The 56929-nt window shown below is 58.5% G+C and carries 54 protein-coding genes and 1 pseudogene (1 of these 55 cut by a window edge); 10 read left to right on the forward strand and 45 right to left on the reverse strand.

The window, feature by feature from the left end:
- The 3 genes from ACXADQ_RS01330 to ACXADQ_RS01340 form a co-directional block, all read right to left on the reverse strand.
- Positions 1-426 (reverse strand): TniQ family protein (locus ACXADQ_RS01330; RefSeq protein WP_475314273.1); only part of this gene is annotated, 426 nt, incomplete at its 3' end.
- A complete protein-coding gene (locus tag ACXADQ_RS01335) occupies positions 423-1304 on the reverse strand; it encodes a TniB family NTP-binding protein (protein ID WP_475314275.1) in 882 nt (293 codons plus the stop codon). The genes ACXADQ_RS01330 and ACXADQ_RS01335, both read right to left, overlap by 4 nt.
- Before the next feature lies 1 nt (position 1305).
- On the reverse strand, positions 1306-2940 hold the full coding sequence (locus ACXADQ_RS01340) for a transposase (RefSeq protein ID WP_475314278.1): 1635 nt from the start codon (positions 2938-2940) through the stop codon (positions 1306-1308).
- A gap of 212 nt (positions 2941-3152) precedes the next feature.
- Here ACXADQ_RS01340 and ACXADQ_RS01345 point away from each other — a divergent pair, with 212 nt between their 5' ends.
- Together ACXADQ_RS01345 and ACXADQ_RS01350 are read left to right on the forward strand one after the other, a co-directional pair.
- A complete protein-coding gene (locus ACXADQ_RS01345; RefSeq protein ID WP_293706863.1) occupies positions 3153-4175 on the forward strand; it encodes a HesA/MoeB/ThiF family protein in 1023 nt (340 codons plus the stop codon).
- A 4-nt stretch (positions 4176-4179) separates the two neighbouring features.
- A complete protein-coding gene (locus ACXADQ_RS01350) occupies positions 4180-4587 on the forward strand; it encodes a ubiquitination-like system serine protease family protein (RefSeq protein WP_219929054.1) in 408 nt (135 codons plus the stop codon).
- A 60-nt stretch (positions 4588-4647) separates the two neighbouring features.
- On the opposite strand, the gene scpB is transcribed toward ACXADQ_RS01350, so the two are convergent.
- A complete protein-coding gene (scpB, locus tag ACXADQ_RS01355) occupies positions 4648-5271 on the reverse strand; it encodes an SMC-Scp complex subunit ScpB (RefSeq protein ID WP_009574263.1) in 624 nt (207 codons plus the stop codon).
- 2 nt (positions 5272-5273) lie between these two features.
- Positions 5274-6158 carry a DUF1403 family protein gene (locus tag ACXADQ_RS01360; protein ID WP_009574264.1) on the reverse strand — a complete coding sequence of 295 codons (885 nt, stop codon included), beginning with the start codon at positions 6156-6158 and terminating at the stop codon, positions 5274-5276.
- Between the two features lie 125 nt (positions 6159-6283).
- Between ACXADQ_RS01360 and ACXADQ_RS01365 the strand changes: the two genes are divergently transcribed.
- Positions 6284-7381: a tyrosine-type recombinase/integrase gene (locus ACXADQ_RS01365; RefSeq protein ID WP_475314286.1), complete on the forward strand. Its 1098-nt coding sequence runs from the start codon at positions 6284-6286 to the stop codon at positions 7379-7381.
- 12 nt (positions 7382-7393) lie between these two features.
- Here the strand turns inward: ACXADQ_RS01365 and repC are convergent, their stop codons facing one another.
- The 4 genes from repC to ACXADQ_RS01385 all read right to left on the reverse strand — a co-directional run bounded on the left by repC (position 7394) and on the right by ACXADQ_RS01385 (position 11976).
- Entirely contained in the window at positions 7394-8674 is a 1281-nt protein-coding gene (gene repC / locus ACXADQ_RS01370; protein WP_009574266.1) for a plasmid replication protein RepC, read from the reverse strand.
- Positions 8675-8834: 160 nt separating this feature from the next.
- Positions 8835-9830, reverse strand: a complete 996-nt coding sequence (gene repB / locus ACXADQ_RS01375; RefSeq protein WP_475314291.1) for a plasmid partitioning protein RepB — start codon at positions 9828-9830, stop codon at positions 8835-8837.
- A 103-nt stretch (positions 9831-9933) separates the two neighbouring features.
- The gene (gene repA, locus ACXADQ_RS01380; protein ID WP_009574268.1) at positions 9934-11145 is read right to left on the reverse strand and encodes a plasmid partitioning protein RepA; all 1212 of its coding nucleotides are present in this window, start codon (positions 11143-11145) and stop codon (positions 9934-9936) included.
- Between the two features lie 492 nt (positions 11146-11637).
- Complete coding sequence (locus ACXADQ_RS01385) at positions 11638-11976, reverse strand: DUF736 domain-containing protein (RefSeq protein WP_475314296.1); 339 nt, start codon at positions 11974-11976, stop codon at positions 11638-11640.
- Positions 11977-12617: 641 nt separating this feature from the next.
- Between ACXADQ_RS01385 and ACXADQ_RS01390 the strand changes: the two genes are divergently transcribed.
- The 3 genes from ACXADQ_RS01390 to ACXADQ_RS01400 are packed head-to-tail and all read left to right on the forward strand — an operon-like array spanning position 12618 to position 13262.
- The gene (locus ACXADQ_RS01390) at positions 12618-12875 is read left to right on the forward strand and encodes a hypothetical protein (RefSeq protein WP_475314468.1); all 258 of its coding nucleotides are present in this window, start codon (positions 12618-12620) and stop codon (positions 12873-12875) included.
- A complete protein-coding gene (locus tag ACXADQ_RS01395; protein ID WP_232616949.1) occupies positions 12838-12960 on the forward strand; it encodes a type II toxin-antitoxin system RelE/ParE family toxin in 123 nt (40 codons plus the stop codon). Before ACXADQ_RS01390 ends, ACXADQ_RS01395 begins: the two co-directional genes overlap by 38 nt.
- Positions 12957-13262 carry a helix-turn-helix domain-containing protein gene (locus tag ACXADQ_RS01400; RefSeq protein ID WP_009574139.1) on the forward strand — a complete coding sequence of 102 codons (306 nt, stop codon included), beginning with the start codon at positions 12957-12959 and terminating at the stop codon, positions 13260-13262. Before ACXADQ_RS01395 ends, ACXADQ_RS01400 begins: the two co-directional genes overlap by 4 nt.
- Here the strand turns inward: ACXADQ_RS01400 and ACXADQ_RS01405 are convergent.
- The 14 genes from ACXADQ_RS01405 to ACXADQ_RS01470 all read right to left on the reverse strand — a co-directional run bounded on the left by ACXADQ_RS01405 (position 13259) and on the right by ACXADQ_RS01470 (position 31581).
- On the reverse strand, positions 13259-14170 hold the full coding sequence (locus ACXADQ_RS01405) for a DUF2493 domain-containing protein (protein WP_009574138.1): 912 nt from the start codon (positions 14168-14170) through the stop codon (positions 13259-13261). The two genes, ACXADQ_RS01400 and ACXADQ_RS01405, sit on opposite strands and share 4 nt — an antisense overlap.
- Positions 14171-14467: 297 nt before the next feature.
- The gene (locus ACXADQ_RS01410) at positions 14468-15514 is read right to left on the reverse strand and encodes a DUF7146 domain-containing protein (protein WP_009574137.1); all 1047 of its coding nucleotides are present in this window, start codon (positions 15512-15514) and stop codon (positions 14468-14470) included.
- A complete protein-coding gene (locus tag ACXADQ_RS01415) occupies positions 15511-19908 on the reverse strand; it encodes a strawberry notch-like NTP hydrolase domain-containing protein (RefSeq protein ID WP_475314312.1) in 4398 nt (1465 codons plus the stop codon). The genes ACXADQ_RS01410 and ACXADQ_RS01415 overlap by 4 nt, the downstream gene beginning before the upstream one ends.
- A gap of 513 nt (positions 19909-20421) precedes the next feature.
- Positions 20422-21057: a hypothetical protein gene (locus ACXADQ_RS01420; RefSeq protein ID WP_009574135.1), complete on the reverse strand. Its 636-nt coding sequence runs from the start codon at positions 21055-21057 to the stop codon at positions 20422-20424.
- A 105-nt stretch (positions 21058-21162) separates the two neighbouring features.
- Positions 21163-21639, reverse strand: a complete 477-nt coding sequence (locus tag ACXADQ_RS01425) for a DUF6915 family protein (RefSeq protein ID WP_009574134.1) — start codon at positions 21637-21639, stop codon at positions 21163-21165.
- Positions 21640-21642: 3 nt separating this feature from the next.
- Complete coding sequence (locus ACXADQ_RS01430; RefSeq protein ID WP_475314315.1) at positions 21643-22026, reverse strand: DUF6878 family protein; 384 nt, start codon at positions 22024-22026, stop codon at positions 21643-21645.
- Between the two features lie 78 nt (positions 22027-22104).
- A complete protein-coding gene (locus tag ACXADQ_RS01435) occupies positions 22105-22401 on the reverse strand; it encodes a hypothetical protein (RefSeq protein WP_009574130.1) in 297 nt (98 codons plus the stop codon).
- A 118-nt stretch (positions 22402-22519) separates the two neighbouring features.
- On the reverse strand, positions 22520-22900 hold the full coding sequence (locus tag ACXADQ_RS01440; RefSeq protein ID WP_009574129.1) for a DUF3768 domain-containing protein: 381 nt from the start codon (positions 22898-22900) through the stop codon (positions 22520-22522).
- Between the two features lie 127 nt (positions 22901-23027).
- Positions 23028-25199 (reverse strand): ParB/RepB/Spo0J family partition protein, encoded by a 2172-nt coding sequence (locus ACXADQ_RS01445; protein ID WP_009574128.1) that lies wholly within the window; start codon positions 25197-25199, stop codon positions 23028-23030.
- Between the two features lie 652 nt (positions 25200-25851).
- The gene (locus ACXADQ_RS01450; RefSeq protein WP_040403090.1) at positions 25852-27243 is read right to left on the reverse strand and encodes a hypothetical protein; all 1392 of its coding nucleotides are present in this window, start codon (positions 27241-27243) and stop codon (positions 25852-25854) included.
- Between the two features lie 280 nt (positions 27244-27523).
- Positions 27524-28228 carry an alpha/beta hydrolase gene (locus tag ACXADQ_RS01455; protein WP_009574125.1) on the reverse strand — a complete coding sequence of 235 codons (705 nt, stop codon included), beginning with the start codon at positions 28226-28228 and terminating at the stop codon, positions 27524-27526.
- Between the two features lie 330 nt (positions 28229-28558).
- Positions 28559-29881: a TRAP transporter large permease gene (locus ACXADQ_RS01460; RefSeq protein ID WP_009574124.1), complete on the reverse strand. Its 1323-nt coding sequence runs from the start codon at positions 29879-29881 to the stop codon at positions 28559-28561.
- A complete protein-coding gene (locus tag ACXADQ_RS01465; RefSeq protein WP_009574123.1) occupies positions 29878-30468 on the reverse strand; it encodes a TRAP transporter small permease in 591 nt (196 codons plus the stop codon). Before ACXADQ_RS01465 ends, ACXADQ_RS01460 begins: the two co-directional genes overlap by 4 nt.
- A gap of 60 nt (positions 30469-30528) precedes the next feature.
- Entirely contained in the window at positions 30529-31581 is a 1053-nt protein-coding gene (locus ACXADQ_RS01470; protein ID WP_009574122.1) for a TRAP transporter substrate-binding protein, read from the reverse strand.
- A gap of 349 nt (positions 31582-31930) precedes the next feature.
- On the opposite strand from ACXADQ_RS01470, the pseudogene ACXADQ_RS01475 reads away from it, so the two are divergent.
- Positions 31931-33018: pseudogene (locus ACXADQ_RS01475) on the forward strand (IS3 family transposase).
- Positions 33019-33495: 477 nt separating this feature from the next.
- Positions 33496-34290, forward strand: coding sequence for an IclR family transcriptional regulator domain-containing protein (locus tag ACXADQ_RS01480; RefSeq protein WP_009574118.1), 795 nt, complete (start codon positions 33496-33498; stop codon positions 34288-34290).
- A gap of 840 nt (positions 34291-35130) precedes the next feature.
- Here ACXADQ_RS01480 and virB11 read toward each other — a convergent pair.
- The 14 genes from virB11 to ACXADQ_RS01550 all read right to left on the reverse strand — a co-directional run bounded on the left by virB11 (position 35131) and on the right by ACXADQ_RS01550 (position 46558).
- Positions 35131-36135 (reverse strand): P-type DNA transfer ATPase VirB11, encoded by a 1005-nt coding sequence (gene virB11, locus ACXADQ_RS01485; RefSeq protein WP_009574117.1) that lies wholly within the window; start codon positions 36133-36135, stop codon positions 35131-35133.
- Positions 36135-37559: a TrbI/VirB10 family protein gene (locus ACXADQ_RS01490; protein WP_475314334.1), complete on the reverse strand. Its 1425-nt coding sequence runs from the start codon at positions 37557-37559 to the stop codon at positions 36135-36137. Before ACXADQ_RS01490 ends, virB11 begins: the two co-directional genes overlap by 1 nt.
- Positions 37560-37561: 2 nt before the next feature.
- The gene (locus ACXADQ_RS01495; protein ID WP_475314338.1) at positions 37562-38308 is read right to left on the reverse strand and encodes a TrbG/VirB9 family P-type conjugative transfer protein; all 747 of its coding nucleotides are present in this window, start codon (positions 38306-38308) and stop codon (positions 37562-37564) included.
- Positions 38309-38313: 5 nt separating this feature from the next.
- On the reverse strand, positions 38314-38994 hold the full coding sequence (locus tag ACXADQ_RS01500; protein WP_037210179.1) for a VirB8 family type IV secretion system protein: 681 nt from the start codon (positions 38992-38994) through the stop codon (positions 38314-38316).
- Between the two features lie 17 nt (positions 38995-39011).
- Positions 39012-40025 (reverse strand): TrbL/VirB6 family protein, encoded by a 1014-nt coding sequence (locus tag ACXADQ_RS01505; RefSeq protein ID WP_009574113.1) that lies wholly within the window; start codon positions 40023-40025, stop codon positions 39012-39014.
- Positions 40026-40451, reverse strand: a complete 426-nt coding sequence (locus ACXADQ_RS01510) for a hypothetical protein (RefSeq protein ID WP_009574112.1) — start codon at positions 40449-40451, stop codon at positions 40026-40028.
- Between the two features lie 8 nt (positions 40452-40459).
- Positions 40460-41227 carry a type IV secretion system protein gene (locus ACXADQ_RS01515; protein WP_238368163.1) on the reverse strand — a complete coding sequence of 256 codons (768 nt, stop codon included), beginning with the start codon at positions 41225-41227 and terminating at the stop codon, positions 40460-40462.
- Positions 41224-42336 (reverse strand): lytic transglycosylase domain-containing protein, encoded by a 1113-nt coding sequence (locus ACXADQ_RS01520; RefSeq protein WP_009574110.1) that lies wholly within the window; start codon positions 42334-42336, stop codon positions 41224-41226. The genes ACXADQ_RS01515 and ACXADQ_RS01520 overlap by 4 nt, the downstream gene beginning before the upstream one ends.
- Entirely contained in the window at positions 42333-42542 is a 210-nt protein-coding gene (locus ACXADQ_RS01525; RefSeq protein ID WP_009574109.1) for a hypothetical protein, read from the reverse strand. The genes ACXADQ_RS01520 and ACXADQ_RS01525 overlap by 4 nt, the downstream gene beginning before the upstream one ends.
- Positions 42539-44917, reverse strand: a complete 2379-nt coding sequence (locus ACXADQ_RS01530; protein WP_238368162.1) for a VirB4 family type IV secretion/conjugal transfer ATPase — start codon at positions 44915-44917, stop codon at positions 42539-42541. The genes ACXADQ_RS01525 and ACXADQ_RS01530 overlap by 4 nt, the downstream gene beginning before the upstream one ends.
- A complete protein-coding gene (locus ACXADQ_RS01535; protein ID WP_009574107.1) occupies positions 44907-45185 on the reverse strand; it encodes a VirB3 family type IV secretion system protein in 279 nt (92 codons plus the stop codon). Before ACXADQ_RS01535 ends, ACXADQ_RS01530 begins: the two co-directional genes overlap by 11 nt.
- A gap of 123 nt (positions 45186-45308) precedes the next feature.
- Positions 45309-45590 carry a TrbC/VirB2 family protein gene (locus ACXADQ_RS01540; RefSeq protein WP_009574106.1) on the reverse strand — a complete coding sequence of 94 codons (282 nt, stop codon included), beginning with the start codon at positions 45588-45590 and terminating at the stop codon, positions 45309-45311.
- Positions 45591-45606: 16 nt separating this feature from the next.
- Entirely contained in the window at positions 45607-46164 is a 558-nt protein-coding gene (locus ACXADQ_RS01545; protein WP_475314369.1) for a lytic transglycosylase domain-containing protein, read from the reverse strand.
- 79 nt (positions 46165-46243) lie between these two features.
- Positions 46244-46558 (reverse strand): hypothetical protein, encoded by a 315-nt coding sequence (locus ACXADQ_RS01550; protein WP_009574104.1) that lies wholly within the window; start codon positions 46556-46558, stop codon positions 46244-46246.
- A gap of 132 nt (positions 46559-46690) precedes the next feature.
- Here ACXADQ_RS01550 and ACXADQ_RS01555 point away from each other — a divergent pair, with 132 nt between their 5' ends.
- Positions 46691-47269 carry a hypothetical protein gene (locus tag ACXADQ_RS01555; RefSeq protein ID WP_009574103.1) on the forward strand — a complete coding sequence of 193 codons (579 nt, stop codon included), beginning with the start codon at positions 46691-46693 and terminating at the stop codon, positions 47267-47269.
- Here ACXADQ_RS01555 and ACXADQ_RS01560 read toward each other — a convergent pair.
- The 7 genes from ACXADQ_RS01560 to ACXADQ_RS01590 all read right to left on the reverse strand — a co-directional run bounded on the left by ACXADQ_RS01560 (position 47263) and on the right by ACXADQ_RS01590 (position 53612).
- Positions 47263-47463 carry a hypothetical protein gene (locus ACXADQ_RS01560; protein WP_009574102.1) on the reverse strand — a complete coding sequence of 67 codons (201 nt, stop codon included), beginning with the start codon at positions 47461-47463 and terminating at the stop codon, positions 47263-47265. The genes ACXADQ_RS01555 and ACXADQ_RS01560 overlap by 7 nt on opposite strands.
- 77 nt (positions 47464-47540) lie before the next feature.
- Positions 47541-47774 carry a helix-turn-helix domain-containing protein gene (locus tag ACXADQ_RS01565; RefSeq protein WP_245897989.1) on the reverse strand — a complete coding sequence of 78 codons (234 nt, stop codon included), beginning with the start codon at positions 47772-47774 and terminating at the stop codon, positions 47541-47543.
- Positions 47775-48298: 524 nt separating this feature from the next.
- Positions 48299-49650 (reverse strand): IS3 family transposase gene (locus tag ACXADQ_RS01570; protein WP_475314385.1). Its coding sequence is split into 2 segments (ribosomal slippage): positions 48299-49314 and positions 49314-49650, totalling 1353 coding nucleotides; the frame shifts between segments, so codons are not numbered across the junction.
- Between the two features lie 227 nt (positions 49651-49877).
- Positions 49878-50894 carry a 2Fe-2S iron-sulfur cluster-binding protein gene (locus ACXADQ_RS01575; protein ID WP_272490862.1) on the reverse strand — a complete coding sequence of 339 codons (1017 nt, stop codon included), beginning with the start codon at positions 50892-50894 and terminating at the stop codon, positions 49878-49880.
- Entirely contained in the window at positions 50891-51844 is a 954-nt protein-coding gene (locus tag ACXADQ_RS01580; protein ID WP_475314393.1) for a PdxA family dehydrogenase, read from the reverse strand. The genes ACXADQ_RS01575 and ACXADQ_RS01580 overlap by 4 nt, the downstream gene beginning before the upstream one ends.
- A gap of 20 nt (positions 51845-51864) precedes the next feature.
- A complete protein-coding gene (locus ACXADQ_RS01585) occupies positions 51865-52350 on the reverse strand; it encodes an aromatic-ring-hydroxylating dioxygenase subunit beta (RefSeq protein WP_108887770.1) in 486 nt (161 codons plus the stop codon).
- Complete coding sequence (locus ACXADQ_RS01590; RefSeq protein WP_009574087.1) at positions 52347-53612, reverse strand: aromatic ring-hydroxylating oxygenase subunit alpha; 1266 nt, start codon at positions 53610-53612, stop codon at positions 52347-52349. Before ACXADQ_RS01590 ends, ACXADQ_RS01585 begins: the two co-directional genes overlap by 4 nt.
- A gap of 253 nt (positions 53613-53865) precedes the next feature.
- Between ACXADQ_RS01590 and ACXADQ_RS01595 the strand changes: the two genes are divergently transcribed.
- Positions 53866-54429 (forward strand): NADPH-dependent FMN reductase, encoded by a 564-nt coding sequence (locus ACXADQ_RS01595; RefSeq protein ID WP_009574086.1) that lies wholly within the window; start codon positions 53866-53868, stop codon positions 54427-54429.
- Between the two features lie 809 nt (positions 54430-55238).
- Here ACXADQ_RS01595 and ACXADQ_RS01600 read toward each other — a convergent pair.
- Positions 55239-56929, reverse strand: the 3' portion of a protein-coding gene (locus ACXADQ_RS01600; protein WP_009574084.1) for a type IV secretory system conjugative DNA transfer family protein. Its footprint extends 223 nt past the window's final position; the window shows 1691 of its 1914 coding nt (coding positions 224-1914); its start codon lies off the right edge, out of view; the stop codon is at positions 55239-55241.

The following is a 56929-nucleotide window of genomic DNA, read 5'->3' on the forward strand; positions in this document are numbered from 1 at the left end:
TATCAGTTTTTCAGGCAACTTTTCGTCACCGGGCTTTGCGAGGCTCCGAACAAGTAGGGTCCCGCAAAATTGGCAATCAAATGCCCAGGATCGCCGCCAATGCCTGAGCGAGAGGCCGCGTCGGGAACACTCGGGGCAAGACTGGAAAGGAACTTGCGCTGTGAGCATCATCTCCATTTTCGTCATTGCCCTAAAAGTCATTGACTGCACGGTGTCGGGATCGACACGCGCAGCGATAGATATCTTTTCCGCATCGGCCGCCTCAACGTCGAAGTCCAGGGCGGCGCCATGTCGTGTATCGATCTCGATATGGGCCAGCAGTTCCGCGTCATTACAGTAGTTGGCCGCAGCCAGCCGAGACAACCAACCTGACAACAACTCGTCTGGCAGCGGCGCGACAGTCTTTGGCAGCGGGCGCGGCTTCACACCCGGGACTTCTCGAGCCGCCGCCCAGCGGACGCGTGACGCGACCAAACCGGCGTCCATTTTGCGATTGCGTCATCGGTGATGCATTCATCACCAGTGACAATGGCGTCGATGGAAAGATCCTTGATCAGGGCGAAGATGCGCGAGGTCACCCCACCGGTCAGTGCAAGCATCTGCTTGAGCGACTTGACCTTCAGATTGGATTTCTTCTCGAGGGGCATTGCCGCGATGAGTGTTTGAATCATGTCCGAGAACTCGGCATCGTCGCGCCAGTTTGGCAGGTGATGTTCGTCCAGCCGCCTGGCAAGCTGGAGATCACCACGGATGGCATCGACGGCCTCGCTGACCCCGAGGCATACCAGCGACACTTCGAGTTCATTGCTGAGATACCGCAGAACATTGAGAAAGCGGCGCTGTTCGCGGTGGGTCCCGGCCAAAAGATTGTGGACCTCGTCGATCATGATCATCCGCAGGCCAAGGTCGCGCAAGAGCGCGACGACACGGACTTCGAGGGAGGCCACATTTTGAGCGCGCGCGCTCAGTGCCGTGGCCGGTGCCCCGACGGTCGCCAGGATGTGCAGATAGAACCGTCGTTCGTCGGGAGCTGGTGGTGCTTGTAACAGTAACAGCGGCGTTCGCGTAATTCCCGATGCTGGGTCATATTCCGGTGCATATCTGCGCGAAAGATTGCGGGCGATCATCGTCTTTCCGATCCCGGACGCGCCATGCACAAGAAGGCCAGGCATACGGGTTTGCCTTGGCGCTTCGATCATACACTGCAAACGGTCCAGAACTTGTTCGGCCCGCGGAAAGCCAATCCAGATATCCGATTGAATGAGGGTGATCCGACCGTCTTCCTCTGTTTTTCCTGCCCTCAATTCACCATCTCTCCACCTTGAACAATGGGCGCGATGTATCACCCGTATCGATCGCGCGCAGCCCTTCGGTTGTTGAGACGGCCGAGTTGGCGCCCTCCAATGTCCCTTTTCTTTCACGGGATCGGCGTTCGGCCTTCGTGAGGCCCCGGCTTTCAGCTTCGATCTGGCGTTGCTGTCGGATCAGCTCAGCCAGGACCAGCTCATTGGACCCGGACTTGCCAAGTGCACGGGCCTTCCTCATGGCTTCGCGATATTCCCAGAGCGGCACGGGCGGAATTTCCAGGTTTCTGTAACGCGCCTCAACATATCGGCCATCGTCCAATTCGACCCAGATCATTGAGATATCGCGAGGGTCGTAGCGAACGACCACCTTCCCATCGCTGCGCCCGATGTGGCCTGCAAGCGCATCGGACCAGTACCGTATCTGGAACAGATGGATGCCGTCACGCCTGACCTTGCGCAGTTCACTTGGCAGAAAGCTCACCCGAAAGGCTTCAATCTCGAAGGGGATATCGCCCATCATTTGCTCTGAGAGCGCCTCCCATTTGGCAACGGGCGTGCAGCCAAGACTTGAATGAATGCTGTTGTTGTAGCGGCAGATTTCCAGAGCAAACCAGCGATCGAAGTCGCTTAAGGTCATCGTGGCCATGCCCTCGGCGTCATAGTCGCCCTTGGCCACGACCGAGGATTGCGTTGTTCCAGGCAACAGGTGCACGGCCCCCATCATCGTGCCGATCAATCGTTCGATGTGCCCTCCGAAATGAGGACTGCCTGGCGGCCGATAGACCAGATCGATCCCCCATTCTGCACATGCCGACCGAAAGGCATGCGACCGGAAATCGCGCCCGTTATCGACGTGGATGCTATGCGGTTTACCCTGCGCGGGCCAAGGAACATTGCACACCAATTCCGCCAGAAGTTCCGCCTTGGGGGCCACAGCCTGTGTCAGGCAAAGCGCCACTGACAGACGCGAAGGGGCCTCCAGAGAGGTGTAGTATCCAGTTACCATCCGCGTTGCGATGTCGATCGCCAGCGTGACCCAAGGCCGCCCAATTGGTTGGCGTTCAAAGCTGTCGACAAGAATGATGTCCGCCGGCGTATGATCAATTTGGACGATCTCCAGTGGCACACTGGCCTTGACCTCACCTGTGACCGGCGCAAATTTCTGGCGGGCCACCTTTGCGCCCTCTCGTGCTTTCGCAACTTCGCGGGCATCCATCGCATCCAGACGACGCTGAACCGTCCGCCGTGTCGGCGGCTGCAAGCCTTGTTGCCAGCACGCGCTGCGGATTTCTGTCACGACGCGCGACAGGCTCGAACGCTCCCGGCGCAAGAAATAACGGCGAAGATGTTCTTCGATCACCGCTTCAACTTTGCCGGATATCAAAGTTGTTCCAGTCGGGCGGCCCCGTTTCCGCGGCACCAGAGCGCTCGTGCGCCCACCCTCTTCGGCCAGCCGCTTTAACCAACGCCATACCGTAGCCCTGCTGACACCGAGTTCCCAAACGGCATCATTGATGCCACTTTCCAGACCGCCAGTACCTTTCAGATATGCCTGAACAAGCGGACGCAGCACTGCAGCCCTGCGCGCCTCTTCTGCACCAACGGCAACTAAGTCTTCGCCATCATTTTCCATCGATATCTGCCGCACAAGCCTGTGAACCCTGTCTCAGGTTTAAGGGCAAAAATATCGGAATTAAAGGCAAAATCTCATATTTAAGGGCAAAACACAGTCGTTGAATTCATTGAATTTCTCATCTCACAATTAAGGGCTACGCGACAACACAGGACGAAAAAAACGAACGGGAACTGTATCGACTGGCGCGGAACCGGAATGGTGCCGGCGTCATGTTAGCAAGCCTGCTGCTGATTGATGGTGATATCTGTGATTACGCAGCACGTCTGTGGATCGACGACACCCAGCCGATCGACAGCGATGCTGTCATAGCCGTTGGTGCACGGCTTCGTGTTCTGAATGGGCTGAGCGGGTTTTCCGGAGAAGCCTTCGAGCGGCAAGCGCTTGCCTTCGGACCTTCACTGAATCTTCTGCTGGCCCGGCTGAAAATCGGTGTCGTGGGCTGTGGCGGCACGGGTAGTGCGGTTGCGATGCTGTTGGCCCGGCTCGGCGTCGGCCAGATTGCCCTTTTCGACGAAGACATTGTTGAAGTGAGCAATCTGAACCGCTTGCATGGAGCTCGACGGGACGATGCCGATGGCATGCGGCTTAAGGTCGAAGTCGTCGCGCGAGAACTGGCGGGTCTTGGTCTTGGTGTCCGCCCGGTTGTGATCCCGCACTGGGCGGATGCAGATGAGGCACGCGATGCCTTGCTCTCCTGCGACATCATCTTTGGGTGCACTGATGATCACGCAGGCCGACTGTTTCTAAGTAGGTTCGCATATTTTTACCTGCGCCCGGTCATTGATCTGGGACTCGCACTCACACCGCGTGGTGAAGACGGTCAAGTTGGGAACATGATTGGCCGGGCGACGGTCTTGCGCCCTGGCACACCTTGCCTGCTGTGCCGCGGTATCGCACACCCACATCGGGCGGCGGCGGAAGAACTGCGTCGTGCCGCGCCGGCGGAGTATGAGCGTCAGAAACGTGAAGCTTATGTGCGCGGCGGCGGCAATCCAGCACCAGCGGTCGTCACGTTCACGACGGAAACAGCGACTATGGCCGTCAACGAGCTGCTGCAGGGTTTGACCGGTTATCGAGGCGATGGCGGCTGGGCGGCGCAGCGCATTCGGCGTTTTGATCTCGGGATTGATCGATTGCAGGGGGCAAAGCAAAATCCCGGGTGCATCCTGTGTGTCGATCAGGGTTACTGGGGCCGGGGTGATGTCGACCCTTTCATGGATAGGGTGGGTTGAGAAGATGTTTGGTAACATTGCACGACGCTTTCTGACCTGGTGCCGGTTTATCCCCCGCGTCGACCTAGTCGGCCGGGTGCAGGCCACGCATCCCGAGACCACTGCCCTAACGGCAGATGCATTGGTTGTCGTCCGAGACGGCAGCATCGAAAAATGGGCTTGCTTCCAGTGCCCGGGCGGCTGCGGCCAGAAGATCCAGCTGTCGCTGAGTAGAAGTCGGCGCCCGCGTTGGTCGGTGCGGCTTGACTGGCTCGGTCGGCCGACTGTGGAGCCATCGATCCGGCAAACTAACCAGTGCCATTGCCACTTTTGGGTTCGTCAAGGGCAGGTACAATGGTGCGCGGACAGTCCGAAAATTAAGTCGCACCCAAATCGAAGCCGAGAGATGGAAGCGGCCATAAAAGCAAGATAGAATTGCTGGTGGTCAGAGCAAAAGCCGCTGGATGGCTCATCTCGCACACGTTGTTCAACTTTAGGCTTGCTGGGAACACACTACCTGATCTGGAACACCCATTACACCGGCATCCACCAGCTGCTCCCGATCGGGAAGATCGCGCAGGCTCTCCAACCCGAACGCGACAAGGAACTGCTCGGTCGTCACAAATGTATAAGGCGCCCCACGCCGAGGCGACCTTGGCCCGGTCCCGATCAGGCCACGGGCATGCAGCCGCCCGATCAGGTCGCGGCTGATCTCCTTGCCGAAGATGTCTTTGAGCCCGTCGCGCGTAATCGGCTGATGGTAGGCGATGGCCGCCAGCACCGCGACGTCGAATTCACTCAAGTCCAGCAGTTGGTCGCCGACATCTGCCGCCGCGCGGATCGCGGGGGCGTAGGTGGCGCGCGTGCGGAACATCCAGCCGCCAGCGACCTGGGCGATCTCGAAGGCCCGCCCCTCCAGATCGGCGGCGAGGTCCTCAACCAGCAGGTCGACCGACGCCCCCTGCCCCACCACGCGCGCCAGATCGTCGCGCGGTACCGGCGAAGCTGAGGCAAAGAGCACCGCCTCGATCCGGCGCATCCATTCCCGCCAGCGCAGCTCAGGCGGCAAGTCGGGCAACTCGCGATCAAGTTGGGCTGCGGGGCGATCCTTGGCCATCCCTACACCCCATAAAGCCGGAAGGTGTCGCGACCGGTCAGTTCACGGATCGCGCCAAGATCGACCAGCCGGTCGCAGAGCCGCCGCGCGGCGCGATCCGGCAAGGGCAAAGATGAAGGCGCCACGGCATCGTGGGTCAGGAACATCTCAACCGCTTTTCCCGCCCCCTTGGCGCGCAGCTTTGGCGCGACTGTGTTCAAGTGTGCCGCGCGCCGGGACAGGTCGACCGCCACACTTACGACTTCCATAGCCGAAGCCGTCACCGCGCGATAACAGGCCATGCGCAAATCGTCCCTGCGCTTGCGTAAATCGGCGCGTTTCAAACCGATCACCATGAGAGGCAGCAGCGTCTCCCAGCCAAGCGCCTGTGCCAAAGCGGCATCGGCGAGGATCAGTGCTGACGTCTCCGCGCGCGACCTGTCCGTCAAAACAGTTTCCAACACCCTGGCGGCTCGGGCCACCGGCGCGCCCTGCCCTGCATCCAGCCAGTCCGCGATTTGTCCTGTACCCAACCCGCCTATGGCCCGAGACAGTACCCTGATCGACACCGGCCGCTCCACCGCACGCCGCCACGACAGGTATGTTTCCCCTGCTGGCCCCGGAAGGTCTCCGGGGCGCAAAAGGTGTACAGCGTCGCGCAACTCCGCTGCCCGCTCCGGGCGGCCAGAGAACGCGACACAAACCTCCGCTGCGCGCAGTGCCAAGCGGTCCCGCAACAAGGCGTGGGGCACCTCCGTGTGTCCCAACACAAGATGCAGGTGGTTCAGCGTCGCGCCCAACAAAAACGCAACATCTTCAAGGGTTTCAGCACGCGTGGAGGTGACCCAGGCAGGCATCCGGGGTAACGTGTCGAGGTCGCTGATGTGATCTAGCCGGGCAAAAGTCATGCCCGAAGCCTACATCACGACGGCGCTTTTTGCCAGAAAATAGCACATAAACCGCCTCTCTTTGCCGATGCTATTTATGTCCAATAAGTTTGCATTATCGGACATAAACGAGTATGCTCGCAAACATGTCAGATAACACCGAGAAATCGAGCTCAGAGCCGCCAATCGGTTCCTTGTACAACAAGGACAACGAGAGAGATCGCCCCAACACCGACGCCTTGAGCCTTCCGTCCTTTGTCTCCGGTTCCAGCACGCTCGATCGGCTTGTCGATACGGCCCGCGACTATGCTCGCGCGGCGGCGTCGGACAACACGCTGAAGGCCTACGCGAAGGATTGGGTGCATTTCTCGCGCTGGTGCCGAATGAAAGGCACGGAGCCTCTGCCACCTTCACCTGAGATGATCGGGCTCTATCTCGCGGATCTGGCCTCCGGTTCAGGCCCCTCCCCTGCCCTCTCCGTCTCAACCATCGACCGCCGCCTGTCGGGTCTCGCCTGGAACTACGCGCAACGCGGCTTTTCGCTCGATCGCAAGAACCGACACATCGCGACAGTGCTGGCGGGCATCAAGCGCAAGCACGCGCGACCACCGGTTCAGAAGGAAGCCATCCTGGCGGAAGACATCCTCGCGATGGTCGCCACCCTGTCCTACGATCTTCGCGGGCTACGAGATCGTGCAATCCTGTTGCTCGGCTACGCAGGAGGCTTGCGTCGCTCGGAAATCGTCAGCCTAGACGCGCACAAAGACGACACCCCGGACTTTGGCGGTTGGATCGAGATCTTCGACAAGGGCGCCCTGCTGACCCTCAATGCCAAGACCGGCTGGCGCGAGGTCGAGATCGGCCGCGGCTCGAAAGGTCAGACCTGCCCCGTGCATGCTCTCGAACAATGGCTGCACTATGCGAAGATCGACTTCGGTCCGATCTTTGTCGGCACATCGCGCGATGGCAAACGGGCCTCCGAAACGCGGCTCAACGACAAGCATGTAGCCCGGCTGATCAAGCGCACCGTCCTGGACGCCGGCATCCGCTCCGAACTGCCCGAAAAGGAACGTCTGGCGCTGTTCTCTGGCCACTCGCTGCGTGCCGGCCTTGCCAGTTCCGCTGAGGTCGACGAACGCTATGTCCAGAAACAACTGGGACACGCCTCGGCCGAGATGACCCGCCGCTACCAGCGCCGGCGCGATCGGTTCCGGGTGAACCTGACCAAAGCTGCCGGTCTCTGACCCCCTGCCCCATCACGCCGCCTGCCCGCTGAGCCTGCCATAGAAGCTGCGCTCGAGATGCAAATCCCCTGTCCCGGCCTTCTCGACCATGCCGCGCAGATAGCCGCCCGGGGAGGAAACCTCGCCTGCGCAATGCTTCTCGAAAACAAGCGCCAGCGCCGCTGTCGCCACCTGTTTGCCCAATCGGTCCTGCGCCACGTTCCAGGCATGCTCGGACACCCCGATCATCGGCCTGAGCTGCCCGGCAACACGATGCAGATCGCCCCAATCCTTCAGGAACCCGCCCATATTTCGGGCCCAGGACGCGAATTCGGGACAGGCCTGCATCACAGTGGGCAGATCCAGTGCTGCTCGCTTCTTGCGTACCTCAGCAACCCACTCTTCCAGCTCCCTATCAACCTGATCTTCGGGTTTAGCATTGGGCACCGCGGCCGCGACTTCCTCATTTTCTGAGGAATTACTAGTTACAGGATTAAGTTGGTTTGTAATTAGTATATGAGGGTCAGAAATGACCTCCCTGGGGTTCATTTCTTGAGTTTTCTTAGCAACTTGCTCCTTGGTTTCCGGCGTGTTTTCCACAGATTGAACGACCTCTGTTGCCTTAAGATAGGCAGCCTCGACGCGCTCCTGAAGCTCCTTGAACCAAGTCAAGAGTCGTGCAAGCTGCTCTGAGGCTTCGTGACGGCGCGGAAGCCGGTCCAGAAGCTCCTCGAAAAGGCCTGTGAATTGCGTCCAGGGCCCGCGCAGCGCGCCGCTGACGGCTGCCTCGATGCGCGCGCGGATCATCCGGCGTGCCACCGTGATCTGACGCTTCAGGCGTTGGCAGAGCTCGCGCTCGGCCTGCAAATCGGCATGAAGCTCCTCGAACTCATCGACACGGGCTGAAAGCGGCGACAGATCGAAGCCATAGGCCTCGACAATGCGCCCCTCGGCGTCCCTGCGGCCCCACCGCTTGCCGTTTGGGCTGTCCTGGAAGGAGATCACGCCAATCTCGGCCAGGCGCCGTGCATGGCGCTTGAGTGCGGAGAGCGAAAACCCCGTCTGCTCCATCAGATAGGCATTCGAAGCCCAGACGATCGGACGTTGCCCTTCCTCCCAGTCCTGGGTCTGGGTGAAGGCCCCGAGCGTATCGAGAAGCATCATGTCTCCGGCCTTGAGGCCAATATATGCACCGACCCGCTTCACGGCCACGAAGGCCCGTGTTTTGGGTACAGCCACCTGTTCACCGGCTTGGGCAAGCTGCTCTGCAATGCCAAGACCCGGTGTCGGCTTGCGCCAACCTGTATGTTTCATGCCTGTTTCTCACCTCCAGTTATGTGGAGGCAAAAGAAAGCCGTTCGCCGAAGTGGCGTTCTTGTTGACAGTGATTCGCGGGAGAGATATCTTCTAAGCGACCAAACTTTTCAGATTAGCTCTCAGGCCACGCTGCTTGGGGGCTTTTCTTTTGCCTAGATCATTGTTCTGACTGCTCCTCTTTCGTCGCGAGGAATTCACTGTACAGCTGATCAAGCCGACCCGAGAGAAAGTCCCCGAACTCGGTTAAATCTTGTGCCGTAAGCGAAATGCTGAATGCCTTTCCGGAACGACCGATGACTCCCTTGATGCGGCCTTTGCCGGCAGTCCAGGTTCGCTTCTTGGGCGTAGCACGCGTTTTTCGGCGCTTCGGCGCCCTGCCCGCTTCTGCCAGCTTGCTGTGCAGGAACTCAAAGCGAGCATCACTGTCGAGGTTTTGAAACCCGTCGAACTCCAAAGCTCCCTTGAGGATCTTGCCATTCGATGGTTCCGAAGCCAACTTCTTGAAGTCTTCCCAGCGATCACGCCCAATCTGCTTGGCCGGCCCAATCTGTTCGATGACGTGCCGAGGGACGTTCTGCGCCACTGACAGCATCCGTGAAAGCAACGTCCCATCGATGGTAAGGGCGGACTGGATCACGTCCTTTGCTTGCCCCATATCCAAGAGGCTCTTCGCAAATAGGGCCTTCTCAATAAAAGAGAGATCTGCGCGCGCAGTGTTTTCCTGCCCTTGAGCAAGAATGTGAGCCACATCGTCCATTGGTTTTACAACTGCGCGAACCTTACGGCCGAGCGCCGATGCAACTCGCACACGGCGATGCCCGAAGACGATCATATAGCGGCCATCCGCTTCCGGATGCGGCCTAAGCAATACCGGCGTGTCCTGGCGACTCGCTGCGATTGATGCCTTCAGTTCGTCGAAAGCAACATCGTCATCACTAAGCCGATCCGAAACGAATGACACATCGATCAATTTCGGATCGATCTCGACAATGGTTTCGCCTTCAAGGAGACGCTTCGAGTTCTCCGCAAGGCTATCAATCGAAACCTTCATCGATTTCGAAGCACCGCGCATTGCGTATCCAGAGCGACCGGAATCCTTCGGCTGCTCCGGCGAGCCGGCCATGACGCTCTTTAGGAGGTCTTTGCGAGCCATCAAGCCATCTCCCTTTCGTCCGAATCCAACCGACACGCAGCGCGCATTTCGACAGTTGCACGGCTGTCAAAACTGGCTCTCTGCACGGCTGTCAAAACCACATTCATTCTCGCCCCCAAGCCTTGTGGATCAGTTCAGCGATTTCGTCGTTCACATCATTCAAAGACGTCACGGCGCGGTCGTAAGTAGTCCGCACGAACTGAGACCGTTCAACTTCGTAAAGCGTCTGCTTTGTGATCCCAGCGTCGGAGATCGCCGTAGACTTCAGCACAGGAGCCGACAACATCTGATTTGGGAACATCGCCTGGAGGAACCCAACCATCTGCTTTTGTGGACCGTCCGTTGGTTCAAATCTCGTTACGAGGTAACGGAACCACTTCAGGCGCATGTTCGCTCCAGCGTCACGGATCGTCTTCATGATCCCGCCCAGCATCAGGAGAAACTGGCTCATCGACATGACGTCCAGCATCTGAGGATGGACCGTCACAATGACCGAGGAAGAAGCCGTGAGAGCAGTGAGCGTGAGGTAGCCCAGCTGAGGAGGGCAATCGATCACAACCACGTCATAGCGATCATCAACTTCGCTAAGCGCCTTCGATATGCGAGTGAAGAAGGTACGGCCCTCATGGGGATCACTGCTCGTCAAAGCAACTGGGGTATCGTATTCGTACTCTTGAAGCTCGAGACTTGCCGGAACGATATCTAGGTTGGGAAAGTTTGTTGGCCGGATCACCTCTGAGATCGGCTTGCGCTCGTCATCATACCGAAGTGTCTCGTAGAGCGAAGGCACGTCGTCGAGTTCAGGCTGAATGCCGTGCAAAGCTGTGAGCGAGGCTTGAGGGTCCAAGTCGATCGCAAGAACTCGATGCCCTTTCAACGCCAAGTGCTGCGCGAGGTGGGCGGCGGTAGTGGTCTTTCCGGAACCCCCCTTGAAGTTTACGACAGATACAACGTGCAGTTCTTCGCCAGGTTGCCGATAGGGGACATAACGGCGTTTTCCGGGGCGGCCATGCTTGTCGAGATAAGCTCTCAGTTCCAGCATCTGCTCGGCCGAGTAGCTGCGCCTCCCGGACGACGATGTTTCAGGTTCAGGACCTTTGCCTTCGAGATGAAGCTTCTTAATGGTCGACTGTGTTACGCCGAGATAGTAGGCAACTTCGGCCAATGAAAACTGACGTAGACCTTTTTGGGCGTCCGGAGGATACTGTTCCTGCCGCAACATATTGAGGCGGTCGGAAATCAGCTCTCCTTGCTGTAGGATGATCTCGTCGAAGGGTTGATCCTTCGTATCAGCCGCAAAAGACCGTTCTCGCATCCGCCTGTCCTCTAAATACCGCTTTTTCAGCGATTTCGCCCATTAAAGTGTCATCTACACGGAAAAACGAGTTTTAACAACGATTTTCGCCCGGCGGCTAGATCTTACCCAATCCACCAGAGTGCCTAGATGTCTCGACAAAGTGTAGCGATTGAGGAATGTAGCCACCCAATATCTAGGGGGAGCCGTCACTAGCTCGGATGTGCAGTCAACTTTAACTTCGCGCCCGTTACACCTCAACTACCTGTTATTATTTTATTTTTCTGCACTGCACGGCTGTCAAAATGTAAAGCGCTCGAAGCTTCAGAACGCTAGGGGGACCACGAATCCGTCTCCTCCAAAACGGATTGCGTCATCATCACCTTGAGCCGATTCAGTGATAAGTTGCTTCTACCAAGCGCGCCAACCACTGGTCCCAAAATACGGGGAATGCGTGTCAGCGTGAAGGGAAGCAGCGGGAATCGGCTGGGTTGCCCCAGCCGATTCTTTGCGTCACGCGGCGTCTTTCGGGCCCCAGGGGATGACGGCCTGCAGGGACAGATCGTCCTGGTTCGCGGCCTTGCCGAGGTTGGCGTTGAAGCAGTGGTCGCGGATGGTCAGCGTGTAGTAGTCCGCGCCGGTCTCTTTGTTCTGCTTCTTCCAGATGCCGCCGCACTCGACCAGCTTGCCGCGCGGGGAGCGACCGAGGACGCGATGCGTCGGGGCCATCGGGTTCGCGCTTGCGACAGGTTCGACCGTGATGTCGAGGTCGAAGGTCAGGGTCGAGATGGAGCCGACGCCCTTGGCGGTTTCGATGTCGGCGCTGGTGAATTTGATGCAGTTCGTGGTCATTGCTCTTCTCCTTGTTTGCGTTGCAATGATGGTCACCTTGCAGCTGGCCAAGGCCCGGCCACACCGAAGGCGAAGCGCAGCGGAGAGGGGCAGGCGCCGGTCTTTTTGTTCCGCGCGGAATGGCCCGCAGGGACAGGGGAAAAGGATCGGCGACAACCTTTGTGGACGGGACGACAGCTGCGACCAGCATGTCATGCAACTCAGACAAAGGGAGAAGTGCGGTGGCCACGAAGGAAGGTAGGGGAACAGCCGAGGGAGATGCCGCGTGGGCCCTGGCTCCCTTCGAACTCACCGGAGGTAAGACACAGTGCAGATGTCAAAACCGCGTCCGTCAGGATCACTACCGCGCCGATTGTCTTTGCTGAAGCGCCCACGATGCGGAGGAGTGCTGCAGGCGAACAGAGCGTGGAACGAAAGGACGGGTCGCCACGAGACACCGCAACCATCCAATAACCCCAAATGACAGCCCGGCTAGTTGGTTCGGTCAGAAAATGCGACAAGATATTTCGTCAAGGGCCGCCGCAACCAACGGACAGAGCATACTGCTGCCTAGCTCTAGCATCAGTTGCCCACTTGCCCTTCCAGTGCGCATACTATACGTCATTGACACATACGCCGCGAAAACCTATATGGGACAAGAGATGACACGATTGCAAACAGTGGTCGAACTGCCCGAATTTCAGAGGCGCGCCAAGGCAATCATGTCGGACCAGGAGCGAGAGGCCGCGATCGACTTCATCGCCGCCAATCCGGAAGCGGGCATCTCTCTTGGCGGCGGACTTCGGAAGGTCCGAATCCCGAGAGAGGGGGGGCGGAAGGAGCGGCGGCTTCAGGACGGTGTATGTCTTTGGCGGGACCCATATGCCGATCTTTCTGATTACGGTCTTTGCCAAGAATGAGAAAGCCAACCTGTCGAAGTCTGAGCAGGCCGCGGCGGTAGAGATGAGCAAAGCGCTTGTCGCGAAATATGGAGACACAACATGAGTGCATTTGAATCCGTGTCCAAGGGACTGGGAGAGGCGCTGGCCTTCGCAGATGGCGAATTGGCCGGCGCGAAGGTCCATGAAGTTTCCGTTGCTGAGGTCGATGTCGCCCAAGTTCGGCAACGGACTGGCCTGTCCCAGGCGGAGTTCGCCAAGAGCATTGGCGTCGCGAAAGGCACGCTGCTGAACTGGGAACACGGGCGCCGACACCCGACAGGCCCGGCTCAGGTTCTGCTGGCATTGATCGCAAAGAAGCCTTCTGTCGTGCAGGATCTATTACGCGGCACGTTAACCGGGGCCTAAGCCCCGATCCTCTTGATGCGGATCCCGAGCTTGCGGGCTTTGTCGACGATGTTCTCGGTGATCCCCGAACCGGGCGTGGCGATCAGACCCTGCGGCATGGTCTCGAGCATCTTGTCGTTGCGCTTGAAGGGGGCGGCCTTGCCGTGGCTCTTCCAGTCGGGCTTGAAGACCACCTGGGTTACACCTCGGGTATCTGCCCAGCGGGCCGCGATCATCTCGGCACCCTTGGGCGTCCCCCCGTGCAGGAGCACCATGTCGGGGTATTTGGCGTGCGTGGCGTCGAGGACGGACCAGATCAGATCATAGGCCTGATAATCCCCACCCGAGAAAGCGATCCGCGTGCCTTCGGGGCAGTGTACTTCGGTCTCCTTACGGCGCTTGGCCGAGAGATAGGCCCGGCTGTCGACCACGGCGGAGGTGAGGCCGCGATGCGAGACCTTGGATCCGGTGCGGGGCAGCCAGGGCGAACCGGTGGCGGCCGAGAAATGGTCCACGGCCAGATCGCGCATCTGCTCGAAGGCGTCGCGATGGTCCCAGAGTTTGAGCCCGATCATCTGGAGGCGCTCAAGCTCGACCGAGGCGACCTCGGAGCCGTCCTGGATTGCCAGACTTTCCCGGACCTCGAATTCATTGTCATCGTGAAGCTTCTGGATATGGGTGAGCCGGCGATGGAAGATCGAGGTCAGGGACCAGAGCATCTCTTCGAGATTGTCTTCCAACTGGCTGCCGGTGAGGAGGCCGATGGTGGTGTCAAAGAGCGTCGCCATAGCGAGCTCGACCTCGTTGGGCTGGGGGAGGGGGCGATGATCGGTCTCGCCGGGCCCGGGCGTTGCGCCATGAAGTGCGAGGTGGTCGAGGATGGCGGAGGTCACGCCGGTTTCCTCTTGGATGTCTGTCTGATGGGGCATTGTCAGGTTCCTCTGTTTGATCTGACCCGATTTGGATGGGGCGATACCTGGACCGGCGGCGACCGGGCCGCATCCGTCAGGATCGGAGCAAAGCGGAGAATGCGCCACGGGCCGGAAAATTGTCCCGCGAGGAATGGCCCGAAGGGGCAGGGGAATTTTCTGGTGCGCGGCGCATTGCTGCCCGGGCGAGGGGCACTCAGCCCCGACCCGCTGGCCCATCGCTCCCCTTATCCAAACGGGATCAGATCGAACCGTCGGAACCTTTGCCCGGTCGGACATCCCCGGTGAGGTTGGCGGTCACCCGTCCTTGATCTCCAAACCTTGAGCTTTCATGGCCTCGAGCAGGGACCGGCGCAGCGCATCACTGCCAAATGCCCGCAGATCGTCGTTGAAATCCCCCATCGTCGGCACGAGATCACCACAGGCAATTCCAAGCGTTTCCAGTTGGTTACGCAATCTCGATGATGCGTTACGTCCAGCTTCGTCCTTATCCCGCGCGATCCAGATACGCTTGACGCCTGACGACGGGATGAAGAGACCGAGATGGGTGGCGGTGAGACAGGAGGCGAGGTCGAACTCCGGGAGAGCCGTACCGACCGAGAGGGTGGTCTCGAGACCTTCGCCGACGATGAGATCGCTGCGAGGTGAGCCGGACCAGAAGCGGATGGCATGGCCGTGAAGCTTCCCCAGGATCCGCTTGGGGCTCTCGATCTCGGCCAAACTGCCGGTGGACGGGTCGAGATAGAAGCGTGCGCATCCGGTGATCTGCCCGCGATTGTCGGTGATCTTCGCGAGCAGGGCAGGGGCCCTTTGCGGCAGATCGGGGTCGTCCGCGCCGGGGCCCAGAAAGACCCGCGGGTGATAGCGCAGCGCAGGACCGAAGCGCGCAATGTCGCGCCCCTGCAGATAGCTGGCGGCCAAAGTGCCAAGCACCGGCTTGCCGGCGGCGAAGAGTTTGCATGCCCGCGTGATGCGTTTGCTGGAGGCTGCATCCGGGCGCTCCGCCCTTCCGGGTTCACGAGGCACGGCAGGGCAGGGGGTCTCTCCCAAGAAGGCCCGGGCCTCCCTCAGCGTTTCTTTGAGCGTGGCCGACCCAAGCCTTTGCTGCAGGAGATCGATCAGATCGCCATATTCCCCCGTCGCGAAATCGGTCCAGGATCCGGCTTTGCGCCCACCCTGGGCCTGGAGCCGGACGACAAGGCTTTGACCCTTTTCGCCCGAGGTGTCGCCAACCTGCCAATAATTGCCCTGCTTGCGCCCCTCGGGGAAATACTGGCGGCAGAAACTCTCGGTATGATTGGAGAGATCGGTCGAGAGCTCTGCAATACTGCGTCGCGCGCTCATGCAGTGGCCTCCGCGGCGCTTGCGCCAACCGGATGCGCGGCGAGTACCCGTGCCAGAACCTCGATGCCGTCGACGGGGATGAACACCCGTGTCTTCCACTGGATTACCTCGGTGAAACAGCCCATCGCCTTCAGTGCGGTCAGGGCCGTGCTTGACGCCCCAATGAGTTCGAGCCTCGGCTGTCCCATGACCAGCGACCGGCGCAGCTGGTAGCCGCCAAGGAGGCTGAGTGTCGTCTTCGCCTCCATGACCGCGCTGAGCACTTCCTGAGGCGTCATTTCGATCTGGCAGTCGAGCCCGAGCCGCGCGTAGACGTTCAGAAGCTGCTCCTGACTGACCAAGCGGCCGATGGAGCGTTCGCCATCCTCGGTCTGCAGGCGGTAGATGCGCATGTTGTCAGCGGGCAGCCGGTCCCAGATTGGCAGGAGCAACCCACAGATCAGCGTGATCTTCGAGGTGGTAAACTCGGGCACCGCCTCAACCTCGGCCCGCCAGAGCTGCTCGAACATCGCATCTTCGATCTCTTCCCAGTGCGATTTCGAGAACTCGGTCAGGGCAAGGATCTCGGCCGCCATGGGACGCAGGAGCTTCACCCGAAGGATTGGCACACCGTCCTCATCCATGAAGGCAGGTGCATTCACCATCAGCGCCGCGCGTTTCGAGAAGGAGTTCCAGCACAGCGTCGCGCCCATCAACTCAGAGCAGATCTGTTTGACACGAGGCAAGGTCAGCGGATCGTTGCGATCGGTGCGCTCCACGGTCAAGGCGGTGGCCGTCGCCCCGGTCGCCTCATGCTCGAAGATGACCTTGCGGTCGACAATTTCGAACTTCTCGGCGCGCAGGGTCTCCAGGCCCACATCGAGCGTGCCGGCCTGGCGCGCGTCCTCGATGATCGCCGAAAGAAACCCGCCGAAGGCCTCAAAAATCGCGTCCTGCATGTCGATGCGGAGCGCGAGACAGCGATTCAGGAATTGCTGGATCGGCGGCAGGTTTTCTTTCATGGTGCCATCCGCCTCATCGAGCGTCAGCCCGGTCATCTCCTCGAACTTCGCGTAAGAACAGGCGTCGATCTTGCCCGCGCGCAGCTTGTAGAAGAAGTGCCGCAGCGCAGCGCGCGCGTAGGGGCTCTCGAGGTTGTCCTCGGCGCGGAACATGTTCTGACCTCCGGTCTCGCGTTGCCCCTTCGTGATGGCCCCAAGCGTGTCGAGACGGCGCGCGATGGTGGAGAGAAACCGCTTCTCACCTTTGACATTGGTCGCCACAGGCCGGAAAAGCGGCGGCTGCGCCTGGTTGGTGCGGTTGGTGCGCCCGAGCCCTTGGATCGCATTGTCGGCCTTCCAGCCCGGCTCCAGCAGGTAATGCACCCGCAGGCGCTGGTTCTTGGATCCAAGATCCGCATGATAGCTGCGCCCTGTGCCGCCCGCATCGGAGAAGATCAGGATGCGTTTGGCGTCGTCCATGAAGGCCTGGGTTTCGCCGAGGTTTGAGGAGGCGGGTCGGTTCTCGACCTTGAGGCGTCCTTCGCGTGTTTTCACGATACGCCGCTTGCGGCCCGTGACCTCGGCCACGGCGTCCGCGCCAAAATGCCAGAGGATCTGGTCGAGCGCGCCCTGCACCGGAGCGAGCGCCCCAAGATGCTCGATCAGATCATCGCGGCGCCGCTCCGCCTCGCGGCAGATAATCGGATTGCCATCGCCATCGCGGGCGGGGCGCGAGCGCAGATCGCCATTCTCGTCGGTGTAGGGCTCAAAAAGCTGCGTCGGGAAGGAGTGCATCAGGTAATCCATGATATTCTCGCGCGGGGTAAAATCGACCTGCAGGTCCTCCCACTCCGACGTCGGGATCTCCTCGAGCCGACGTTCCATCACAGCCTCGCTGGTCGAGACCACCTGGATCACCGCCGAATGACCCGCTGCCAGATCCGCCTCGATCGAACGGATCAGGGAGGGGCACTTCATGGCGGTGATGAGGTGGTTGAAGAAACGCTGCTTGTTGCTCTCGAAGACCGAGCGCGCGGCGGATTTCGCCTGGGCGTTCAAGGTGCCCGTCTCGGAGGAAATGCCCGAGGCCTGAAGCGCGGCTTCAAGGTTGTTGTGGATGATCTGATAGGCATCGGCGTAGCTGTCATAGATCGCGATCTGCGCGGACGTCAGCTCATGCACCAGCATCTCGTATTCGACCCCGGCATAGGAGAGGGACCGCGCGAGATAAAGCCCGAGTGCCTTCAGGTCGCGCGAGATCATCTCCATGGCGGCAATGCCGCCGGCCTCCATCGCAGCAACGAATTCGGCCCGTGTCACGAAGGGGAAATCACCGGTGCCCCAGAGCCCGAGCCGGGAGGCATAAGCGAGATTGCCGACGACCGTCGCACCGGTGGCAGAGACATAGACGACGCGCGCATCAGGCACAGCGTTCTGCAGTGCGAGCCCCGCAAGACCTTGTTGGGACGCCTTCTTGTCGCCGCGGTTGGACTTTTCTCCCGCAGCATTGGCCATTGCGTGGCTTTCATCGAAAGCGATGACCCCGTCGAACCCTTCGCCCAGCCAGGACGTGACCTGGTCGAGGCGGGAGGCTTTACCCTCGCGTGTCGCAGAGCGCAGCGTTGCATAGGTGACGAAGAGGATGCCCTCAGGGAGAAGGATGTCGCTCCCCTGGCGGTATTTCGAGAGCGGCACGATATCGCTTTCGCGGCCACCGAGCGCCATCCAGTCGCGCCGCGCATCCTCGATGAGCTTGTCGCTCTTCGAGACCCAGACTGCCCGGCGGCGCCCCTGCAGCCAGTTGTCGAGGATGATGCCCGCGATCTGCCGCCCCTTGCCGCAGCCCGTGCCATCGCCGAGAAACCAGCCTTTGCGCAGGCGGAAGACGCCTTCGTCACCCTCGGCCGCCGCCATCAGCTGGCCTTCGATCTCGCCGCGCTTGAACCAGCCTTTGAGATGCGTCTGGTGCGCATTGCCTGCGTAGATGACGCTTTCGAGCTGCGGCGCGGAGAGAAGGCCATCCTCGACGAGGCTCTTTGGCAGGAGCGGGTGGTAGCTCGGCACGGGCGGCGGCACCGAGGCCATGGCTGCGGATTGCACGAGTGCTGTCGGATGTTCCGCCGCTCCGTCGATCCGGATCGCCTGCAGGTCATAGGCCTCGTAGACCGTGTCCTGCAGCGCGCCGTCGGGTTCGCTCCAGGCTTTCGGCAGATAGTCGAGCGGTGCCGTCGCGATGTCGTCAAATGGATGCCTCGCACGTTCTTCGGCAAGGGCACGGGTTTCCTGGCGGGCGGCGTTGCGCAGGGCGTTCAGGTTGGTCCGCGCCGCGGGTTTCGGCACCGCCAAGGCCGCGCTGGTGGGGCAGGGCGGAGGGCTGCACCGCTCCGGGCAATGCGCGAGCACTGCGGAGAGGAGATCGCCCGTGGTCGCGCAGATCGGATGATAGGCGGCCTCGATGGCGACCGGCTCAGTTTCTTCAGCGCCAGCCGGGCGTTTGTCGATCACTGTGAGCCGCGTGTCGATCGTGGTGCCGTGCCGCGCGAAAACCTTGCCGTCGATCGCGGCGGAAAACACCACGTCTGCGCTTTGTGCGATCCGATGTAAAGTTGACTGGAAAGATCTCGTGGAGGGGCGGAAGCTCTCGCCAGTGATGATGACAAGACGTCCGCCCGGCGCGAGGCGTGCTAGTGCGGAGAGCACATGCTGGCTGGTGGCCTGCAAGAACTTGCCCTCGACATGGTTGGCCGCAGAAAACGGCGGGTTCATCACGATGACCGAGGGCACGATGGACCGGTCGAGGCGGTCGTCGATTGAAGCGGCGTCGTGGTTTGACAATGCGGCATCGGGAAACAGCAGTCCCAACAAGGCGCGGCGGGTCTCCGCAAGTTCATTCAGCGCCAAGCGAGCGCCAGATATCCGTGCGAAGATTGCCAGCATGCCGGTGCCAGAGGATGGCTCGAGGACCAGGTCGTCGGCCCGAACCCCCGCCGCCTGCGCAACAATGGCCGCAAGGGGCAGAGGGGTCGAGAATTGTTGCAGACGGATACTGTCTTCCGAGCGCCGCGTGTGCGACGGGGCCAGGCCGGCGAGACGTTCGATCATTGTGAGGAAGGCCTGCGGCGAGGCCGCCTGGCGCTGCATCAATGCGCCGTAGCGCGAGAGCATATAGATCTGGGCGATCTCGGCGGCCTCATAGGCGTCTTTCCAGACCCAGGCGCCGCTCGTGTCGCTGGCGCGGAAGGCATCCTCCATCGCGGTGCGCAGGGCAGCGGCGTCGAGAGACCTTCCCGCTTCGAACAGGGGAACGAGGGCTGTCGCAGCCTGCATGAGATGTTGGGCAAAGCCTGTAGCCTCGCACAGGGCAGGGGCTTCGGGCTCGGCGGCAAGCGGGACGGAATGGGGGTGAGCGTTCATCGGCAATCTCCGGGGTTGAGGGTTGGCCCCAAGCTCCGTGCGCACTCTCTCGCCCGGGAGGGGTCACCCCTCCCGCCCTGCCTCTCGCTCTTTCATGGGATTGCTGATCTCCGCCCTGCAGCGGAAACTTGTCCCCAGAATTTGGGGATGGGTCTGTGGGCGCTGCCGCGTAAGCCCTTGTCAGCTTGAGGCATTGCCAGCTCGCCTAAGTCTTGGGCGGTTTGCGGCCTGCGCATCCGAAACAGGTCCGTCGTCGACCGATCGGCGGCCGTACGTATCCGGACAACCTTCAGGAAGAGCTCTGAAAAAGAAAAAGGCGGCATCCGGGAGGAGGTGTATGCCGCCGTTTAGCTTAGATCGGCTCAGGGAGGAGGAGAGAACCAATCACATTAGAAGCATAGTGGTCATGCTGCGACCGCACAATAGCCGGGCCATGACATTTCTGCATTGCAGCAATGCGAGGTCACTTGGGACTCTCGCAATAAATGGACTGTGTGTTACCTTTGCCCGCCTCTAAGGGAGAGCCTGCGCTTGAGCGGCAGCGGACTGGGGTGTTTGACCCGGCGACGGTACTGGCACAGCGTGTCGCGCCTCGGGCAAACAGCCCGTCTCATAGTCGCCGACGAACCCCCAGGAGGCGTCGACTTCCTCGCCATCGCGCTCGATGACATAGCCGTAGACCCGGCCGCTGAGATAGGCGTCGTAGCTGACGATCTCTGCGCGCAGGATATCTTCAGCCTTTTCATGCAGCGCCTTGGTGACGCGTTTCACACCGAACTCCGTCCGGACCGCCTCAAGCGTCACATAGACATAGCCAACCTGGCCGGAGTCCCACGGGCAGTGGAACCCGATGGTGTTCATCGCGAGACCGGAATGGTCATAGAGGAACACAGGCAGTAGCACTGACTTGGACTCGGCGCGGTCGCGCAGCTGGTCCATCGAGAGGTCGCTCTGGTCTGAGACACCAGCGAGATCGCGTAGGAACGCCTCGGGACCGTCGAACTGGTGGCTGTCACCCAGCCGATAGCGCCGATGCCAGCAGATCAATGTGCCGAGGTTGGACCACTGACGCGGGCTTTCGGCGTCGGTGTCATGGTAGATCTTGACGGTGTGGCCTTGGTAGGCCTCCTCGTAGACAGGGTCGTGCATGTCGTTATCCTTTCTTGAAACGCAATCGACCCGCCGAGCCGGTTGGGGCTCGAGCGGGTCGATTGCGACGTGGTCAGGTGGTTGGTGAGTTTGCCGCTCGACGGATCAGGCGGCGTCGCGGTTCAGGCGATGCTGGACGTGCTCGACCGAGACCTTGAGAAGCCAATCCTCAAACCCGAGAATGGTCTGGTGATTGGCCACCGCCGCGATCCAGACCGCGCGCGGATCGCTGCCGATCTGCGTCGGATCGTTGTCTATCCGGCCATTGGCCATCCACGGCTCCGGCTGAATGCGGGCGAGCCAGTCCGCCAACGACGGGATGCGCCCCTGGCAGTCTTCGCGCACATGCTGCTCGCCAATCCAGCGGATCGGGACGACCCGGCCCGCGCTGTTGGTCAGGCTGTGTCCGAAGATCCGTTGGGCATCATAGATTCCGGCCGTATGATGGCGGTAGGCTCGGTGGACAAAGAGGGCCAGGTGCTCTTTGGATGAGTCAAACCAGTCATGCACATGCTGGTAATCATCTGGAACTCCACCGAACTTTCGGGCCGAACTTTCGGCGTGATGGAGGGGATGTGCCATGTGTTAAAGTCCCTCGTGTTCGGTGGTCGCAGACGCGATATAGCGGTTCGAGTGGCTGACATCGATCTTGTCCGCCTCGAGCGACCAGGTCAGTTCGCCGTAGCCGCCCTCGTTGTTCTCGAAGCCTGGGCTCAGAGCATAGGCAAAATCCCAACCGAAGTCTTCGACCCGGCGCCGCAACTCCTCCGTCAGGGTGATCGCATCAGGCGTCACCACGACATCCTCAACGTTGCCGGAATCTCCGTAGCCTTCGTATTGCACCTCGATGCTCGTCGCACCGAGGGTGCGCAACTCGGAGAGAAGCGCCGCACGGGTCTCGACCCGCTGTTCAGCAGCCGGTCTCTGAGATTTGAGCATCTGCGCGTAGAAATCAGTCGCTTGTGTCATGTCTTTGGTCCTTTGGAATTGGGAGAGGGGAGGGCGACCGCTCAGCCAGGCCGCCCTGGTGGTTTCCTCAAGCGGGCTTCAGGCCGCCGCGTCGCCGCGGTTTTCAGCTGTCCGGTCAACCAGGTTGAAATAAAGGTTCTCGGTCGCGCGCTTGAACCCAGGCGGTTTGCGCGGGGCGAGGCAGCGCACCGAAGCGCTGCAACTCTCGCCATGCTCCATCGCGAACTGCGTCACCTTGTCGATCAGGTCATCCATGCCAGCGGCCTGGATGCGCTTTTCGGGGTAGCTCCCCAGCATCTGGAACTGGGTAACAACAAAGGCGCCATCGCGATGCGCGGGATAGAGGGTGATCTGGTAATCGAGTGTCTTGGCCATTTCTGGTCTCCTGCGGCGGGCGGAACGCGGGCATCGCGCCCCTTGGAACCCGGCAGCACGAAAGGACCGCCCTCGAGGTGAGGGCGTTCCGGGACACTGTTGGAGATGCGGTGAGCGTTCAGTATTCCGACGGCAGAAGCAGGGTCAGCACGCGACGCGTCTGTTCGGGATCGGAGGGCTCGGGCGAACCGTACTGATAATCGACGTCATACAAGTCGATCTTGAACCAGACCGTCATGTCCTCAAACTCGATGACCCCCATCTCATGCCAGCCCTGCGGGTCGCTGTCGGCATCGAACCCGTCAAACGCGGCAACACGGCGGGTGAGCTCCAGTTGGGCGTCAGGCCCAAGCGCCGCGACGCCGCGTGTCATCACGAACTGGCCCTGCGGGGCATCGGCAACAGTAGTGTTTCCGAGGATGGAACGTCGAAACGCATCATTCTGCGTGGCGATCAGTGCTGCTTCCCGAACGGGATCGAGGTCAAGGGTGGTGGTCATGGGATGTCTCCGGGGACGGGCCAGCCGATCCGATATCGGCTGTAGGCAACCCGCCAGCCGGAAAGGGCCGCCCTCGATGTGAGGACGGCCCAAAGTTCATGTGGTAATCAGATCGGTGTTCGCGTCGTCAGGCCGCGTCCCCGCTGAGAAAGGCGGGCAAGGACGACGGTTCCTCACTCTCCGCCTCGGCCAGTACGTCTGCGGCGGGCACGTCGCCTTCCTCCGCCTCGGACGCATCGCCAATCATTTTGGCGTCGGCCTCAGTCGCACCGGCAAACACCATCCCGTCGGGCAGCCAGCGCGTCGTCTTTGCAACCGTCGCGGCGTCGAAACCTTCCGTCTCGCTGGCGGTTTCCGCGAAAGCCCGCTCCATCGCGGCGGAGATATCGCCCTTGCGCTCGCGATTGCGATCCTCGGCGTAGTCGTCACCAATCAACTTGCGCGACGTGGCAACCGCATGGCCCTTGTTGACCCGACCCCAGTAATTCTGCGCCGTCGGGCGCCAGCAAGCCGCGACGTCGACATCAAGCCGCGCACCAATCTCTTCGATGATCGGGGAGGGGCGATTGTCGGAGGACAGCTGCGGTTTGACCGCCAAACCCGTTGCCCAGGCGAACAGCGCCTGCTTGTCCGCGATGGGCAGCGCCGACATCGCCCGGAAGTCCTGGGGTTTCTCCAGCGTCATCCAGTCAGTAGCGAGATCCTGTTCCAGCGCCTCGAGCATCTTTTGGGCAACAGTATCTGCATGCAGCACCTCGCGGTTCTGCACCTGGAAGGGACGGATCGAGATGTCGAGCGCCTCGTTGTTGTAGGACCGCCCCAAAGCCTGTTCGCAGAGCGCGTAGAGCATCGCATCGAACGCCACCTCGAAATCCGCCGCGAGATGTGCCCTGAGGATATGCTGGCGCGTTGCGCGCAGATCATCGGCCAAGCTCGCCGAAATCCCATCGGCTTTGCGCAACGTCGCGGCCGGGTCGGAGCTCGGCACCGGCGTGGAGGAGGTCGGCGGCGTCACCTGTGGCCGGGCAGGGGAGGGGGCGCCATCCGCATTTTTGGTGGTATCGTCGGGCTCGGGCGCGGCCGGAATATCCTCCGGTCGCACGAGGCCTTTCTCGACCCGAAGCGCCCCGTCATGACCGATGGTCAGAACGACACCGGCAATAGCGCGATCTTCGTCCGCATAGGGTTGCCGTTCGCGCTGAAGGGCCTCGATCTCACGCAGGCGCGGCTCAATGGCGTAATATTCCTCGGTTTCGGCGTCAGTCCAATCCTCACCGTCATTCTGCGCCGCCAGTTCTTCCTCGCGCGCGATGAGACGCTCTTCCTCGGCAAGCAGGTCCGGATCGGGGTCGATATCCTGCGGATAGACCCGCCCGAAACTGCGAAACGCGCCATAATCCACCGAGAGATGCACCTCGACCCATTTCCAGTCGGCCTCGAAGGGTTTGGCCGCAGCCTGCAACTTTTCGATAGCGAGGCGCTCGAGGAGGTCGGGGTTTTCCATATGGGCGCAGGCACGATCATCGAAGAGATCACGCAGCAGAACACCACCCGCCGCCTCATAGGCCTCGATACCGACAAAACGCCCCAAGGCCGAGTTCGCCGAATGCGCCGTCTCGGTCAGCTGGCGTTTGATGCTTTGAGGATGGATGTGATAGCTACCCTTCACCGCGTTCCAGACCGCCAGTTGACGATCATGATCGTCGGTCAGCGTGAACGCCATGACGCATTCGAGGGTCAGATCGCCTGCGCGGAACTGCTCGATGATCTCGGGCGCGACACGAGCGAGTTTCAAACGGCGGCGCACCAGGTCGACGGAGACGCCGAATTTCAGCGCAATCTCGTCCTCGCTGCGGCCTTCAGCGATCATCTTGTCGAAAGCTTCGAACTGGTCTGCCGGGTGCATGGCAGCGCGCTGGAGGTTTTCCGTGGCGGAGGTGAGGACAGCGTTGCGCTCATCTTCGACGAGGCAGGGCACCGGGTGGTCTGCGGGGATCACACCGTTCTCGGCGAGTTGTTTCAGCGCCTTGAGGCGGCGACCGCCGGCATCTACCGCAAAACGTGTCTCTGACAACGCATGAACCACCAGGTTCTGTTTGATGCCCGTCTCGCGGATGCTCGCGAGGAGTTCTGCATCATCGCTGGCGCTTGCCGCGACTTTGCGGACGTTGAGCGGGCTCGGCTCCAACTGATCGAGCGGGATCATTCGGATGTCGGCGGCGCCGTCAGGCGCGGCCGATCCGGATGCTTCGGTCTTCTTGGAGGTGGCGGGTTTCGGGCGAGTTGTGGTCTTGGCCATGATCAGGGTCCTTGTCATGCCGGACCCGGATGAGGCTCTCTCTATCCTTTCAAGCCCGGCACCCGGGCTTCCCTTTCTCGGACTTTCTCAAGTGACACTTTCAGTTCTTGGCTTAGTGTCAAAATCCAAAACCAGTAGATGACGACTAGTGCGAGAACGATAGCGGAGAGGAAAACCTTGTGACTTCGGTCATGGCGCGTCGCCACACACCTCCAATCCTTGAGCCTGCCGAACGTGCTTTCGGCCCAATTGCGGCGCTGGTTGTACTTCGCGCAGGCTGTCCGTTGCTTTGGGTTTGGAATTAAGTTTTGTGTCCACGCCGCCCTTAGTGCGACAGATAAGGTGGCATCGCTCCCTCTTTTAAAGACCCTACCGGTCGCGCAACGGAGCATCTTCAGGTAGGTTACAGCGAACTTTGAGGTCTTGTCCTCGTCGTGTCCTTGAACGACGCCGGCCATTATCCGCGCAAAAAGACCTTTGTAACTTCAAAGCTTCCACTAGCTATAGAGCGCTTTAGATGCGGCGTAGCCTCCCAGGTCTTACGCCAGACATTAAAAAGTAAAGAGGAAAGCATGGCCATCAGATTCTCCTCTCTCCACCTAGTCCGACACTCTAGCAGCGGGTTGGTGGGAAGGCTGTTCATCCCATTAGCTCAGGTCATCGCGCCTGCGATCAAAAGTACTATCATTATTACCAAATAATAGCACACCACAAAGCTGCCGTTCCATTTCAGCCCAACCTCATGAGCGGGCTTGCCAGTCAAGGCCACGGCGATCGCCAATGGTGATGCAAATGGAGAAATGAGCATGGTACCAGACCAGCCACACATGACAGCTATCATCAATATCAGATCGGGCACATCAATTCCTGATGAGATTATTGCACCGGTACAAACCAACGCACTTACCATCGGCGATAAACCAAGTTGGCCAGCCGCTGTCATAAGAAGAATAACAATGCATCCCACTGCGCCAGGACTAATTGAAACACTCTCAAACAGCTTTCGAAGATGATCGTCTGGTAGTATTTCAACAACAGTAAAACCAAGAAAGGCACTGGCCCCAATCAGGCAAATTTCACTGGTGGAATCCGGGAGCGCTTTGAAACCTTCGCGGGCGAGGGATGTCAGGCTATTAGAGAAGGGTTGCCTTTCAGTTAGTAGCACCCAAAGGACCGCTACTAAGGGAATAACAATTAGAATTGCCGCACGTAATGGAATTCCGATCAGCGCCTCCGAAACAGCCGATAACCCCGTGATAGAGAGAACTAATCCGAGAAGCGCGACCATCGCCAAACCAGCGCCTTCATGAGTCGGTGGCACAAATGTAGGGTGAACCGTGTTTTCCAGGCGATCAAAGATCCAACCTAGGACGAAGAATATCACAGTTAGACCGAGACCATATGGCAAATAGGAAATGTAATCGATGCTCGGCATCATTGGGATGAGCATGTTGATCGCGAGGCCCATAGGCGACCAAAGAATCGTCGCTCCGAATCCGCGGAGTACTGCATTTGTAATTCTCTGGCCCTGTACTTCTCCAATATCGTGCGTTGGCGCGAGACGGTTACGCTGCGCCAACGCAATCGTTAACAGAAGCTGGATACCACCAAGGTTCAGCAAGATGCCAAAGATATGACTTCCGCTTGCCAAAAGCGCAAACCTCCGTGAAGGTGACTGGGTGACCAGGAAGTGCGCAGCGGTGCTAACGATTTTCGAACGTGTCGCAGCCACCCGCAGAATCGCCATGACGGTCAGCAGCGCTGGAAGGTAGAGCGCGCGGCTCGCAGCAAGGGCAAGGCTTTCCACCTCGCCCCCGGCAAGAATCAATAACAACCCAGATAGGATGGCGAGTAGGAACATAATTTTGGAGTTCGATCGCACGGAATGCCAGCACAATAGAATGTGAGACACGATCAACACCATCGCAGCTCCTGCAAACAAGTGATTTTCACTTAACAAATCTGCGAGAGTGAAAACGGTTCCACCGAGCAGCAGAATGGATGAGGCTCTAGATAGCCATCTTTGGCGAGCAACCATTTGCATTGTTTTCACGTACCTCACAACAACAATTCGGAGGAAAATCTCCACCCTAGAATGTTAGCCGAATGAATTTGGCACTCCTCCAGAGCATTCACACGCTGAAAACGAAATTTGCGATTCTATAACTGATACTGACTGCCCCCACAAAAGATCGGCATCTTGCGCGGAAGCGGTAGCCCATCAATTACAGCGCTAGCCCGCAAACTGTGCCATCTATAATATGAGATTTCTGCGGTACATCTGAGCAAATCTAAATGTATGTGATGAATCGGTTTAGGGCGCCTTAAGGAGTGGATAGTACGGCAGCAAGTGTTTCATCTGGTTCGGTCAGCATTGCCAGATGACTACCTTTGACTTTAATTACATTCGCCTTGCGCGTAAGCGCCAAAGGCAGAAAACGAGTCATAGGCGAAACTATTCCCCATTTGGTGCAAAGTATATAAGACTGCGAAACTAGACCGATGTCAGGCGAAACACTAACTGGCTCAAAAAACGTACGCCAAGGCTGCAAGCACGTCCGCGGCTCTACAAATTCAAGTACTGTTGGATCGTTAACGCCGAAAGCCTTCATAGAAATGGGAGGAATTTTTTGGTCTGCGCCTCGTGCCGTATCGTACAATTCCCGCTTATCGATATCTATCATATCTACCAGCGACATACCGTTATCAGGCATAAATGCATCGAAAAATATTAGAGATCTAATTTTTTCAGGGATTCTGGAGTGCACCCCGGAGATAACCATACCTCCGTAGCTCCACCCCAATAGATCAACATTGTCTAGCCCTTCCATTTGAATGTGCGAAACTACATCCTCAATATGAAGGGTCAGATCGGCAGAATTGGAATTAGTATGACAGCGCTCACCTAGACCGGTTAGTGTTGGGGTAGTGACGATACACCCCTGCATACGCAGTCGCTCAGCCAGATCGCGCCAAACCCAGCCACCAAACCAGGCTCCCGGCACCAAAACAAAGGTACGTTTAGGCATAATTCCTCCTTTGGTATTCCAAATTCCTCGAAAACGGCTAAGGCATCGTTCGAGTCGATCATCTTTCAACTTTTCATTGCCGAAGGTCGTACGCCGCTACCTAGCAAAGTTAGGCAACGGCAGGATGCCTGAATTTTTGCGAAGTAACCTAAGCTGCTACTCAACATCGACTTCGGATTTTGTATGGAGCCCACAAAGTAATGTGGGCTCCATACTCCGGCTAACCTGTTAATCTCCGAATTTTCATTCACTTCACTGCTCTGCGAGATTAAGTGCGACTTAGGCGGAAGAAGACTAAGTTGAGAAAGGCGAAGTCTATCCCGCCAACGGTCAGTAAAGCATTCGCAAAAGCACCAATGTAATTGAGGGGAACATTACCAATATCGCAGTCCTAATCAAATCGGACAAAATGAAAGGCACGACACCTCTAAACGTAGCAGAAAGAGGCGTTTCCTTTGCCATAGAATTGATAACGAAAAGGTTCATACCGACCGGTGGTGTAATTAACCCCACCTCCACTACGATAAGAACAATGATCCCAAACCAGAGTGCAAACTCCTCAGCTCCCAGCCCATAATCAAGCGCAGAGACTATGGGGAAAAAAATTGGGATCGTAAGTAAAATCATAGACAGAGAATCCATGACGCACCCCAAAACTAAGTAGACCAACAGAATCAAGACCAAGACTGCCCACGGGTTCAGCCCTAGCTCTACTACCCAATTCGCAAGTTCGACAGGAACTTGGCTCAAAGCTAAAAAGCCATTGTAGATACTTGCACCAAAAACGATGAAGAAAATCATGGCTGTTGCGGATGCTGTTGACAGCAGACACGACACAAGTGTCTTCCAAGTTAGCCCGCCATTGATCAAAGCCAGAAGACCAGTTCCTGCGGCACCAACGGCAGCTCCCTCGGTCGGTGTAAACCAACCGGAGTAGATTCCTCCTACTACTGCAAGAAAAATCACTACTACCGGCCAAACCTCAATCAGCGATCGAAATCTTTCTGAATAGGGAGCTCTCTCCCTCGATCCGGCAGTTTCGGGGAATAGTCTAACATAGATTGAAATTGCGATCATATATCCTAAAGCAGCGAGGAGCCCAGGAATAAACGCCACAACAAATAGCTTTGCAATATTCTGTTCCGTCAGAATGGCATAGATAACAAGAACAAACGACGGAGGAATCAAAATCCCAAGCGTCCCGCCGGCGGCCAGAGTGCCTGTAGCCAATTGTCCAGAATACCCGTGCCGGCGCAGTTCCGGTAGAGCGACCTGGCTCATTGTAGCAGCCGTGGCCAAGGAAGAACCACAAATCGAACCGAAACCAGCGCAAGCGCCAATAGCGGCCATAGCAACGCCGCCTCTTTTGTGCCCTACCCATTTTTCGGCTGAGTTAAACAGCGCCTGCGACATTCCGCCCAAAGTTGCAAACTGGCCCATAAGCAAGAACAACGGCACGATAGACAGCGAATAGCTTGAAAATGTTGAGTAAGTCTCATTTTTCATTTTCGACAAGATGGGCAACCAACTGTCAGTGACTAGATACGAGCCGAGCACTCCGGCAACCAACATCGACAGACCGATGGGAATGCGGAGAAAGATTAGGACAAGAAGGGCAGGAAACGACCAAATTCCTATTTCAAGAACACTCAATGGACCGCTCCCGAGCCAGAAATGATGTTGGTCTTGGTTGAAGCCTCTACGGCTCTTGCGAATACAAGATATGCCGCAACGACACACGCGAGAACCAAAACAATGAAACAAGCCAAGTAGGGCCACCAAACAGGCATCTCGAGGATAAAAGTTGTATCGCCATATTCGAATTTATTTGCCATTCCGTCCCACAGTTTCCAAGTCATCACAGCCAGCGCCATCGCCATCAGCGCTTCAGAAATCAGATTGATCCAACGATTTACATCAATGGGAAGCATATTCGTAAAAAGATCGACGGTCGCATGTCCTCGCTGCATTTGGCACCAAGGAAGAAACGCACATACAGCTATTGCTACACCAGCCTCAACCAATTCAAAGTCACCTTTGATTGGACCTAGGCCTAGGCCAATCATTGCCCGACCCGCAATAGACGCACATGTCAAAATGGTGATGCCAATCAATACAAGACCACCAAATATTGCCGCAGCTTTTGATAGCTGCTCAAAGAACCTATATGTCGCCAATTCTGGCCCTCCCAACAGGAATTTTATTTTTAGCGCCGCGCTCAATGCATGGAACCGTTTCATTCATCGCTTCAAGGGCCAGGCACTTCGACGCACCTGACCCCTAGATATTTTTTTCGCGCTTTATTTTTGCTCAGCAGAATACTTCGCTATGAGCTTTTCTGCCTCTTCAATCAAAGCGGAGCCGTCAAAACCACGCTCGTCCATGTCAGCAGCCCATTTGTCGTAGACAGGTTGCGCAGCATCTCTCCAGATCTTTGACTGTTCTTCATCCAGAACTACGATACTGTTCCCCATCTCTCGAGCAATTTCGCGGCTTGGTGACGCGTAGGCTTCTTGAGTAACTCCAGCCCAGGCAGAGAATTCAAAGCCCGAATTGTCGTCGATCACTTTCTTCAAATCGTCAGGAAGACCATCATAGGTTGCATTATTCATGGCGAACACAAACGTGGCAGTGTAGAGAGCGTTTCCTGTGAACTCCGTGTGATTGTGTACAAGTTCTGGAACTTTCAAACTTAGAACTACCTCCCAAGGTAAAGTCGCTGCATCAATCACGCCCTTCGACAAAGATTCAGGAACGGCCGGAACTGGCATTCCTACCGGCGTTGCGCCCAGTTCTTCGAGAAGCATGTTGACCGTGCGAGACGCACCGCGAATCTTCATCCCCCTCAGATCTTCCAAGTTCACGATGGGCTTGGACGAATGAAAGGATCCCGGTCCATGAGTCCAAACGCCCAGGACATGCATATCCTTAAACTCTTCGTCCTTCATTTCGTTTTCGAACATCTCGTAGAAGGCGCGAGATCCAACTTCGGCGTTCGGGAGAATGAAGGGTAATTCAAAAACTTCGGTGCGCGGGAAACGACCAGGGGTATAGCCGATTACAGTCCAAATGATATCAACTGCGCCGTCTGTGACTTGCTCGATCAATTCAGGAGGCCTGCCTCCGAGTTGCATTGAAGGATACCGTTCAATTTTGATGCGGCCGCCGGAATCGCGCTCCACATTGTCGGCCCATACGTCCAAGACATTCTTGGGCACGTGAGCCTGGGCAGGCAAAAACTGATGTAGTTTCAGAGTAAACTCTTGTGCCGTCGCGACGGTGCCGACTGTCAACGTCCCAACTACTCCCACAAAAGCTGCAAATACAGCTTTCTTTAGCGAAATCTTCCTCATGCGTCCTCCACGGTTTTTTCGCACCAAGCACCCAGTCCTTTATTTGGGCAACTTTAGTCCCCTCCGTACGTTCGATAAGCGAACGACGTTCTATTAGCGAACCATATTGACTGGAGCCGCGCTTGTCAACGCTCCGCGTGGGGCAAGAGCGAGCCTTAATGAAGACCTGGTTCAAGTGTGGTTGCATTGCCCTGGGTTCTAACAGTCGTCGATATTCACTCATGCTTCTGTCCGGCACTGGATCTGAGTGAGGTGGTCCCTGAAAACCGGACACACTGCTAAGCTTGCCGCCAACGATGACGAGGAAGAACAGCGTGGCTGACAAACGAAAGCCGAGTTTAAGGCGAAGGTGGCGCTCGAGGCCATCCGTGGCGAGCTGACGGTCGCCGAGCTGGTGGCAAAGCATGGCGTGCATCAGACCTTGATCGACACCTGGAAGCGGCAGGCGCTCGAGGGCATGTCCGGGATTTTCTCGGGCAAAGCCGAGGCGAAGGCCGCCGAGAAGGACGGCGAGATCGAGAAGTTGCACGCCAAAATCGGCCAGCTCGTTGTGGAACGGGATTTTTTAGCGAAAGCCTCCGGGCGGTGAGCATGGCCCGGAGGCGAGAGATGATCGATCCGTGGCACCTCGTGCTGTCGATCACCCGGCAATGCGCTCTGGTCAGGATCAGCCGGTCGGCATGGTATGGCCCGGGCAGGACGGAGACGCCGCTGAACCTGGCGCTGATGAAGTTGATCGATGCCCAGTTCATGGAGACGCCGTTCTATGGCAGCCGTCAGATGGCAAGGCACCTGCGTAAGCAGGGCTATTGCGTCGGACGCAAGCGCGTCCGGCGGCTGATGGCGCGGATGGGCCTGCGGGCCGTCTACCAGAAGCCAAAGACGACGGTGCCGCATCCGGAGCACCGCAAGTATCCGTATCTGCTCAGGGACCTGGTGATCACACGCCCCAACCACGTCTGGTGTGCCGATATAACTTAAATCCCGATGCGGCGCGGCTTTCTCTATCTGGTCGCGATCATGGACTGGGGCACGCGCAGGGTTCTGTCCTGGCGGTTGTCGAACACGATGGATACCGAGTTCTGCATCGAGGCGCTGGAGGATGCGCTCAGGCTGCATGGCAGGCCCGAGATCTTCAACACGGACCAGGGCAGCCAGTTCACCAGTCCGCGCTTCACGCAGATCCTGCACGACGCGACGGTGAAAGTCTCCATGGACGGCCGAGGTCGTTGGATGGACAACGTCATGATCGAACGGCTATGGCGGTCATTGAAGTACGAATGCGTCTATCTGAACGCATTCGAAACCGGGTCGGCAGCCCGGACAGGCATCGGCAAGTGGATCGACTTCTACAACACCGAGCGCCCGCATTCCGCGCTCGGCGGCAGAACACCGGTCGAGGCCCATCAGGGCCCTGACCTCCAGGCGGCGGCATGATCAACAGGCAAGCTTAGCAGCGCCGCAAAACTGTCCGGGAAATAGGGACCATCTCACCCCCCACTGGTTCAAGAGCCTTGCAGATGCAGGTAAAATGCTGGAGAATTGGCGTAGACACTAAAGCGACGACAGACTGCATTGCGAAATCGGATGCAACGCCCCGAACTTATTGCACTTTCCCGACGGCGCAACCAGCCCATCATCGCGAACAAACCCCGAAAACTCCAGCCTCGGGTGGTCCAGAGTTGGCGTGCAGAGCAACGGCTACATTGCTCTTGGCATGCCCTTCACTGGAGTCATATGATAAGTCCTTACGGGGAAGAGTAACCTCGGCGATCAACCAATTGGTGCAATCGAACTGTGCCTATGAACAAAAATAGAGATCAGCATCAACCGGTAATCAATGGGTTTCTTACTTTAGCCCCGCATTCGGAATAGTGGTTTGATCACACCAAAACAGCAGGTAAACAATTTCCAATGACAGATGGCGCAAACTTTAAGAAGCCTGCACCTTCGAAAGCTCGCGCCCCAGAAGGCATGGCAGGCTTGGCCAAAGGCTTAACAATTATCGAGGCTTTCGGGTCGAATCACGAGCACCTCACAGTCGCCAGTGCAGCAGAGTTGGCGGGTCTGTCACGGGCGAGCGCTAGGCGCTGCCTGCTCACACTTGCTGATGCTGGATACCTCTTTCGACAGGGGTCCAAATATAGACCAACTCCAAGAATGCTTCGCCTCGGCGCAGCCTACTATGAGTCAGCCTCATTGCCCCAATTGGCGGAGGCACATCTTGAGGCTGCTCGGGACGAATTGAACGAATCAATTTCGCTAGCAATTTTCGAGGAAGGTTACGCGGTATTTGTCGCTCGTGCTGAAGCTGAAAGAATAGTTTCCAGCCTCGCCAAATTAGGTGGACGTCTGCCAGCATACGCTTCCGCCACAGGGCGCGTCCTCTTAGCGGCACAGTCAAATGAAATTCTAACCAAATACTTGAACAAAAATAAGCTCCAAAAGCTTACGCCAGTAACAATAACTAATAAAGATCAGCTTTCCGAGAGAATCAAAAAGGTCAAGAACGTTGGCTTCGAAATCACCGTCAATGAACTTGAAGAGGGAATGGTCTCTATGGCTGTACCAGTTCTAGACAACCAAGGAAACGTAGTCGCAGCTATGAGCATGAGCGCCTCCAGCGCGAGGATCAGCACGCAAAAGTTACAGGAAGAGTACCTACCAACTCTGCAAATGCACGCCAGTAGACTTTCTCAGTCACTCTAACAGGAAACTAAGCAACTCTTTACAAGAACCGAGATGCCCCTAGTTTTCTATACACCTGCTTAGTTCAGGTCTGCTGCTTGATGTCGAAATCAATGGGCGGCAGTATTCCGTTGCTCGTGTGCGGTCGTTTTAGTTCATGAAATACTTGATGTTGTCTAACATGTAACGACTTGCTTCATCGCGTGTTTGATATACTCGTCGCCTGATCCGCTCTCGTCTCAAAGATTGGAAAAAACTCTCGACCACTATGTTGTAATAGCTGTTTCCAGGTCGGCTCATGCGCGGGTCTAGGCGGCGCTGGTACAAGAACGTCTGTCACTTCCGGCTTGTGAATTGCGGGCCTTGCTCCGAGCCTACCGAGGCTTCACCGTTTGGCTTACACCGCTATACGGCCATCAATAGAGCCTGCAGAGCCAGTTCAGTGTTCTTTCACACACAACAGGCGTCCCAGCGAACCACACGGCGTGAGAACAGGTCATTGACGACGCACATGTACAGCAAGCCTTCATAAGTCATGATCTAGGTAATATCGGTAACCCAAAGCTAATCGGGTTGAGGTGCGTACCGCCACCCAAACGTCGCGAGGTCTCAATTCCCGAATACCCGCACTGTAATCTGATGCATCGCATCCCGCTTAAACTTGTGCTGAAACTTTTGGTCCCAATGTCGCCTACCTTGCCTTAAAATTTGGCTGCGAAGCCTCTAGTAATCTAAAGGCTCCTCAATTCGTCCTTTCAAATCGTGAACCTTTTCAGGCAATACACCTTAACAACTCTTACTAATGTTCCTAAATTACGGGAACACCTGTGCCTGTCATAGACGAAATAGGGTATTTTCGCTCTACGCTCGCTCTGTCGGAACGTCTCGCGATCCAGGCAGATAGAACTCCGTAATCCCCCGCCTCCCCTCGACCCGCCCGAGCTGGACGATTACATCGATGGACTTCCGGATATATTCCCGCACCTCGGCAAAGGTCAGCGGCGTCCCAGCCTGCAGCACCATGATCGCCAACCGGTCGATGGCGAGCTCTGCGGTTTCCGCGTGGATGGTGGAAACCGATCCGCCATGGCCCGTGTTGATCGCTTCGAGATAGGTCAGGGCCTCGGCGCCGCGCAGCTCGCCAACGATGATGCGGTCGGGGCGCATGCGGAGGGAGGCTTGAAGGAGGGCGTTGGCGCTGCGTTGCGACCCGGCACCGCGGTCGGCCAGGAGGGCGACGGTGTTGGGTTGGCCGGGGAAGAGCTCGAAGGCGTCCTCGATGGTGATCAGCCGCTCGTGCTCGCTCACATGGGTCAGGAGGTGCCGAGCAAAGGTTGTCTTGCCGGTCGAGGTGCCGCCGCTGATCAGGACGTTGAGCCGTGCCTCGACCAGGGTCTGTAGGGCAGCCTCGAGGTTCTCTTCGGCAAGACTGGCAATGTTCTTCATCTTCTCGGCGCGGAGCGCGTCGAGCGAGACGGCTTTGCCGAAGAGATAGGTGGGCGCGTAGTCCCGGACGTTGCCCGCGGCGAAGAGACGGATGGTGATCGAGGCCCCGCGATCGATGGCGGGCGGCACGGCGACCTGGACCCGGAGGGGCCGGCCTGCATATTCCACCTTGCCGGACACGAGCGGGTTCTTTTCAGAGACGCGGGCCTTGGCGTCGCCGACGATGGTCTGGGCCATGTTGAGGGCTGTGGTGCGATCCACGGTCTGACCTTCGTGGCGCATGGTGGCGTCGCCTGCGACCTCGAGCCAGACCTTGCCGTCCGGATTGATAGCGATTTCGACAACGTCGTCGCGCTTCAGGAGGTCGCGGAACGGGTCGAGATAGCGTTCGAGGTATGAGGCTGGTGATGCCTGCTCCATCAGTAAATCACCACATCCCGGTCCACGAGCACGGTGACCGAGGCCCCCTGATCGACATAGATCGTCGGTGCGATCGAAACCTGGTCGGCAATGACCGATCCGACGGCATCCTGAAGGTCGCTGCCGACATCGCCAAGGACGATGCTTGTGGTTTCGTTGTTAGCACTCTCCGCCGCCACGGCCGGTGCCGCCCCGATCACGGAAATCAGCGCCGCACCGCCGAAGCGCTCGGCGAACTTGGTGTCGACGAGGCCAGTAAGCCCCGAGCGACCGAGTTGATCTCCGCCCACGGCGGCGATTTCCATCGAGGTGCCGTCCGGGGTGAGGACGCGGGTCCAGAGGATCAGGATGCGCTTCTGGTGCATGTCGATCCCGGAGCGGTATTGGCCAAAAAGGCGGGAGCCCCGGGGGATCAGGATCCGGTCCCCGGAAAACGCCGGGACCGGCTCGGAGACGACCGCGACAACGGAGCCCGGCAGATCGCTGTTGATAGCGGTCTGGAGCGCCGCCTGGATGACGGACCCTTGGGTCAGGGTGCGTTCAGGATGGTTGAGGCGGGCGGCCTCCTGCACCTCGAGCGGTCGCGCACTCTGCAGGAACTGCTCGTTGCCCGAGAGGACCGGCCCGCCAGTGCCAGCGGCCGCCGGATCGGCCACCGCCGCACCACTTTGGCCACCACGTGGACCATCGGCGTAGACCACGGCGGGGGATTTGATCTGCGCGGTCAGAAGCTCCTCGGCGACCCGTTCGGCCTCGCGCTGGCGTTGTTCCTCTTCCTGTCGGCGGCGTTCTTCGAGAAGGCGCTGATCGGCGATCAACCCTTCGCGGTCCAGCTCGGCCTCGAGGCCCTCGCGCTGCGCCCGTTCGGCATCGAGCATGGCCTGAAGACCTTCGATGCGGGTCTCTGTCTGGCGTTGGAGGTTTGCCAGCTCTGCTTCCTTCTCAGCGATAAGCGCTTCCAAGGCAGCCTTCTGTTCATCGAAGGCCTCGCGCAGATCCGCAACAGCGGATTGGATTTCCGAGTTGCGCGCGGCCTGGCTGGCGGCAAGGGCCTCGCGGAGTTTGGCGATCTCGGCCAGCACCTCGGCACTCGGTTCAGGTGCCGGCGCCGCAGGCACTTCCAGCGCTTCCTCGACGGCGATCAGCGCGTCATTGACCCGCTGCTCTGTCTCGTCGGGTGGAAACTCCAGCCGCCCGCCGGTGCCGGGGCGGCGGTCCTGGAAGGTCTCGACATCGGAGGTCTCCAGCGCGCTGTCACCTTCCTGCAGGCCGGTGGCCAGGAAATACGCGACCCCGGCGCCGCCGAGGGCGAGGGCGGCGGCGAGCGCGCCAACCCCGAGGCTGTTGCCGCGGCGCTTGGACTTGCCGCGTTGGCTGAACTGATCGAGGCGGTCCTGCAGGTCGGGAGGGGGTTGATCGGCCATGGTCAGTTGCTCACATAGATGGCGCTTTCGTCGCGCCAGGCGCAGATCGCCTCGTCTCCGATGCGCAGTGTCCAGTATGTGTTCACCCCGAGCACCCGGACCGTGTTGCCTTGCTGGGTCCAGTTCACCGTGCGTTCGCGGCCCTGGTCGTCTGCCTTGAAGATCGCGGGCTGGCGACCGTTCTCCGGGAAGACGAAATACGTGTAGCGCCCGTCGTCATAGATATGGCTGGGGCGGAAGTCGCCCTCGCCGGAGACGCGGTAGTTGTAGTTCCTTGGCGCCTCAAATCCCTTGGGCTGGGTGGAACCCGCCGCACGGCGCTCCTCGTCGGGGTAGCGGAAGCGGACCTCGAAGAACATGCCGGTGCGGTTCGGTATCGAGCCTTCGCGGAGATGGAAGGAATAGGTACGGCGGTTGGTGATCACCGTCATGTTGGTGGAGGCATTGGCCACATGCGGTTTGATCGTGAGCACATTGCCAAGCTCGGGGATCGGATCGACCTGGAAGCTTTCGGTGTCGCCGACAATCACCGCCTCGAACCTCTCCCCGGCCCCGAAATGGATCGTGGTCGAATGCCGAAGATCCGTCTCGATCTGGTAGACCTGGTTTTCGTTATAGACGGCGGTGCGGATGCGGATGTCGAGCGGGCCGCCTTGCGGGGTGGCCTCTGCAAAGGCGGCAACGGGAAGGGCAAGCGCCAGAAAAAGCGTGGTGCGAAGCGTGGTGAGGAGCGCGGGCAGGGATTTCATGGGGGTCAGTTCTCCAGGGTCTCGGCATCGACGCGGTAGGAGGTCACCACGAAGCCCAAGGGGTTGGCCCAGACGTCCTGAAGGCGCTGGCGGGTTTCGGGTTGGAAGTCGTAGCCGACGGTGGCGACGTAGGACCGGGTCACGGTGCGGGTGTCGCGGGGACGGCGCAGCGTGCGGGTGAAGCGGACCTGGGCCACGCCGCGCTCGATCTGGTTCACCGACTTGATCACCACCTCGATCTTGGCGTCCCGGCCGTAGACCGTGATCGGGTAGTCTTCGTTGGTGGAGGACCAGAGATCACGCAGCGTGCGGGCGGCATCGCCGTCGGAGCGGTCGAGCACCGAGTTGATGCGCTGCTCGCCGTCGGTCAGGTCATAGGTCTCTCGATCGTCGACATAGGCCACGAGATTGGCCTGGATAATGGCGTCGCTCTCGGAAAGGGTCAGCGCCTGGACGGCGGCGACCCGGTCCATTTCGCCGGTTTCCTTGTCCACGACGACCACGAAGGTCTCTGTCGTTTTGAGCGGAAAGAGGCTCGCGCCCGCGACCATGCCGGCGACGCCGACCAGCACGCCGGCCGCCGCGACGAACCAGGCGAAACGCTCACGCCGTCTTGGCCCGTAGATGAAATCCGCCTCGAAAGCGTCGCGATCGGGCGCGGGGGAACTGGTCACAAGCTTCTTCAAGTCAATCGTCTTTCACATCAGGGTTTGCGGAAGGCCTTGGCGGCGGAGAGAAGCGCGCCGGGGCTTTGCCGGATCATCTCGCCGGTCTTCACCACACCCGCGTTCGCCATCTGGTTCAGCTCATGGGGAGACTTGCCGGTGACGAGGCGCGAGGTTGCGCCCGTGCCGTACTGGCGTGTGTTTACAAAGCCCTGACGTGCAAGCCCGGTCAGGCCCACGGCATTGGACGCAATGCCCACGACGCCTGTGAGGTTGGAGGCGATGTAGGGGACCGAGGCCATGATCCCGGCGCTGAGGATCAGGATCACGAGGAAGGGCAGGATGAGGCTGACGGTTTCGACGTCACCGGGATCGGCGGAGGCGTCCCCGATGGCCTCGGCGATCGCCACGATGATGCCCGCGGCCCCGGCGGCCGCGACCGGCATGAGCGCATAGCCGATGGTGGCGCGGGTCCAGGCCTCGAAGAGGGACTGGGTCGGCTTGAAGAGCGAGGTCACGATCATGAAGGGGGCGATGACGATCATCAGCGCGAAGACGATGCGGGCGAAGGCGATGATCCCGGCGGTGACGGCGGCAAAGACGGCTGAAAGGACGAAGAAGATTGCGCCCAAGACTGCGCCGAAGACCCAGCCCGCGCGGTCGCCGATCGTATCGCCATAGGCGGTGATGCGGGCAACCATGTTGTCGAGGCTTTCATAGACCCCGGCCTCGTCGCCCGAGCCGGTGAGCGCCAGGATCGAGGCACCGACGGAGTCCGGAACCCGCGTGACGATGTCATAGATGACGCTGAAATTGTCCCAGCTTTGCGCGAATATCCCCACCAGTGCCACCTTCATCCCGAAGGCAAAGCCGGTGCCGAAGGGCAGGGGGCGGAGTTGCATGACCGCATTGATCCCGAGGAGCACGACAAGGAGTGCGGCCCCGGCGGAGATCACGTCGCCGACGGCACCCGCCGAGGAGACAAAGCCGTCCTGCGCCACGGTATCCACCGCGGCGTCGACCTGGCTCAGGATGTCGCGAATAACGCCCATCTACTCGGCACAGGCCTCCACGACTTGCGCCTCGAGCGCATCGGCCTGAGCGTAGAGATCGAGTACCTTGAAAGGCAGGCGCGGATTGTCCGAGGTCTGGAACCGGGGCAGGGCGTCAAGCGCCTGATCCCAGGTGAACTGATCCAGCAGGCAGGTGCAGGTTTCCGAGGCGAGGGCTTCTTCAGCAACAAGGATGCGCAGGATCGCGCGGTAGCCGTTGCGCAGATAGGCGGTCTCGGCCAGATCGGCGGGCGGTTTTGGAATGCGGCAATTGTCCTCTGCTTCCCGCGCGATGGCCATCGAGCTGAAGGGTGTGTCACCGGATGGCTGCGTGGTCGGGGTTTGGGCCAACGCAACACTGGGTGTGGCACTCACGACAAGTGCTGCGAGACCAAGAGACCGGATTGGCGCCAACCTGCGGGTCATGGACATTCTCATGGATCCACCGCCATCGAGCGGAACTTGCGCTCATCCGCGAGGGTTGCGGCATCGACGACGCCGAGCTGGCCGGCGCTCACGCCTTGCGCTGCTTCCAGCCGCCAGATCTGGGTTAGAATGATGCCGAGCTCGGCGGTGACACGAGTGTTCAGATCGACGGCGGCTTTCAGCCCGTCCTGATCGTCGATGAGCCCGACCATTGTCTCGAGCCGTTCGAGGCTGTGGCCTGCCTCTTCATGGCTTTCTTGCGCTGCGACCGACAGCATGGCACTGGCCCCGGCTGAGGTGGCGATGCGGTTGTCGGCGGGCTGGTCGGAGCCTGAGAGCGTGCTCAGGCGCTCCGAGGTGAAGCCACTGCCCGACAGCACCCGTTCGACCGAGGCCGACAGTTCCGCGCCGGGATTGAAGCCGCTCAGGAAATCGCCGCTCGCCAGCGATTGCGCGGTATTGAGCGGGGCCACCAGTTTGCCACGCAGCGCGCGGAATTCTTCGACCGTGGCGAAGAGTTCTCCGAGCCCACTGCTTTCAATGAGCGAGGTCAGTTGCGCCTCGAGGTTCGTCAGCTGCGACAGCTGGGTTTCCAGTTCCAGCCGCATGGTCGCGAGCTGCTGCATCTGGACATTCAGGTCCTCGGCCATGTGCTCGAGCTGGGCCACGAACTGCTGCAATGCCGAGCCGTCAAAGGTTGGGACGCCTTGGGCAGCAGCGGGCGAAGCGAGCCCGAGTGTTGTGACCGCCGCGGCGGTCAGGAGAAGGTGTCTCATTCGGGAACTCCCATCTGCATGAAGTCGCGCTCGGCCAGCCGGTCGGCCACGAGGTGCTGCGCATAGGCCGCCTCGCGCTGCTGGTTGGCGGCCATCAGCCGGACGCGGAGGTTGAGGATGCGGCCGATCTCGGCCTTGGCGTAGGTGTTGAGTTCCCAAGCCGCCTTGGCATTGGGCTGCGCATCGATCTGCAAGATGATCGCGCGCAACCGGTTGATGACCTGTTCGGTGGTGGCGGAGCTGTCGGCGGCGTAATAGACGCCGGCCTCGGAGATGCTGGCATATTCGGCGAGCGCAAAGTCTGAAGGTGAGAGCGTGCCAAGCACATCGGCACCGCCCACCACGGCGAGATACTCGTTGTAGAACTTCGAGATATTGCGCACGTAGCCTTGCGTTTCGGCAAAGGGTGGCACGCCGCCATATTCGATGACCCGGCCCGGGCCTGCGTTATAGGCTGCAAGCGCGTGCGGGATATTGCCGAACCGATTGAGCTGGGTGGTGATATAACGTGCGCCGCCGCGCAGGTTGTCTTTCACGTCATAGCGGTCGACTCCAAGATCGGAGGCGGTGCCGGGCATGAGCTGGGTCAAGCCATAGGCCCCGACCGGGCTTTCGGCGGCGACGTTGAAGCGGCTTTCCTGTTTGATCAGGGCCTGGAAGAGGCAGCGCCACTGGGTGGCCGAGAGCCCGGCACGGGCCACACCGGGGGCGCCTGCGAATTCGCCCGCGACCTCGACGATCATCATCTCGACGGTCTCACGGCCTTCGCCGAAGAGGCGGCTGTTCATCGGGCTCGGATCGGTGTTCGGATAGACCGCCGCCACCCCGAAATCCGCATTGCCCTCGAGCGCGCGGATATCGAAACCGGGACCGGTGATCGCTGCCGTCATCTCTTCGAGAACGCGCAACTGGTCGGCCTGGACATCGGCGAGCGTGGACTCGGTCCGATCCTTGTCCTGCTGGACGCCCAGATCTTCGACCAGCGCCGTCACCCGCGCGATGGCGCGACCGATCGCGGAATTGTCCTGTGTCGGCACTCCCTGGGCATGTGCGGGCAGGGCGCCGAGGCCAAGGCAAAGCCCGGCGGATATGATCGCGGCGCGGCTCATTCCGGACGGGGCAGGGGCTCGAAGGTGCAGTCGGGTTTGGCCGTCTCCTGAGCCGGTGCGCCCATGGTCGAGAAGGAAAGCGCGGACCGCGTCACCTGCGGCTCGCCATTGCGTCCGAAGCAGGGCGAGGTTTTCTCGGTGTATTTCTCGCAAGCCGACAGCAGGCTTGCGGCGGCGCAAAGCACGAGGAGAGGTTTCAAACTCATATCACATGTCTCCAGAAATCGGGATTGGCGCGCCAATCGGCGGGCACACGCGCCTCGCCTGTGGCGCCGCCGCCAAGGATGGGAAGGAGGTTGCCCAAGGCGGAGAGGTCGGCGTCGACGAAGACGCTGTCGCCCGCCGAGCGGACAAGGGCGATGCGCTGGCCAATGGTGGGCTGGACGAGGAGCGCGGCCTCCTTGGCGTTCACGCGCAGGAAATCGTAATCGGAGACAGCAGCACGATCGTTCGGGAAGAGGATCTGCGTCGGCACCGTCTCGACGATGGTTTTGCCGACGCGGCTGTCGCGCAGTTGGCTCGGATATTGCGTCATCATGATCACGACGCAGTTCATCTTGCGAAGCGTAACCAGCCAGTTTTCCAGCCGCGCCCCGAAATAGGTATCGTCCAAGAGCTTCCAGGCCTCGTCGAGCACGATGATGGTGGGGCGGCGATCCTCGACCACGCGTTCGATCTGGCGGAAGATGTAGGAGAGCACCGCCATGCGCTCGGTGGTCATGTCGAGGATCTCGGTCATATCAAACCCAACGATGTCGCCCGTGAGCTTGAGGCCTGCGCCGCGCTCGGGCTCGTCAAAGACCCAGCCATAGCGCCCACCTGGCGCCCATTCGGCGACGCGGGATTGCAACTCGCCGTCGTCATCGAGCGACTTGAACAGGGTCTCGAAACTGACAAAGCGCTGCAAGGTCGCGCCCGCATCGGCGTTCTGGCCGACGGCGCTCTGGATATGGCGAGATTGCTCGCCCGAGAGGGTTCCATTGCGTGTGAGAAGGGTCGCGAGCCAGTCCGAGAGCCAGGCTCGGCCGCGCTCGTCGGTCTCCGTAGCGAGTGGGTTGAGCCCCGTGGGCACCCCGGCACGGATTTCGTTGTAGCGTCCACCAAGGGCGCGGACGGCCATCTCAAGCCCGCGATCCTTATCGAAGAAAAAGAGCCGCGCGCCGACCCGCTGCGCTTGTGCTGCGAGGAAAGCAGTGGTCAGTGTCTTGCCGGTGCCAGTGCGCCCCAGCACAAGGGTATGGCCAACGGTCGGTTCCTTGCCAGGGCTGCCCGCCTCGTGGAAATTGAACCGATAGCCCGAGGTGCCAACCGTCGGCAGGACCGAGATGGTCTGGCCCCAGGGTGACTGGTCCGGCCCACGCCCCTCGACGCTGCCGTGCAGGGCCGCGAAATCCGCGAAGTTGATCGAGGAAATCGGCGTCTTCCGCGCCCGGTAGCCGAAATTGCCGGGCGACTGCGCAAAATACGTGGCTTTCAGCGCCATGTTCTCGCGCACGATCACCGACATGATCTCCTGGCCAACGCGTTTGATCTGGGCGGCGGCGCGTTCGAGCGTATCGCGGTCCGGGGCGTAGACCGCGATGGAGAGGTGATGGTCGCCAAAGGCGATGCGGCCCGCTTCCTGGTCGTCGGCTGCTTGCCCGAGCTGTTCGCGCAAGGAGACGGCCGCATCGTCGGAGGCGTGCATCTGGCGGATGATGCGCTGGATGCGTTCGGCCATGATGTTGTTCGGGATCGGGCTGAAGGAGTTCGTCAGCACGATGTCGAGCGGCAGGTCGAGCGCGTCGAGCAGCGTGACGTCGGTCAGCGCCGGATAGGACTTCATTGAGAAGAGCGCGCCGTATTTGACCTGACCGGTCACGACGTCGGTCAGGGTGACGACATCGCCATCAAAGGTCGCGCGACAGTTGCTCAGGGTATGCGAGAGGGGCAGGGCGCTCTGCCCGAAGGCGATGGGGGAGAAGCTGCCTGCGTTCAGCGTATTGAGATAGCCCAGCCATTCACCGTCCGACTTCGTGAGCCTGACTGGATTGGCCGAGGCAAGCGCCACCTCGAAGAAGCCCATGACCTCGGTCAGCTCCTGCAGGCGTGTCGCGCGATCCTTGACCCAGGCCTTGCGGGCCAGAGCGCGCAGAAGCGGGATGCGCGCGGAGATGTCCGGGCGCCGGATGACGCTGAGATAGAGCTGGCGCTTGGCGGGGCGGAGGTCTTTGACATGGGCCCGCCAGCGCGCGTCGATCGCGGCTGCGAAACTGTCTCCCTCGATGGGGCGCATCCCGAGATCCTGCGGCACGGAGATCCGGTGGATGTAGAAACCGAAGGCGTTGCCGGTCTGGGCGACGATGGCGGCGACCGCGCGCTTCAGCGCATCAAGCCGGGCGTCTTCGCTAGTCATCGGGTTCAGACCATCAAGGCGCAGGGTCGCCAAGAGGTCGCCCTCGCGCAGCACCATCACATCGTCATCCGCGAGCGCGAAATACGGCAAGTGCTCCGCGAGATAGCTCTCCCGCGCGAACTCCGCGCCGCCCGCTTTAAGGAGAACAGTTCCGTGAGTGGAAAGTGTGCCCGCATCAAGCGCCAAAGCTGTCGCCTCCGTGCAGGGCCCGGTTCTTCGTCGGGCGCACTGATCCAAAGGAGACGCGCAGCACTTCGAAGAAATGCGGCTCACGGTCGGCGACGAACCAGAGGATCGGATAGGCGACAAGGCCGATCAGGAAAAACACCATCGACTTGGTCCAGATGAACGGCAGAACGACCCCGGTCGCCAGCACCACCAGGTATCCGACAGGGAGACCCAGATACTTGGGCGGTCGGGCGAGGCCCAGAAAGAGGGGGGATCGTTCTGCCAACTAGATGCTTTCCCGCTTAGCTGAAATGAAGAATCCGTAGGACGTCTCGAGGCAGCGTTTGCAGTGCAAACGCGTTCGAGACGACCGGAGGATGCGAGTGTGCGGAAAAGTCATCGGCCAACCTCAGGAGAAGCCGTCGACGATGGTGCCGGCCGAGAAGATCAGCACGATCCCGATGATGACCGAGGCGAACCAGCCCCAGTTCAGCCGCCCCATCATGCACATGAAGCCGGTGCCGATGACCGCGAGCGTGGCGACCGCGATCCCGATCGGACCCGTCAGCGCGGCCTCGACGGTTTCCAGCATGGTCTGGATAGGCGACAAGTCCTGCGCGAGAGCGGGCGTTGCGAAAGCCGCCAGGGTTGTGGCGGCAGGCAAGAGGCGGCTGAGGCGATGTCTGAGCATGCGAAGTTCCCTTATTTTACTGAAGATCGATGAGGACCGGAGCGCGCGCAGGCACCCGGGCAGCGACGCGGATGTTCGGCGCGGAAACAGGTGTACCCGCGAGTTGGGACCGGATCCGGTGGATGCGCGCGATGTAGTCGCGGGTCTCGGTGAAAGGCGGGACACCGGAATATTCGACCACCCGGTGCGGTCCGGAATTGTAAGCTGCCAGCGCCAGGTCGATGTCTTTGAACGTGGCGAGCTGCGCGAGCAGATAGCGCGCCGCGCCGTCGAGGTTCTGCGAGGGATCGCGCGGATCGACTCCGAGGGCACGTGCCGTGTCCGGCATCAGCTGGCCAAGACCATAGGCACCCTTGGGGCTCACGGCAGTCGGATTGTAGCTGCTTTCAGCTTCGACCAGGGCGTGGAACAGGACCTGCCAGTCGTCGGCACCCAGACCAACCTGGCGCAGGGCACGGTTCCCTTGGTGGCGGTCAGCAGTCGTCCGGATCAGGAAGAGGATGTCGTCGCGACCGGACAGCGGCGCGGTGTCCAATGAGGCCAGAATGACTTCGGCTTCAGAGCGATCATCCAACCCCGCCCATACAGGCCGCTCGCCATGAAAGGTCCAGCCGGATGTCCGGGCTGTCCCGTCGCGGCCGAAGGCGATGACGTCAGCCGCGCTCCTCGAGGGTGATGCTGTACTCAGGACCAAAGCGCAGATCGCGCCCGTCACCGAACTCGAGATGATGTTTGAAGAGCCCCGGCCATATGTTGAAATACCGCGGCTCTGGCCCGTGCGGGGTGATCCGGGTCGAGACCAGAATGGCTTCCGGCTCGCCCTCGCGCAGGTAGATGCACTGGTAGCGCGGCTTGCCATCGTCCGTGAACCCCACGAGTTCATACCGGCAGCGGTACGCGATGCCCTTCTCGGACAAGTCTTTGACACCATCGATGGTGATCAGGATCTGGTTGCGCGCTATCGGCATGTTCGGACTCTCCCCACGAGAGCCCTTCTACTTCACGACACTAAGGCCATAAAGTCATATGGAGTCAATACGCCATATTGCATAAAATTACATATTGAGCGATAGTCTGCTCAACTTTTGCGGGAGAGCGACATGAAGCGACAGGCGATGGCAGCTGTGATGGGGGCGATGGCGGTGTTCGGAGCCCCTGAGAAGGCGCAGGCCTATGACATCGATTGCGCCATCATGCTTTGTATGGCGGGTGGTTTCCCCCCGAGCGCCGTTTGTGCTCGCGCCTATCGCACCATGATCCGCCGTATCACGCCCTGGCCGAGCCTTCCGCCCTTCGGGGTCTGCACCTTTGCCCATGTGCCGGTCGAGTTGGGCGGGCCCGGCGGCGAGGGTGAGCTAGATACCAATCTGCCGGAATACGAATGGCTGAACCGGACCCATGTGATCTGGTTCACCGGACGCTCCTACGAGCCGCGCGACGAGCCGCGTCAGTGGGACTGGTCGATCCGTTCCTGCGATCGCGAAAACCGGACCTGCCGCTACATCCAGCGGGTCTACGGTTCCCACACGCCCTGGCCCGCGACATTCATCTCGGAAAGCGGTCAGGAGATCGCCTACCCAAGCGGTGGCGGTCTTTGGCACTTCTATTCCCGCAGCATCATGGTCGAGTACGGCGACTACGAGAGCAACATGGGCCACTCGGAGTGGTTTTCTTACTGATCTGAGCTATCACTGGGCTTCAGGGAAATTGGGCGTAGCTCGGCCAGACAAGCATCAAAGCGTTCCGGATCGACATGCCAGTGGCGGCTCACCGAGCCATCATTCCAACGGTAATCGGTGAACAGGTGGATCTCCTGCTCCCCGTCGTTCAGAAACCCTTCCTGGAAAGGCCAGCCTGTCTTTCTCTTCGCCATGTACCCGCGCCACTCGTACCGTTCTTGCAGTTATGTCCCTCGCGTTGGGGGACTGGATCAAAGCCTAAGGAAACGGACTAGCGCTTCGCGAAGAGTACTTCGGGGTCGACATTGAGCGCCCGGGCGATGCGTTCGAGAAGGTCGAGGGAGGCCGCGAACTTGGCGTTCTCGACCTTGCCCATATGGCCGCGACTCACATTGGCCCGATGAGCAAGCTCCTCCTGGCTGAGGCCGCGGGCGCGTCTCAAGTCTTGAATGTTCAGTGCAACACGGTCCCGCAAGTTCATGCCCGTGAAACGGACACGTTGCACGAAATATCACCACGCGAAATACGTTACATTCAGAGGTGTAGAGTAGAAATCTTAGAGCGGCGCGAGATCGCCGGAATGGGATGCCTGCAGATATCCAAGTCACGGGTTGAGCTGTCTCGTACACATTCTTTACTGTTCAATCGCTCTTTCGGAAAAGGGCGGCACCGACAACATCGGTACCGCCCGAAATTCGCCCACAGGGAGGAGGTGGTGGGCGAATTATTAATGTTGAAGTGCCGAAACCATTCAAATCTCGAGAGAATCTCTTTTTTAAGAACGGAAAATTGTTACTTGATCGAAGTTTCTTGCAATTAAGTCGACCTCATACGGGACTCCGACTCACAACAAGAAGACCTCATTGCGCACTTGAGACACTCAAAAAACCAAAATAATTGAATACCTCAATCAAGGAATTTCGCCCCTTCCAAGAAATTAATTGTTGATTTAGAGTGTCCGTCGTCAGAGATTTTGGGTCAGAGGGCGGCCTGATCTAAGAGAGGATCTGGCTCATCTGGTTGGTTTGACTATGCGGCCGATTTGCGGTGAAGCAAGCGTCGCGTTTCGATGGTCTTCTGTTTGATCCTTTCTCGTTTTTTCAGAATGGCTTGTCCGCGCCCGAAGTAGACATCGGCGGGCGTAAGGTTCTGCAGGCTTTCGTGGTAGCGCCAGTGGTTGTAGTGCTCGACGAACGCGTCGATCTGCTGGCGGAGATCACCTGGTAGGTAATAGTTTTCCAGCAGGATGCGGTTCTTCAAGGTTTGATGCCATCGCTCGATCTTACCCTGAGTTTGCGGGTGATATGGAGCGCCGCGCACGTGGTCCATCTGCTGATCTTCCAGCCAGTCAGCCAGTTCACCGGAGATGTAACTGGCGCCATTGTCCGATAGCAGCCGCGGCTTGTGCAGAACGGTCGCCTGATCGCAGCCAGAAGCCTGCAAAGCGAGGTCCAGCGTGTCGGTCACGTCGCCTGTTTTCATCGTCGTGCAGAGCTTCCAAGCAATAATGTAACGGCTGTAATCGTCGAGGATGGTTGAGAGATAGAACCAGCCCCAGCCGATGACCTTCAGATAGGTGAAGTCGGTTTGCCAGAGCTGGTTCGGTCGTGTCGTCTTGTCGTGGAACTCGTCAGCGGCAGACAGAACCACGTAAGCCGGGCTGGTGATCAGGTCGTAGGACTTGAGGATGCGATAGACGGAAGCTTCTGATACAAAATACTTTTCCGTATCTGTGAAGCGCACGGCCAGCTCGCGTGGCGACAGATCGCTTTCCTTCAGGGCCAGTTCTTTGATCGTCTCACGAACCGGCTCTGGAATGCGGTTCCAGACCCGTGACGGCTTGGGGCTGCGATCCTCCAGAGCCTCAGGGCCGCTAGTCTGATAGCGATCATACCAGCGGTAGAACGTGGTCCTGGGGATGCCCAGTTTGTCCAGCGTGCGCTTGGTTGGCAGGTGCGACCGCTCGACCAGCCGGATGATCTCCAGCTTCTCAGATGCAGGATACCTCATTCGTCGTCGTCCCCATCCGCGATCATGCTTTTTTTGAGCAGCCGCAACTCCAGCGCCTGTTCGGCCACGACCTCTTTCAAATCGCGGGATTCCCGACGCAGGTCCTTTACCTCGTTCGACGTTGCCGCACGTGCTGTATCCCCAGCCAAGCGCTTCTTCCCAGCTTCAAGGAATTCCTTCGACCAGCTATAATACAGGCTCTGGGCTATACCCTCGCGGCGGCACAGCTCAGCAATGCTATCCTCGCCCTTCAGGCCATCCAGCACGATCCTGATCTTCTCTTCGGCAGAATACTGTTTGCGTGTGGCACGGCGGATGTCCTTAACAACCTTCTCGCCGTGGCTTTTGCGTGTTCCGGGTTTCTGTCTCATCTCCACTCCTTGGTGGTTACGATGTGCCAGAAACCCTCTCTTATCAAATCACCCTAAACTGTCCCATTGGTGCTGACGTCAGACAGAACGAAGGCACTCCTTCAACTGGTACTGGATATGAGTGAGATCTGCTCTCAAATTGCTGTTGAAATTTCATGGCTTACTCCTCCCTTGGAATTTGGCCTTGAGGAATTTATCAGTTGTGACACTTGTTCCGCTGTTGCTGCCTATGCAGGTAGTTCGTCCGTTGGTTCGCCCGACGGCACAAATGCATCGCTGTAGAAAGCTGTTCTATCGAGCTTGGACTCCGCGCAGAAATCTTTGCTTGCCGCATCAATCATCATCGGGGCACCGCAAGCATAAACCTCTAAATTCGACATATCCGGATAGTCCGATTGAACTGCCTTATGTACGAAACCGGTACGACCATTCCATGCGTCCGGAGGATCAGAAAGAACGGGCGTAAACGTAAACCAATCATGCTTCTCTGCCCACATTTCAGGAAGCGAACGCAGGTAGATATCGGCTTCGGTATTTGCTCCCCAATACAGATGCAATGGACGCGATCCACCCTCTCTGATCTGGTGTTCGACGATTGACTTGATGGGAGCAAATCCCGTTCCTGTTGCGATCAGAATTGCGGGAGCTTCTGTGTTTTCATTTAGTGTGAAATTTCCAAATGGAAGCTCAACTGATAGGATCGATCCCTTTTCAAGGTTGGCAAGAACCGTTTGAGAAAACTTCCCGCCGGGAACGTGGCGAATGTGCAATTCAACACCATCGTTCTGATGAGGCGGATTGGCCATCGAATAGTTTCTGCTATCACCGTCGGGCATTAGCACATTTAGGTACTGACCGGCCTGAAAGATGGATCGGTTGCCGATTGGGAACCTCAAACTAATGACTGACACGTCAGAAGCGGGCTGCTCAATTTTTCGAACTTTGGCCTCGAATGTCTTGCGAGAAACGGGTTCAACTTTCTTGATACTTTTCGGGGCGATTTCAAGATCAGAACGAGGTCTGGCCTGGCACAGAAACACACCTTCGGCGGGCCCGACGCATGCACCTTGCCCACGAACGGCAGCCTCGCCGGATGCAATACCACCTTCGCATGAGGAACAGACGCCTTTTCGGCAAGAATAAGGGATCGCGAAGCCGGCACGTTCGGCAGCGTCTAATACGGTTTCACTCTCTCCACACTCAAAACTGATATCCTGACCAAAAACGGAAATTTTGTGGGTCATGTTGCACCTCCAACGAGTTTTACAGCCCTGATGACTGCTTCAGGATCGGCACAGTTCTTGCCCGCGATGTCGAAAGCCGCGCCATGTCCTACGCTTGAAAACAGGGTGTTAGCTCCAATTGATAGAGCGGTAGACTTTCTACCGGCTAGCAGCTTGACTGGAATATGCCCCTGATCGTGATACATTGCGACGAATGCATCATATCCATCTCTTGCCAACATAGTATCGGCACCTTCGGGACCATGTGCATCAATGCCTTGTTCACGCAATTTCTGTATTGCGGGGACAATGATACGATCATCTTCATCCCCAAAAAGTCCATTTTCTCCTGCATGAGGATTGATGCCAAACAATCCAATTTTCGGCTTGTCCACTCCCAATTCGCGTAGTGCTGCATCGGCGGCGACGACCGCCTTTACTACTAGTTCTGGATCTATCCGATTCAGTGCGCCGCTTATGCCCTCATGTAATGTGGCATGAACAATACGCAGACCTCCTCCAACCAGCATCAGAAAGATGCTGTCAGGGCCGGTTTTCAATAGATCTGCCAACAGGCTCGGGTACCCCGAGAACTTTCGCCCCGATAAATTGACAGCTGTTTCCGAATGGGGGCATCCAACAATTCCTCGTCCAAAGCCATCGGACAACAATGTTAATGCAGCTTCGACATAGGCAACTGTAGCTCGCCCTGCAGCGGCGCTTACCTTTCCTGGTATGAACTCCGCTGTAGGCATCGCTTCGATTGGATGAAGATCAATCGTTTTTTCATCGCTTCCCCACTTAGATCGGTTGGTTTGAACACCGAATCCCAAAGAATCTGCTAAAGGAGAAATTATGTATTCATCGCCCAGCAATACTGGGCGACAAACAGGATCCTGGTACAAGCTGGCTGCAGCTTTCGTCGCAATTTCAGGTCCAATACCATTGGGATCGCCGATGGTTAGCAGCACAGACCTAGTGTCGGACAATCTCACAGCGGAAACCCAAGTAGCGTATCAATATAGCTGCTATCGAGAACAACAATACGCTTCATGATTTTTGCGTCGTTTTCGGATACTTTGTAACGGTCGACATATCGGCCCGTGGCGAAAAGGTCAGTCGGACCTTCGCGGGTAATCCGTGCAACCATAAACGATGTTTCTGATTCCACCTCGTCACCATCTATGCTCGAAATATTCGGTTGCCCGAGAATGTGCCTGTAGGAGTGACGTTCGTAGACGTTGGCCTCCAATAACGACAGAATTCGGTCGTGAAGCATTGCCTTGCTATCTAGCCACATCAAGCCAGCCTGAAGGCCTTGCGCAAAATTGTCCGCAGATGTGATCTGATAAAAGCAATCATCGGCGAAAAAATTTGGCCAGTCATAGAAGTCACCATCGTCGATCGTATACGCATATTGGGCTTGAGCCATGCCGATAAGATTGGTCAATTCAGCTCGTTTTTTCATGCTGCTCATAGGCCCATTCTCCCACGGTACTCGGTCCAGAAACCACGAATTGCGGCCTCAGTAATTCGATCTTCACTCGTTTCGATTGAGTAACCACCCATCGCAAGTACGGCACTTTCTTCTGCGGCCCCTTTTGTTCCGCGCTGAACGAAATTACCAATGCAGCCGTCCTCCATGGAGACATACCCCCCCGGTCCGATTAGGTTGGAAAGTTTGAGACGGGCCTTCCGCTGATCTGGAGTATCGTCTTCGAACCCGATATAGGTCCACTTCAAATGCATGCTGTCTGTGCCTTTGGGCAATACGGTACGAACAGCAACTGAATTTTGGATTTGCTGCAAAACGAAATTTGGAAAAACAGACAGAATCTGGAGCGTAATATCGTCGTCGTATTCCTTGAAGCTTTCCAAAAGCGTCATATCAGTCAAACTCAGATCGGAATCGGATCTGATATTTTCGTCTTTATATGCATTTTTTTGAACTTCGTCCAAAGAACCACCATGGTCGACGCAAGAATAACTCACATGACATCCACCGGTTTCATTCACGATGATCCCGCCTTTTTGCGACAGGCGATTCAATTCAAAAGTCGTAAAAAAGGTGTGGAGAATACTGGCGTGATAACTATCCTTTGTATTCTCTACGTAGAGCTTCCAGTTGTTGGGGAGAATTTGTGTGAATTTGCCAAGGACAACGGGTTTCCGCCCTCCCAAAACGCGCTCAATGCGCTCAAGAACCGCTTCTCCCAGGTAATCTTCGATATCATCCACATCTTCATCGAAGCTTCCGAAAACAAGCCCATGTAGCACTGATACCCGCATTTTGCGTGGGCCTTGATTTTCCATTTTAAAGTCACTTGCGATACCGCCACAGCCCTTGATGCCATCTTTGAAGGCAACTCCAATCAGATCCCCCTGAAGGCTGTGCGTCCAAGCGTGATACACGCACGTGAAGTCTTTAACGTTCCCTCTATCCTCTAGAGCCAACAATGAACCACGATGCGCGCAACGATTTTCGAATGCGTAGATTTGGCCATCTTTGTCACGCGTCACAATGACAGGAGTCTCACCAGCAAAGACGGCAACAAAATCTCCTGCCTCTACGAGCTCGGCCTCAAGGCACAGGAAATTCCAAACAGGGCCCTGAAAAATCTTCTTATTTTCTGCTTCCAGAACATCTTGGCGCTGAAAAACCCAATACGGAACACGCGTTGCTCCATCTTTAGCGGGCCATGTCGGCTGTTTAGCCGATACTTCTTCAGGGTCTACCATCAGCGCATCTCCTCATGCAAATATGTTCGCTTACCGAACGTTGATCGAATATCGTACATTGTTCTTTACATGAGCACGTTTCGGTGTCAAGTACCTCTAGAGACGCAAGGATGTCATGGACGGTGGACCGGACAACTTGGGAGCGTTGAGGCGATTCAATTCTTGTTCGGTAAATGAACAAGTCTGGTTGGGTCCAAAATTGTCGATCTTGCCCCCCACTAGGTTGCGGGCTTAAGAATGTTGGAGATGTGATATGATGAAATTACTGGCCTTTTCAGGGAGCAGTCGAAAGGATTCAATCAATTCCAAGTTGGTGCAGGCCGTGGCTGATCTGAGTCAATCGCATCAACCGGGCAAAGTTGAAATGACATTTGTTAATCTTATGGATTTTGATGCGCCGAATATTGATGGTGCGAATGCCTCACGGCCCGAGATGCCGCATCAAGTCATAAAGTTCCGCGACTTACTGCGAATACAAGATGGCTTTATTATCGGTTCGGATGAGTATACCGGTGCTTATTCGTCTGTGCTTCGCAACCTGATTTCTTGGCTTGTTCTGGAAGATGGCCTAGGCGGCACGGCATTTAACAACAAGCCAGTCGCGATATGCGGTGCTTCTTCACGCGGTGTGGGGTCTGTTCGCGGCCATCCCGCTCTTCAACAGCTGTTTCTCACTCTCGGCGCAAATGTTATTTCTCAGAATATTCGCCTGGGCACAGCAGGCAGCATTTTTCAGTCCAATGGCAAACTAACTGATAACGTGCAGACACAGCTTTTGGACAATACTATTGCAAAACTTCTGTTTCCCGCTGAATAGTCTGCAGCATGTTGGTGTGGCCTAACGTGCTTGCTTGATGAATACTGATCATGTTTTTTTGAGGTGTGCGGTTGCTTAAAGTCGGATGATGGCTGAGGCTCCTCTTCCCTGAACCGGCATATCCAACGAATTCAACGACACGTAGACCGAGCGCATCGCAGGCGTACATGACAGCAACAAACATTCTGAACTCTGTGACCTTGCGATCCAAATCCAGTACAGTCAGCTACTGGCCTAGCTTTGTCACACATTGCATTTTAATCTCTTCCCGGTTTCTGCGTTGGTAACCGCTTATTCGTGTCCAAGTCGTGCGCCCTAAACGCCTTGATGTGCGGAGGGCATTCGTTGAACGCGCCAGCCCGAGGGGTGTCCGGCTTCCAGGGCGCGATGCTCCTGCGAGATAACAAGACTGTGGCGGCTCTCTTAGCAGCGATGGCATCGTGGCACATGCCGGTGTCATAAACGCCGTCGGCAGTACCATTGCCGATCTCCTGGTCGGGAAGGATTTGGGTGGGCAATGCAAGTAGCATAGACACTTCGCCCACCTCGCTGTTGGTGAACTCAACGGCCCGCATTTCCAAGCTCTACTTGTCAACTCCTGTTTTGCTCTTGCGCGATATGTGAGCTTCGGACTGCTTAACCGGGTGAAAGACTTTTTGTTTGTTGAGCAACTCTGCCAGACAGCGGCTGTGGAGAAGTCATTAGCAGGTACGCTTTACTATGGCCTTGCCGCTACCGGAGGCTGCAATGAGTCATCCGCTTCACGCAACACAGAAGATCAACCAAAGCCGCTTGCACGATAGCTTCGGTCATCCACCCAACAACTCCTCAATAAAATCCTCTTGCCGATCGACCGCTGCCTCCCATTCCTTCGGCACCGCTGTTTCCCGTTCCAACGTCTCTGGCTCTGGTTGCCCGCGCCCAGCCTCCATCGCCATCACGCTCATCGCGCGCGCTTCGCGACGCTGCGAGCGATCCCGGACAGGCGCGCGTTCGGCTGGTTTCGCCTGTTCGTCTGCGAGGGCTGCGTCACCATCCACGCTACCCCAAGGTCCCACGCCCTGCACACTCGGTGGATAGGGGAAGGGCTTGCCCTCCTGGCGGGCCAGCATCTGCTTGAAGAAGGGATCGTCGTAATACTTGATCCGGCTCGCCTTGATAGGGTGCTGGGGCGAGGCGAGGATGATGACCTCGTCGGGGTCCATCAGGCGCGCTTCGGTCTCGGAAAGCAGCGGCCGTTCTTCCAGACGCGCCGAGGTCGAGGTTGCGCCGAGGAAACCCTTGTCGCGGCCATACATCCGGGTGACCGCCTCGCGGGTGGTGCTGCCGACCGCGGCGGAAACCTCCTTCACCGTGCGCTGGTCACGCGGGGTGATGTAGAGCTTCAGCCCTGCCCCGTTCTCGAGACTTTCGCGGCCCTCGGGCCCGTAGATGCGATCAAGCGAGGCAAGCGACTGCGCGATCATCGCGACGCGGCCGCCATAGCTCGCCAGCGAATGGATAGCGCGTTCGAGATACGGCATCGCCCCCATCTGCTGGAATTCGTCGATCATCATCATAACGGGCCAGGGCTCGTCCGGGCCCGGCTCGTTCAGGCGGATCGAGGCGATGAGGTCGGCAAACATCAGGCGCAGGAGCGGGGCGAGGGTTGCGATGTGATCCTCGGACACGGCGATGTAGAGCGACTGCGGGGTCTTGCGGAAGGTTGAGAAATCAAAGTCGCTCGCCTCGGTGGCCGAGCGCACCGCCGGGTTGTCCCATTGCTTGAGACCGGCGGTCATCAGCGCCTGGATGTTCGAGGTCAACAGTCGCGACGAGGCAGAAGCGGCGTTGATCCAGAGCTCGCGCAGGATGTCTTCCTCGGCCTCGTCGGCATAAGTCTTGTACTGCGCGTTCTTGTACTCGCCCCCGGCGACGATCTTGTTGACTTCCCCAAGGTTCGGCGTGCCGCGCTGGATCGCCAGCAGGCAGGCCGCGACAAAGATCGACTTGCCCGCCTCGGAGAAGGTGTCGAGCGTCTTGTTGTCCTTGTCGAGGAAGAGGTCGGCCAGGATCGAGACCTCGGTGAAGCGCTGCGCGAACGTCCGGGCCTTGGCGATCCGCGCCAGCGGATTGTAGCGGTGCGTAGCATTGGCCCAATCAAACGGGCTGAACCGATAGACCTCGTCTCCGTTCAGTGCCCGGAGCCGCGCGGTCTTCTCGAAGTTCTCGCCCTTCACGTCGAGCACCACGACCGAGCCAGCAAAGCTCAGAAGGTTCGGGATCACGAAACCCACACCCTTACCCGCGCGGGTCGGGGCCACCATCATCACATGCGGGATGGTCGTCGAGGAGATGAACTCAGCCTTCGAGGCCGGGGCACCAAGCTTGCCGCAGACGAAGCCCTTACCGGGGGCCTGCAGCATGTCGTTCTTCTTCAGCTCCGCCTTGGTCTGCCAATGGGCCGATCCGTAGTCGTCGCGCTCTTTCTTCCAGGTCCAAGCCAGCGCGAGCGCGCCGA

It is taken from the genome of Thalassovita sp. ABM4_323, from assembly GCF_056158665.1.

Bases quoted from the DNA above. Each gene is read 5' to 3' on its own strand.
- ACXADQ_RS01340 (WP_475314278.1), bottom strand. From the start codon at position 2,940: ATGGAAAATGATGGCGAAGACTTAGTTGCCGTTGGTGCAGAAGAGGCG.
- ACXADQ_RS01345 (WP_293706863.1), top strand. From the start codon at position 3,153: ATGTTAGCAAGCCTGCTGCTGATTGATGGTGATATCTGTGATTACGCA.
- ACXADQ_RS01350 (WP_219929054.1), top strand. From the start codon at position 4,180: ATGTTTGGTAACATTGCACGACGCTTTCTGACCTGGTGCCGGTTTATC.
- scpB (WP_009574263.1), bottom strand. From the start codon at position 5,271: ATGGCCAAGGATCGCCCCGCAGCCCAACTTGATCGCGAGTTGCCCGAC.
- ACXADQ_RS01360 (WP_009574264.1), bottom strand. From the start codon at position 6,158: ATGACTTTTGCCCGGCTAGATCACATCAGCGACCTCGACACGTTACCC.
- ACXADQ_RS01365 (WP_475314286.1), top strand. From the start codon at position 6,284: ATGTCAGATAACACCGAGAAATCGAGCTCAGAGCCGCCAATCGGTTCC.
- repC (WP_009574266.1), bottom strand. From the start codon at position 8,674: ATGAAACATACAGGTTGGCGCAAGCCGACACCGGGTCTTGGCATTGCA.
- repB (WP_475314291.1), bottom strand. From the start codon at position 9,830: ATGGCTCGCAAAGACCTCCTAAAGAGCGTCATGGCCGGCTCGCCGGAG.
- repA (WP_009574268.1), bottom strand. From the start codon at position 11,145: ATGCGAGAACGGTCTTTTGCGGCTGATACGAAGGATCAACCCTTCGAC.
- ACXADQ_RS01385 (WP_475314296.1), bottom strand. From the start codon at position 11,976: ATGACCACGAACTGCATCAAATTCACCAGCGCCGACATCGAAACCGCC.
- ACXADQ_RS01390 (WP_475314468.1), top strand. From the start codon at position 12,618: ATGACACGATTGCAAACAGTGGTCGAACTGCCCGAATTTCAGAGGCGC.
- ACXADQ_RS01395 (WP_232616949.1), top strand. From the start codon at position 12,838: ATGCCGATCTTTCTGATTACGGTCTTTGCCAAGAATGAGAAAGCCAAC.
- ACXADQ_RS01400 (WP_009574139.1), top strand. From the start codon at position 12,957: ATGAGTGCATTTGAATCCGTGTCCAAGGGACTGGGAGAGGCGCTGGCC.
- ACXADQ_RS01405 (WP_009574138.1), bottom strand. From the start codon at position 14,170: ATGCCCCATCAGACAGACATCCAAGAGGAAACCGGCGTGACCTCCGCC.
- ACXADQ_RS01410 (WP_009574137.1), bottom strand. From the start codon at position 15,514: ATGAGCGCGCGACGCAGTATTGCAGAGCTCTCGACCGATCTCTCCAAT.
- ACXADQ_RS01415 (WP_475314312.1), bottom strand. From the start codon at position 19,908: ATGAACGCTCACCCCCATTCCGTCCCGCTTGCCGCCGAGCCCGAAGCC.
- ACXADQ_RS01420 (WP_009574135.1), bottom strand. From the start codon at position 21,057: ATGCACGACCCTGTCTACGAGGAGGCCTACCAAGGCCACACCGTCAAG.
- ACXADQ_RS01425 (WP_009574134.1), bottom strand. From the start codon at position 21,639: ATGGCACATCCCCTCCATCACGCCGAAAGTTCGGCCCGAAAGTTCGGT.
- ACXADQ_RS01430 (WP_475314315.1), bottom strand. From the start codon at position 22,026: ATGACACAAGCGACTGATTTCTACGCGCAGATGCTCAAATCTCAGAGA.
- ACXADQ_RS01435 (WP_009574130.1), bottom strand. From the start codon at position 22,401: ATGGCCAAGACACTCGATTACCAGATCACCCTCTATCCCGCGCATCGC.
- ACXADQ_RS01440 (WP_009574129.1), bottom strand. From the start codon at position 22,900: ATGACCACCACCCTTGACCTCGATCCCGTTCGGGAAGCAGCACTGATC.
- ACXADQ_RS01445 (WP_009574128.1), bottom strand. From the start codon at position 25,199: ATGGCCAAGACCACAACTCGCCCGAAACCCGCCACCTCCAAGAAGACC.
- ACXADQ_RS01450 (WP_040403090.1), bottom strand. From the start codon at position 27,243: ATGCAAATGGTTGCTCGCCAAAGATGGCTATCTAGAGCCTCATCCATT.
- ACXADQ_RS01455 (WP_009574125.1), bottom strand. From the start codon at position 28,228: ATGCCTAAACGTACCTTTGTTTTGGTGCCGGGAGCCTGGTTTGGTGGC.
- ACXADQ_RS01465 (WP_009574123.1), bottom strand. From the start codon at position 30,468: ATGAAACGGTTCCATGCATTGAGCGCGGCGCTAAAAATAAAATTCCTG.
- ACXADQ_RS01470 (WP_009574122.1), bottom strand. From the start codon at position 31,581: ATGAGGAAGATTTCGCTAAAGAAAGCTGTATTTGCAGCTTTTGTGGGA.
- ACXADQ_RS01480 (WP_009574118.1), top strand. From the start codon at position 33,496: ATGACAGATGGCGCAAACTTTAAGAAGCCTGCACCTTCGAAAGCTCGC.
- virB11 (WP_009574117.1), bottom strand. From the start codon at position 36,135: ATGGAGCAGGCATCACCAGCCTCATACCTCGAACGCTATCTCGACCCG.
- ACXADQ_RS01490 (WP_475314334.1), bottom strand. From the start codon at position 37,559: ATGGCCGATCAACCCCCTCCCGACCTGCAGGACCGCCTCGATCAGTTC.
- ACXADQ_RS01495 (WP_475314338.1), bottom strand. From the start codon at position 38,308: ATGAAATCCCTGCCCGCGCTCCTCACCACGCTTCGCACCACGCTTTTT.
- ACXADQ_RS01505 (WP_009574113.1), bottom strand. From the start codon at position 40,025: ATGGGCGTTATTCGCGACATCCTGAGCCAGGTCGACGCCGCGGTGGAT.
- ACXADQ_RS01510 (WP_009574112.1), bottom strand. From the start codon at position 40,451: ATGACCCGCAGGTTGGCGCCAATCCGGTCTCTTGGTCTCGCAGCACTT.
- ACXADQ_RS01515 (WP_238368163.1), bottom strand. From the start codon at position 41,227: ATGAGACACCTTCTCCTGACCGCCGCGGCGGTCACAACACTCGGGCTC.
- ACXADQ_RS01520 (WP_009574110.1), bottom strand. From the start codon at position 42,336: ATGAGCCGCGCCGCGATCATATCCGCCGGGCTTTGCCTTGGCCTCGGC.
- ACXADQ_RS01525 (WP_009574109.1), bottom strand. From the start codon at position 42,542: ATGAGTTTGAAACCTCTCCTCGTGCTTTGCGCCGCCGCAAGCCTGCTG.
- ACXADQ_RS01540 (WP_009574106.1), bottom strand. From the start codon at position 45,590: ATGCTCAGACATCGCCTCAGCCGCCTCTTGCCTGCCGCCACAACCCTG.
- ACXADQ_RS01550 (WP_009574104.1), bottom strand. From the start codon at position 46,558: ATGCCGATAGCGCGCAACCAGATCCTGATCACCATCGATGGTGTCAAA.
- ACXADQ_RS01555 (WP_009574103.1), top strand. From the start codon at position 46,691: ATGAAGCGACAGGCGATGGCAGCTGTGATGGGGGCGATGGCGGTGTTC.
- ACXADQ_RS01560 (WP_009574102.1), bottom strand. From the start codon at position 47,463: ATGGCGAAGAGAAAGACAGGCTGGCCTTTCCAGGAAGGGTTTCTGAAC.
- ACXADQ_RS01575 (WP_272490862.1), bottom strand. From the start codon at position 50,894: ATGACCCACAAAATTTCCGTTTTTGGTCAGGATATCAGTTTTGAGTGT.
- ACXADQ_RS01585 (WP_108887770.1), bottom strand. From the start codon at position 52,350: ATGAGCAGCATGAAAAAACGAGCTGAATTGACCAATCTTATCGGCATG.
- ACXADQ_RS01590 (WP_009574087.1), bottom strand. From the start codon at position 53,612: ATGGTAGACCCTGAAGAAGTATCGGCTAAACAGCCGACATGGCCCGCT.
- ACXADQ_RS01595 (WP_009574086.1), top strand. From the start codon at position 53,866: ATGATGAAATTACTGGCCTTTTCAGGGAGCAGTCGAAAGGATTCAATC.